Here is a 57671-nt window from a genome sequence, read left to right on the forward strand (position 1 = left end):
CTGCGCCGCAACTGGATACTGCTGCCGCTCTACCAGATCATGCTGGTGCCGCCGATGATGATCGGGTTCGTCGCCCTGCTCGCGCTGCCGAGCGACGCGTCCGCCAACGGGGCGCTGTTGACGCTGTCGGCGCAGGCCATGCCCGCGTGGCTGCTCGGCCTGATCGCGGTGGCGGGGGCGTCGGCGGCGATGGTGCCCGCGTCGGCGATCGTGCTGTCGATGTCATCCAATATGGCGCGCAACGTGATTCGCGGCGGCGGTCCCCGCGCCCAGATCCTCGCCAACCACGGTGTGGTCCTGCTCGTGCTGGCGTTGGCCTTGGTGCTGGATCTGACCCGGCCGAACGCCCTGGCGAATCTGCTGCTGATCACCTTCAGCGGGCTGGTCCAGTTCGCGCCCGGTCTGGTGGCCGCGCTACCCGAGCGGCCGTGGCTCGGCACGGCGGCGGTGGTGTGCGGCATCGTCGTGGGCGAGGCGTTCACCATCTGGGCGACGTTCTGTAAGATCGACCTGGCGCACGTGAACGCCGGGTTGCCCGCGCTCGGCCTCAATATCGTGGTGGCGGTGCTGGTCGAGGCGGTGGTACGCGGATCGACATCGAATCGCGGACGACGTGATCGAGAATCAGCGCGAAGTGGGGCGATGAAAGCAGATCTTTGACATCGACGCCGAACTCGACCAGGGTGGCGCGGCTATCGTCGCCGCACGGCGTAGGTCAGGTGCGTCACCCGCGACGACGGCTCCGAACGGAGCGGTTCCAGGTCGATCCGGGACGCGTCCACCTTGTCGAACAAGCGGGTGCCCGCGCCGAGAAGCACGGGCGAGAGCGTGATCGTGAACTCGTCGACCAGGCCCGCGTTGAGGTGCTCGAGGATCGTCTCGCCGCCGCCGGCAATGCGGACGTCGCGGTCGCCTGCGGCGGCACGGGCCTGGTCGAGAGCGTGCTCGACGCCATCGTTGACGAAGTGAAAGATGGTGCCGCCCGGGCGTTCCCACGGGTCACGCTCGGTGTGCGTCACGACGAAGACCGGGGTGTGGAAGGGCGCCCGCTCGGGCCAGGCCTGCGCACCGAGGTCGAACATGCGCTTGCCCATGACGCTCGCGCCGGTGCGTTCGAAGGTCTCGCGCGCGATGTCGTTGTCGCGGCCCTCCTCGCCGCCCTCGCCCAATCGCAGGTTCTCCCGGAAGAACCGCAGCGGAAAGGCCCACTGCTGCAACTGCGTCCACTGCGCCGTCCAGCGCCGCACGTCCGGGTCGTTCTGCTTGTCGGGCGCGAAAAGCACGCTGTCGTCGGGCACGGGCTCGGGTGCGATGAACCCGTCCAGCGACATCGACACGCTGAAGAACACCTTCCCCGCCATCAGTCCGCCGCTCCCTTCCGCACGATCTCGGTGACGTAGGCCGCCAGGTTGCTCAGGGTCTGCCGGCCGCCCTCGATCGCGTGGTATTTCTCGACCGCTTCGTCGCGCAGTTCCTTGGTGAGGAATACCGTGCGCATCACGATGCGGGTCGCCGCGCCGACCGGCGTGAAGGTCAGGACCGACTCGAACGCGTTCGGGTCGTCACGGAACTCGCCGTGGCGCAGCAGGATTCGCGCCGGTGGTTCGATGCGCAGCCAGCGGATCCACTCGGAGTAGTCGGTCCCGTCCGGTGCGTGCAGCACGAATTCCCACTCCCCGCCCTCGCGGAACTCGAACGACCGAGTGGTGGTGGTGAACCCCTCCGGACCCCACCACCGCGACAGGTACCGCACCTCGGTGAACGCCTCGAACACCAGCTCCGGTGGGGCGTCGATGAGCCGGGAGATCTCGATCTCCCGGTCGGTCGTCGCCGGTTGCGCCCGCGTTTCCTGCCGTGCCTGTGCCATCGGTCATCGCTCCTGTCGTTCCTGCTTCAAGTCCTGCACGTATGCGTCGAGCCGATCGAAACTCTCGTTCCAGAACCGCTCGAACCCGCCGGTCCACTCGTGCACCGGCCGCAGCCCGCGGGCGTCGAGGCCGTAGAGGCGCTGCTTGCCCGCCCCCCGGACCCGTACCAACCCCACCTCACGCAGCACCCGCAGGTGCTTGGACGCTCCCGGCTGGCTCATCCCCAGTTCCTCGGCCAGATCACTCACCGGCCGCTCACCCGCCCGCAGCAGCGCCAGGATGTCGCGGCGCTGCGGCTCGGCGATCGCGTTGAAGACGTCCGACGTGGTCGCTGCTCGTGCCATGCCCGCAATCATATTCCTATATCGGAATACGTCAAGCCGGTGGTATTGATGAGGGGACCATGCCGAGGACGTGATCGGAGATCAGCGGAAGTGGGAGTCATGAACGCCGAAACTCGTTGTGTTGAGATATATTTCGATCCGATCTGCCCCTACGCGTGGATCACCTCGCGCTGGCTGCTCGAGGTCGAGCAGATTCGCCCGATCGAGGTGACGTTTCGGGTGATGAGCCTGTCGGTGCTCAACGCCGATCGAGCCGACTTCCCGGAGAAGTACAAGGCCCGGCTCCCCGACGGCTGGCCGCCGGTACGGGCCGCGGCGGCGCTGGCCGGGCTCGGCGACCAGAGCCTCGTGGCGCGCTACTACACCGAGTTCGGCCGGCGCTTCCATCAGCAAGGGCTGCGTGATCGCCGGGCGGTGATCGAGGAATCCCTGGCCGCGATCCAGGCGCCACCGCATATTCTCGAAGCCGCCTACTCCACGCGGTTCGACGATGAGGTGCGTCGTAGCCACGAGCAGGCGATGGTCGCGGCCGGGCCGGACAGCGGGACACCCGTCATCACCATCGATGGTGTAGGCGTTTTCGGACCCGTGCTGTCGGCGATTCCGCGTGGTTCCCAGGCCGCAGTGCTGTTCGATGCCGTCGCGACGCTCGCCGCGGAGCCCGCGTTCGCCGAACTGAAGCGCTCGCGGGTGGGTGAGCCCGACGTCGGCTGACGGTCGACAGGTCGGTTCGCGAATCGCGGCGTGCCTTGCCCGCCTTCACTTTTGGCTTCGCTCGCGGGTTGGTTCTGCTCAATGCTCCCGGGTGTCGTCGCCGAGCGCCCGAGGGCGGACCGTGAAGCTGAGCCCGAAGTTGTTGAGCGTCATCGGAAGTGGGGCATCGGGTGCGAGACGACGGCCTGCGCGTTGCCGAAACTCCATGGCGGTCAACAGGTGAGCGAGCAGCGTGCTCGTGGTGAACAGCACCAGGCTGCGGCCGGGGCACGCGGCCGGTCCGGCGCTGAAGGGCACCAGTTGCGGGTACTGCTCGGCGCGGCCGTCGAGCCAGATATCGGGCGCGAACGAGTGCGCGAAGGGCAGCAACTCGGGGTCTCGGTGAAAGGCCGGCGCGGCGATCAACACCGCGGCGCCTCGTTCGGTGCGTAACCCGTTGTCGCGCCAGGTCACCGTCTCGGTGGTGTCGCGAAGCAGCGCCGGTGTGGTCGGCCACAGTCGCAGCGATTCCAGCATGCTCGCCCGCAGGTACGGCCGCAGGCGAACCTGCTCCGGCTCGGCGGAATCGGAGCAGGCGAGCAGGTACTGCCTCGGATGCGCCGCCAGCAACGCCAATGTCCTCGTCAGGGCGATCCCCGCGGCATCGAAGGCGAACAACCAGTGCGGCACCTGTCCGATCGGATCGGTCGCCGCGTCCCCGGGCGCGGCGGCCAGCGCCCCCAGCAGAGTGTCCGGGGCGGCGGTTTCCTGGTATCGATACAGCTGCTCGAGGAAGCGATCCCGGCGTCGGCGATGCGGCCAGGAAAAGTAGGACCAGTTCCCCGCCGACCGCAACCGCCACAGGTCGTCGGTGACGCGGTCATCGTCGCGGGCGGCGTCGCCGAGCACGATCCGGCGCACGATCCGCCACCACGCCACCGTCAGTCCGGCCGCGTCGACGTACCCGTCGCGCAGCGCGGACTCGGTGAGCACGCCGCACTCCTGCGCGATAACTCGTGCGAACGGCTCGGCCGACCGATGCGTCGGCGACGCGGTGTCGAGCGCGGCTTCGTTCACCCCGCGACGCCGTTCGCGCACCGGCCCCTCCGAGATCAGCACCGCGTGCGGCTCGAATTGACCGAGGGTTGCGCGTTTCTCCCGATTCGCCGGGGTGAACGGCCCCGGAGATTGCGCCAAAACCCGCTCCACATCGGCCGGGTCCAGGACGATGACGAACCGTCTCCCCAGTACCTTCAATTCCACCGGCCCCGCCCCGAACTCCGCGCGTAAACGCCGCACGCGCGTGACCGTGCGAGCATCCGCCTGCCCGCGCTCGAGCAGCCCCATCGCCCAGCGTCGCCGAGCCGTCACTCCCGCCATTACGGGCGACAACCCCAAATCCAACGCCACACCAACCATCCGCAACCCGCCGATCACCTGAGCTTGCGTCATATCAACCCTTCGCCGCCGGACCGAACGCTCTTATGGGCCTTTCCGTGCAGGGGCTCGCACCGCATCGCCACAATCGGCTCGCGAACACAACGTACACAATCGCGACACGACAATGAGTCACCGAAACACACGGCGCACGACATTGTCACCGGAGCACTACACCGGCCGAAGAAATCCGACAGTATTTCTCTTCGGTGACTACAGGCTGAAGGCCAGGAAGCTGACGTTGTGCTGGCTACCTAGATTCCGTTGGGCGGCAATGGGTTTCACGCCCATTTGCGGGGTGGCCCCGATTTGCGGGCCCTGTTTGTCGCGTCGCCGGTCTGATAATCGACGAAGACCAGGCCATCGCATCCTTGATGTCGTCAGCCGCTTCGACATTACATCGGCCGCGGTCACGAAATCGCCGGTGACAGCGGTTATCACGGCGGCCGTGGTGCACTGTCGCCGCGCCGACTACGTCGACTGGCGGCGGAGGTCACCGGCGGGTCGCTGCGACGTCGGCACCGGCTGCGCGAAGCGGCTTACGGCTGCCGTTCCACGCGGTCGCCGAGGCGGCGGGCTCGCACCGAAGCGGCGCACGGTCAGCAACTCCATCGGTTCGAGCCCAGGTGATGGTAGAACGGTGTCCCGTTCAGGTTCGCCCACTGCTGGGGGCGCAGGGCGAAGGACTCGCCGGTGTGGTTGCGTTGGGAGAACACGGTGATCGTGCAGGACTGCCGGTTGTTCTCGATGGACTCGGCCGAGGCGAGTGCGGATTCTCGCAGTAGGTCGTCGTTGGTGTCGTGAATGTAGTTGATGATCCAGCCGGAGAGGTTCGGGCCGGGGTGCACGCACGCCTGGCCCCGGCCCGCACGGTCGGGAACGCAGACACTGGTCGAATCTCGTTCCACCACAGGGTCGGAGCGGATCTCGGGGGATCGGGTGGAGGGTTCGCGCGTCGGTAGGGCGATCAGCGCTACCGCGATCGCGACTGCACAACCGGCCGCCGCGGCCACTAAGCGGTGCCAGTTGCGACCGCTCGTGCCGGCACCCTCGCGGGTGAGTAACTCGAAGGTGAATGCCGCGGCGTGGCGGGCGGCGACGGGCTGCCATTTCTCGTCGGTGGATGCGGACTTGCCGCTGAGCAGATCGGAGATTCCGCGCACGACGAGCGCGGCGGCGTCGGGGTTGACGTAGGCGCCGTTCAGAAATCCGTGCCCCTCCATGTCGACGGCGACGGCGTCGCCGCAATACCGGTCCAGCAACCGCGCCGCCGCGGAATCCCGGTCCGCGATCACCTTGTTGCCTGCCGCAATGGGTTTGACGAACGCGCGGGGCCGCCGCTTTACGTCGGTCGGCTCGCCGTCGACAGCCGGAGCAATGTGCGTCTGCCACTCGTCTTGGCGTGCAACAGAACTGGAGCGTTGGAGGAGCCGGAACGCCGGGGCCTGGGTCTTGATCCGCGGAAAGTAATCGCCGCCGGTGTCTTTGCCGGTCTCATAGTCGTACACCGCGTCGGCCACGACCACGTCGCCGAGCGCCACATCCTTACGGCCCCCCGCGACCCCGACGAAAACCACCAGCGCCGGCCGGAAGGCCGCGACCGCCCGCTCGAGCTGAACTCCCGCTTGGACGTTGCCCGCGCCGGTCTGTGCGAGTGCCACCGTCCACGTACCGCGGGGTGTGGGATATTCGGCCAGTTCGTACAGGGTGCCGCGCTCGACGCGCTCGCGGAACGGCGGGCTCAAATGGTCACGGACCGCCCGGTATTCGAACTCCAGGGCGGTGCAGATCACCACCGTGCCCAGCCGTGCCCTTCCCGCGTTCCTCATGCGTCCCACTCCCCTTGCGGTCGTCCCCGTGACGGGTGAGGATACGACGATCGTAGAACGCGCGAGCTGAAGGTGTTGCGGCTCCGGCGCTTTCGATGTGGCGGTGGAGCTCAGCGTTGCCCGGTCAGGGTTTCGCGGGACAAAGCGGGACGCAGATACGCGGCGGGGCCGGTGCGATAGAGATGCGCCGGCCTGCCCCCGGTGGCCGTGGTGCGGTCGTCCGCGCGAACCAGGAACCCCGGCACGCCGGTTACCTTGCGCCGGAAGTTGGACGGGTCCAGCCTTGTGCCCCAGACGATCTCATAGACCCGGCGCAGCTCGGCGACGGTGAAGCGCGGCGGGCAGAACGACGCGGCCAGCGTGGTGTAGGACAGCTTCTCCCCGGCCCGTTCGACCGCGTCGGACAGCAGCGTGTGGTGGTCGAACGCCAGCCGATTCGGTTGCCTCGTCAAGGTTTCCACGGGCAGCCAGTGTGCGGCGCGCGCATCACCGCCGGCGGACGGTGTCGGCAGATCGGGCATGAGCGCCATGTAGCAGACCGAGACCACCCGACCGCGGGGATCGCGGTCGGGGGCGCCGTAGGCGCCGACCTGCTCGATATGCAGATCCCGGGCGTCCAGACCGGTCTCCTCCCACAGTTCGCGCTCCGCAGCCTGATTCAGGTCCTCCGCCGGCTCCAGGAAGCCACCGGGCAGTGCCAAGGCGCCCGCGAAAGGCGGGTTCGCACGCTCGACGACCAGGACATGCAGCAGGTCGTCGCGAATGGTCAGGATCACCAGATCCACAGCGACCGCGCTGTTCGCGGGGAATCGTCCGGTCATGGGGACCACTGTACCTTTAGGTCATATTGACTCTAAAGACTAACGGCGGCTATGCTCGACGTCGCGGCGAGTAAGAGTCAAAGCGACCTTAAGGGCCGCTACGCCTTGGGGAGGCGAACGAATGACCCACGATCTGGCGACCCGATTGCAGGAACTCCGACAACGATCGAGGCTCGGACTGCGCTTCTTGGCCGGCGCGACCGACTGCGAAATGTCTTGCTGGAAAGGCTATCTCCGCGGGACCGCCGTCCCGCCGCTGCGGGTGGTCGAGCAGGCGGCCCGCCACGTCCGACTCTCCGCCGTCGACACCCGCAGGCTGTTGGCGGCATGGGAGGAGGCGACGCTCGAACAGGCGCCCGCCCAATGCCATTGCGCTCCCCTCGGCGAACCGCCGCCGGCTCCCTCGGCACGCCAGGCGTGGCGCGGCGGCGCGGCGGTGTCGCTCGCCGCGCTGACAGTAGTCGCGGCGGGAGCTGCGGTGCGGCAGGCCATGATCGACCACCCGACCGCGCCGGCCCCGGCCGCCGCCACGAGCATCGACTTCCAATGCCGCTATGCCACCCACACCGGTCTGCTCTACGCCGGACACAGCGAATCCACCTCCCGGGTCATCGCTTCCGGTGCCTCGGGCCAAGACGTGATCGAGGTGCAATGCCTGCTCAGCAGCCATCACATCGACCCGAAAGGGATCGACGGAGTGTACGGCTCGGACACCCGGCACGCCGTCGAACAACTCCAGAAGGCCGCCGGGTTGGCGCCCGACGGGATGGTCGGCCCGAAAACCTGGGCGGCACTTCGGGATCCGAGTACCGCGGTGGCGTCACCGTCGCCGAGTTCAGGGCGGTAGATCGATTATCGCCGCGGCACTCGCGACCACAGCCGTCGTCGCAACCGGCATAGCACTCGCCGTGTTCGGAATCGTCACCAACGTGGGAACAGAGCTATGGAAAACGCACGGAATGCACGAGAGAACCGCACTGTCGCGCCCACCGGAAGGCGGCTGTCACGCCGCTTCGACCGAGCGTGCGCGCCGACGACCGTGCCGAAAACCTTGTCCCGCAACCGATCATCGGCCGCCGCGCTCGCGACCGGTGCCGGTCAGCAGTTGGCCGTCGAGCTCGGGCGGGCGAAACGAGCACGCGGGCTGAGTTTCACCACGATGGCCGCCGAGATCCCCTACAGCAGAGCCTCGCTGGAGCGCTACGTCAACGGCAAGATCTTCCCCCCACGCCGCGCCGTGCACGACATCGCGCTGGTGTGCCGCACGGACGCGGCACGGTTGCTCACGCTGTGGGACGCTGCCGACACGGCGAGTCAGTCCAAACATTCTGCGCGGGAGAGGCATTCACAGCACCTATCACAGATCGTTCCCTCTCGTCGGGACCTGCTGGCAGCCACCGGCCTCCTACTCGCCCTCACCCTGCTTCTGCTGATCGAACATCTGCGACCCCGTAACCGCCACATCCGACTGGGCCGTCCGCCGCGCCCCGGAACTTCGCGCGATCCGGACGCGATCTGGTCAGCCGGATTGCAACCATTCATGATCACCGGAACCGAATGACGCGGTGTCTTCCGGGTGAACCCGCCGTGCTCTTGATCTTCGGTGAACCGATGCGTACCCGGGTGCGGCACTGTGCTCTCGCCGCACCCGGATACGCTGCTCACCTTGTGGCGCTGATCGCCGTCATCATCGCTGTTTCAGGACGGCTGCTTCGCGGCCTTCAGTAGGCATAGGCGTGTGGCGCGTCGTTCATGCCGCCGCGGTCACCGCGGTCACCGCGATCGGCGCGGTCACCCCGGTCCCTGCGATCATCTCGGTCGCGCCGGTCGGCTCGGCCACGACGGCCGCGGTCGCCCCGGTCCCGATCCGCCCGATCCGCCCGGTCACCTCGGTCCCGATCCGCCCGGTATTCTCGGTCCAGATCCGCCCGGTCACCTCGGTCCCGGCCACCCCGATCCCGAACGTCACCGGCGGCGACGAACCCGGCATCCTCGGCCAGCCCGTAGCCCGCCACCGTGACACCCGACTCCTGCGGACTCGCCCCCGCCGCGCCGGTAGCCACCGACAAGGTCGCCGCCATCACCGCCACCGTCGCCGCCATTGCTTTGTAGAACATGCACAGCTCCTTGTCATGTCGCACACGCGAACACATTCAGCACCGCAGTCGGCGCCAGCGGTTATTCGGAACAACACCGCATCCGGATGGAAATAACCGGGGCGACGGCGCCACTGCCAGTGCGTGTGGATCACCCAGCCCAGCCGAGTCCCGCCTCGGCCATGCGACACACGGCGACGGACAGGTCGGGTTCCGGGGGCGCCGAGGTAGAAGCGGATGTACGGCGGGTCGGTGGGTGTCTGCGCACCCATGTCACCGCTGCCGGGCAGCACGGCCGCGCGGGTCAAACAGTCTCGGCGGTAACGGTATTCCGCGTCGGGGCCGGTGTAGGACGGAGGGACGCGGGTGCGCAGGTACGGGGTGGCGGTGCCGCGAAAGACCGCGTCACGAGGAAAGCCGAGCACGGTGTGCAACGCCTCGGCGACGCGGGCGCGTTTGTCGCGGTATTCGCGCGCGATCGCGGCGGAGTACACGCGTTGGGCCGGGGTCATGAGCCAGGCCGCCATGGCGGCCTGCAGCGGCACCGAGGAGACAAACGCGTGGTGACCGAGTTGGCGATTGACCATGGCGCTCACGGTGTCCGGCGCGCCGGTGAGCACGCCGATGCCCCAGCCGTTGCAGTGGAACTGCTTTCCCAGCGACCGCACCGCCAGCCACGCCATGGCGTCGCGGTAGTGGGTGAGCACGGTGCGCAGGACGTCGACGATGGGTCCGGGGGGATCGCAGAGACCGTGGTAGGCGTCGTCGACGAGGACCGCGGCGCCGGTGTCGGCGGCGGCGTCGAGCAGCGCGGTGACCGTGCGCGAATCCCATTGAGCGCCGGTCGGATTGTGCTGGGCGTTGATCACCAGCACCGTCGCCGCGCCGCGCGCCTCGCGGGCCGCGACGTGCAGCATCGCACGGATGTGCGCGGGGTCGGGCTGATACCCGGCGGCCGGGTCCAGCGGGAAGCGGCGGACACGGTAGCCCAGCGGCGCGAACACGCCCGGGTAGTCCCAGCCCGGCGCCGAGCAGACCACCTGCGGGCGGCCCGCGCCAGGGGCGTCGAGCAGCAGTCGCGCGTAGTCGAACATGGCGTCGCGGGTGCCGTTCTGGGTAACGGCGACCTCGAAATCGTCTTCGGGAACGAGGTTTTCGAGCCGATGCGTGTCGACGACGAAGCGGCGCAGGACGGTGTGCAGGGCGGGCAGGCCGTGCGGGGCGACGATGTAGCCGTGACTGTAGGCGGGGACCTCGGCGAGGTGGCGGATCAGGGCCGCGGGGGCCCGGCTCCAGGTCTCGCCGAGGCTGAGGTAGACGACCTCGCGCGGGTCGGTGGCGTCGTGCGCGTGCAGCAGGGCGATGTCGTCGAGGGTGGCGGGCAGGTCGGGGTCGCCCAGGACCGCATGCGCGGGCAGCGGCGCGGGGCGAGTCGACAAGTGCGTCATAGGGTTTCCGGATTCCAGAGTCGGGCGGCGCGGGCGGCGAGACGCAGCAGCGACAGGTCGCGGCCCGGCAGGGTTTGCAGGTCCATGCCGAAGGGCAGGCCGTCCGCGTCGCGCGGGGCGGGCACGGTGATCGCGGGCCAACCCAGGCAGCTGCTCATATCGGTGGTGCGCAGGAAGGTGTCGAACGCGGAGACCTCCTCGCCGCCGACCTCGATGCGGTCGCAGCCGGTGAGGATCGGCGCGGTGATCGGAGAGGTCGGCAGCAGCAGCGCGTCGAGGGCGTGCTGGTGAAAGAACCGGTGCAGCAACGCCTGTAGCGCGGGGCGGTCGCGGGTGCGGGTCCGGCGGTAGACGGGCTCGGGGACCGGGTCGCGCACCAGCCGGTTCAGCGTGGCCGCGATGCCCGGATTGTCCACCGCGGCAGCGAGATCCGCGAAGGTCAACGGCAGCGCGGCGCGGGTGAGGTAGCCGGTCATCGCGGCCGGGGTCTCGTGGAACGGGATCGTGCGTGCGCAGCGGGCGTGCAATTCGAGCGCGCGGGTGGGCAGGTCGGCGACGACCAGTTCCCAACCCGCGACGGACAGTTGAGCCAGCAACCGGTCCACCGCTGAGCGCAGGTCGGGTGCGAGCCCTGAATAGAAGGGCAACAACGGGATTCCCACCCGTGGTGCGCTGTCAGGAGCATTATCGAGGCCCTTCTCACGCTCGTCCACGATCACCGCGTCGAGCGTGCGGATCGTGGTGAGATCACGAGCCATCAGGCCGAGCGTGTCTCGGGTGGGTGAGACCGGGATGACGCCGTCCAGAGGGTAGCGGCCGGTGGTGGGGCGGAAACCGTAGAGTCCGCACAGCGCGGCCGGGGTGCGCACGGAACAGCCTGTCTCCGTGCCCAATCCGGCGTCGGCGACGCCGGTGGCCACCGCGACCGCGGTGCCCGCGCTGCTGCCGCCGACGATCCGGGCCGGGTCGAGGGGGTGGGCGACGCGGCCGGCCCAGTGGTTGTCGCCGGTCGCGCCGTAGGCCAGTTCGTCGAGGTTGGTCTTGCCGACGATGTGGGCTCCGGCGCGGCGCAGGCGATGCACGGCGGTCGCGTCGCGGACGGGGCGATGGGCGGCGAGAGCGGCTACGCCGCCGGTCGTCGGCAACCCGGCGACATCGATATTGTCCTTGACCGCCAACAACCAGCTGCCTCCGCTGCGGGGCCGGAAATCGGTGGTGATGAAGGCATGCAGAGCTGCGGTGGCGGCATGGCGGTCCCGCGCGCCGACCAGGCGCGCGGGACCATCGGTGACACGAGTCATCGCGCGTCGGCCATCGCGGCGGGCACGTAGGGTTCGGCCAGGACGCGGCGCAGGTAGCGGTCGAGGATCTCGGGGGTGAGGGTGGGTTCCTCGACGCCGGTGCCGACCAAGTGCTCGGTGACGTTGGTCTTGTCCCACAGATAGGTGTTCTGGTACAGCTCGATGGTCGAGCGGCGGTCGAGCATGTGGTCGTGGAACATGTTGAGCAGCGGGTACAGCGGGGCCTGCGGGTCGTCCTTCCACAGGTCCACCCACTGCTCGTACGGCAGCACCCGGAACTCGTAGCCGAAGTGCTCCTCCAGCAGTTCGAAGAAGCGGCGCAGGGTGACGATGCGATCCTGGGCGGGCACGACGTTGAAGTTCTTCCCGGCCGCGCCGGGGTCGCGACCGATGGCGGCGATGGCGTCGACGATGTAGTCGACGGTGATCAGACCCTCGCGCAGGTTCTGCAGGTCCGGGATCGCGCCGAGCGCGACGCAGGTCTTCACCAGGCGCGGCCACCACTGGTAGGTGGCGGCGTGGCCGGTGCGAGCGTCGCACAGGGCGTAGCCGAGGCGGAACTTCATGACCGGAAGGCCTTGTGCCTCAGCCAGTTCGGCCACCTTCTCCATCACCCATTTGCTGCGCATGTAGCCCAGATCGGTGACGACCGCGCGCAGGTTCTGATCGATGTCGTCGTCCTCGTACATGGTGGACTTGCCGGTGAACAGATGCCCCCAGCTGTACACCGAGATCGACGACACCAGCATCAGCGGTTTGACGTGGTCGTCCCCCGCGAAACGTAAGACCGTGCGCAGCCCCTCGACGTTGTCGCGGCGGATGTAGGCGTAGGACTGGATGAAGTTGGCGGCGCTCGCGCTGTGGTAGATGACGTCGACGTCGCTGGCCAGGGCCGCGTACTCATCCGCGTCGAGCCCGAATCGAGGCTCGGCCAGATCGCCGGCGTGGACGCGGACACGATCCCAGTCGACCGCGGTGACCTCGTAGCGGGCGACGACGGCGCGCAGCCGTTCGCGGGCCAGCGCGGGTGACCCGGCGCGGATCAGGCAGTGCACGACGGCGTCGGTGCTCTCGTGCAGACGCCCGAGCAGATGCACACCGATGATGCCGGTGGCGCCGGTGAGCAGTGTGTGGCTCGGGTCGGTGAGCTGGCGTTCGTCCCAGCCGGTGCGGTAGTCGACGCCGTCGGGCAGATGGATGTCGTCGGCGAGTTCGCGGACCGGTTCGCCCTCCCAGTCGGGGGCCTCGTCGCCGCGCGAGTTGATGGCGGCGGCGAGACCGCGCACGGTCGGGTCACCGTAGAAGTCCCAGATGTAGACGCGGGCCCCGACGCGGCGGGAGATCTCGCCGATCAGCGCGGTGGCGAGCAGGGAGTGGCCGCCGACGTCGAAGAAGTTGTCGGTGGCGGAGAACCTGTTGTGCCCCAATACCTCTCGCCATATCTCGGCGACGGCGTGTTCGATGTCGCCCTCGAACCCGGCGTCGGGCATGGGGACGTCGCGGTCCTGCGCGAGGTCCGCGCGCAGGCCAGCGCGGTCGATCTTGCCGTTGGCGGTGACGGGCAGGTCGGTGCGGCACTGGTAGATGCCCGGCTGCATGTAGTCGGGCAGTTCGTCGCGCATGTGCACGCGCAACGTCCGCACGAGCGCGTCGGGGTCGGTGTCGTGCTCGCGCGGAACGACAAACGCGGCAAGGCGTTTGGCGGAGGACGCGCGATCCTGGTCGTCCACCACGACGACGGCGTGCTTGACCAACCGGTTGTCCAGGATCGCGGCCTCGATGTCGCCGAGTTCGATGCGGTAGCCGCGGATCTTGACCTGATCGTCACTGCGGCCGAGGAATTCGATGCTGCCGTCGGGCAGCCAGCGTGCGAGGTCGCCGGTGCGATACAGCCGCCGCTCGAGCCGCGGCGACCAGACGAACCGGTCCTCGGTGCGGTCGCGATCGCCGAGATAGCCTCGGGCCAAGCAGGTTCCGGCCAAGCACAGCTCCCCCACTGCGCCGGGATCGACCTCGCCGAGCTCGTCGTCGAGGATGAACGCCTCGGTGTCGGAGATGGGGGTGCCGATCGAGGGCGCCTGTTCGGCGGCGGGGTCCACGACGCGGCAGGTCGCGAAGATGGTGGCCTCGGTGGGCCCGTAGTAGTCGACGAGGGTGTAGGGCAGCGGCCCGGTCCGGATCGGCGGCAGCTTTTCCCCCGCGCAAAACAGGTAGCGCAGCGCGAGATCGGCGGGCCGCGGCGCGGCGACCACGTCGGGGGTCAGCACGGTCGGCACGAAGGCGTGGGTGATGGCGTGCTCGGCGTAGAAGTCCAGCAGCGCGGCGGGGTCGGCGCGCACGGCCGGGTCCACGACGTGGGCGGTGGCGCCTGCGGCGAGGGTGGAGTGGATCTCCCATTGGGACACATCGAATCCCACGCCGCTCATCAGCGTGGTGCGCGCGTCGGCGCCGGTGTCGAATCGATCGTTGTGCCAGCGCACCAACCGGATCACCGCCTTCTGGTCCACGACGACGCCCTTCGGGGTGCCGGTGGTGCCGGAGGTGAACACGACGTAGGCGGCGCCCTTCTCCAGCGGTTTGAACACCGGGCCGTCGGCGAATTCGATGGTGACCGTGCCGGATTCACGCGAAGGCGAGCCGGTGGACAGCACGACCGGCGCACCGCATTGTTCGATGATCTTGGCGCGGCGGCGGGACGGGTTGTCGCGATCGATCGGGGTGTAGGCGGAGCCGGTCTTGAGTACCGCCAGCATCGCGACGACGAGCGCGGCGCTGCGATGAGCGACGATCGGGACGAGGCTGCCGGGGCCGACGCCCGCGTCGCGAAGTCGTTGTGCGAGTTGCTCGCTCAGCGCGTCGAGCTGCTCGTAGGTGGTGCGGTGGTGGTCCTCGACGATCGCGACGGCGGCGCCACGGGCGGCGACGACAGGGGCGAACAACTCGGTGATGATCGGGCAGTACATGAGACTCCTCTGGGTTTGCGAACAGGTGCTGGATGAGGTCGGTGTGGCTGAACCGGGGGCAGGCGGGCGTGGCGCCGCAGGCCGTAGGCGATGCGCGAAATGCCGACGGACCGGTTCGATTCGACCGTTCTCCCTCACCGCCCGGCTAGCCGTCGGCGGCGGCGATAATCGCCGATTGCGTGCATCGGCCGAAAGACTGCGCGAATCGTCTTCGACCGGCCGGCATCGGTCGGGCAGCGAAAAAACTTGTGGGACAGAGGGTTATCCGAGCGACCGTGGGGAATGCCCGCTGCACCACGGCTCTCTCGGGACACCGATGCGAAGAGGGATGATGTCGGATTCGACGACCGTGCTGGAACAGCACGAATTGTTCCGCACGACCGACCCGTCCACGGCATGTGCGCGCAACAGCGCGATATTGCGCCGCCATTCCCTGCGGGTGATCGGGGACGGTCCGCCGTTCGAGGCGGTCCATTGCGCGGCCGGCTTGGGCACGATGTCGGTGCATCGCTGGAGTTTCGGTGCGGCGGTGGAGATCTCGGCGACCCGGGACGCGGGCGCGGACGCGTATCTGGTGACGGTGCCGTGCCGGGGCCGCATCGTGGACGCGGAGGGCCGCGGGCGCGCGGACGCGGGGGTGATCGCCAATCCGTTCCGGCCGTTCTCGGCCTGCTGGTCACCGGGGTGCGTGGCGTTGACGGTGCGGATCGAATCCGCCGTCCTGGCAAGGCATCTGGCGTCGGTGCTGCAGCGGCCGGTGGCTACCGGGCCGGTGTTCGGGCCGGTGTTCGATCTGCGCGGGCCAGGACGGGCGTGGGTGCGGCTGGTGCGAGCGTGGATCGAACTGGCCGAGGTGTCCCCCACGCGGCTGGGACGCGCGCCCATGGCGGCGGCCATCGAACAATCGCTCATGACGGGCCTGCTGGTGGCCGGGCGCCACGACTTCTCCGAGGCGCTGCTGGGCGCGGACACGACCCCGGCGCCGCTGCGGCGGGTACTCGAACGCGTCGAGCGGGATCCGGGCGCGGTGGGCACCGTGGTGGAACTGGCGGCGGCGGCCGGGCTGAGTGTGCGTGCGCTGCAAGACAATTTCGCGCGATATCTCTCGACGACGCCGACCGCCTATGTACGCGAGACGCGGCTGCGGCGCGCGCACGCGGATCTGCTGGCCGCCGATCCGGCCGACCGCGGCGCCGTCGGCGTGGTGGCGCGGCGGTGGGGTTTCGGCAATCTGGGCCGGTTCGCGCGCGAGTACCGGACGCGGTTCGGGCGGCGGCCCGCCCAAACGCTGCGGGAGCCGCCCGGCGGGGCGAGCGATCCTCGGTAGGGGTCACGCGGCCGCCGCGACTACACCGACCGATGCGGCGAAACTCAGTCCACGAGATACCTCGAGGCCCACATCGGCGGATTCGCGGGCCGCGATCGAGTACCTGCTGCGCCGAGCCACGGCGGCGATCGTTTTGCTTTGTCCTCAGCGTCGCAATACGAAAAAGAACGGTTCGGCCATATCACGTATCTCCTCCACCCCTAGCAGCGCCTTTTCATCGACACGGCGGAAGTAATCTATGGCCGCGCGGTGATCGTAGATCAGCGCGGCGCTGACCACCCCGCGGTACAGGATGTCACGCAGACAAGCCTTGGCGGAGCGGGTTCTCACTGCGGGGCGGATGAACCGCAGCGCCTTCCGTATTCCAGCCGCGGCGGATGTCGAGGCAGATTCGAGAATATGGACCGAAACGAACCGTGGGTCGATGGCGAACACATGGCCCGCCTCATCGGAAAAGACCAGCGGGTACACTTGCTCACTGGTATCGAACTGCTTTCCGAGCCAGCCCGACGCGGTCAGCGTACCTGCGAAGGGATGCCCGGTATCGAGCTCCTCACCGCGCCACCGCCCCACCGTGATCGTTTCCACTGAGGCCGCGGGTAGGCGGTCGAACAGGTCCCAAGCTTGCGCTTGCGTGCATCCGCCCGCCTGTAAGGCCTGTAGTTCGTCAGCGGGCGAACTCGCAGACTCGGTAACCATAGCGACCTCCGTCGCGCGTCGCCCCGAACGTAACATCGACTCGCTCGCAGGCAACCAGTTCTATTGTCACTCTTCGACAAATCGATTTGTCTTTTCCGGCTCCAAATATATTTTGATCGACGTTACCGTAGTAGCGTAGAAATAACTCTGCCGGATTCGGACATCGAGCGCCTCAGCGCCCGACGTGGAGTACAGTGGTGGAAATATTCGACCGCTCGACAAAGCGCTTTCGTAATGCCACTAATACACGATTGCGCTTTTCGCCGGCGCGATCGAGTGCGGAGGTGGCAAAGAAGTTGACCACATCAGGCGTTACGCACGCCCACAATTATGCCGATCAATCCCGTCACGACGCTGCCGTGCGGTTCGAGCCCGGTGAGATCACCGCCTTGGTCAGAGAGATCCGGAGCCCCCTGCGGGTGCTGCAGGCTCCGTCGACCGGCCGCAAGGGTGTCCAGCGGATTCCAGGTCCGGAGTCGGACGGCGGCGGTCACGGGGATGCGCGGCTGGTCGGAGTTCTTCCCGCGTTGTACCCCGAATGGCTCGGCAGCAGGCAATTCTGCCGGACCCACCACGTCCGTTTCCCCTACCTCGTCGGCGAAATGTCCACCGGGATCGCCACAACGAAGATGGTCCAGACGTTGGCCTCGGCGGGCCTGATGGGCTTATTCGGCGCGGGCGGCCTGCGCGAGCAGGTGCTGCGAGGGTCCGTCGAGCAGCTGGCCCTGACTCTGCGTGGGCGGGGCAACTGGGGTGTCAACCTTATCCACTCCCCCAACGAGCCGGCGAGCGAGGTGCGGACCGCGCGGCTGCTCGTGGAACTGAACGTCCCGGTGGTATCGATGTCTGCCTACCTCGACCTGACCCCTGCTGTCGTCCTCTGTATGGCGCGGGGGCTGTGCACCGATGGGACGGGTCGCGTGCGGCGGGCGCGCCGGGTATTGGCCAAAGTGTCGCGGCCGGAGACCGCGGAGAGGTTCATGTCCCCGCCGCCGGCACCGCTGCTTCGCCAGTTGGTGGCGGACGGTGAGCTCTGCGCCGAGGAAGCGGCGCTGGCGGCACGCATTCCGATCGCCCAGGACATCACGGTCGAGGCCGACAGCGGAGGACACACCGATAACCGGTCCTTGGCGGTCATGCTGCCCGCGATTCGCACCCTGCGCGACCGTGTCGCGGGGTCGGTGCGGGTCGGGGCCGCGGGCGGACTCGGCACACCCGCCGCGGTGGCCGCCGCGTTCGCGCTCGGCGCCGATTACGTTCTCACCGGCTCGGTGAATCAGGCCGCCATCGAGTCGGGCATGTCCGAGGTGGGCCGTCACATGCTCGTCCAAGCCGACATCACCGACACCGCGATGGCTCCGTCCGCCGACATGTTCGAGATGGGCGTCCGCGTTCAGGTGCTACGGCGAGGCACCATGTTCGCGGGCCGGTCGGCGTTGCTGCACGAGCTTTACCAGACATACGAGTCGCTGGAGGACATTCCCGCCCACCGGCGTACCCAGATCGAGAAGCAGATCTTCGCCGCCCCACTGGAAACGGTGTGGGCACAGACCTCGCGGTTCTGGGCCGACCGGGATCCTGATCAGCTCGCCCTCGCCGACCGCAACGCCAAACATCGTATGGCGCTGGTGTTTCGATGGTATCTGGGCATGTCGAGCAGATGGGCTATCGCGGGCGATCCCGACCGCAGAGCCGACTACCAGATCTGGTGCGGCCCAGCCATGGGCGCCTTCAACCGATGGGCGGAGGGGTCGTTTCTGGCCGCGCCCGAGAACCGCGGCGTTGTGCAGATCGCGCTCAACCTGCTGGAGGGAGCGGCCGTGATCACCCGCGCTCACCAGGGGCGGGTATGCGGATTGCCCGTCGCCGCAAGAGGTTTCCACTTTGCTCCCCGCCGACTCAGTGAAACCGGAGCAGCACGATGACCAGGCCGCCACCGTCGCGAGAATTCGTACACGAGCCGATCGCAGTGATCGGCGTCAGCACCTTGATGCCGGGCTCCGCGGACGCCGACGGCTTCTGGCGCACAGTGGTGCAGGGCCGGGATCTCATCACCGATGTCCCCCGAACGCATTGGCTGCCGTCGGACTACTTCGATCCGGATCCCACTGCCCCGGACAAGGCTTATAGCTACCGCGGGGCCTTCCTCGACCCCGTGGATTTCGATCCGCTCACCTATGGGATCGCTCCCGGCGCGCTGCCCGCGACCGATACCTCGCAGCTGCTCACCTTGGTGGCGACCCAGAAACTCCTCGACGACCTCGCCCGGCACGGCACCGCGGGCTACGACCCGGACCGGGTGAGTGTCATCCTCGGCGCGGGTCCGATGGAACTGTTGAGCACAATGGCCAGCCGGATGCAGCGCCCTGTGTGGGCGAAGTCCATGCGCGAGGCCGGTCTTCCCGAGCACCAGGTGGAAGCCATCTGTGCGCGCATCGCCGAACATTATGTTCCCTGGCAACGGGCGACCCTCCCGGGAGTGCTCGGCAATGTGGTCGCGGGGCGGGTGGCCGGCCGTTTCGACTTCCACGGAAGCAACTACATCACCGACGCGGCCTGTGCCGGGTCGCTGGCGGCGGTGTCGGCCGCGGTCAACGAGTTACGGCTGAGACAGGCCGACATGGTGATTACCGGCGGCGTGGACACGCTCAACGACGCAGTCTGGTACACGAGCTTCAGCAAGACGCCCGCACTGTCGCCCACCGGGGACTGCCGCCCGTTCTCGGCGGACTCCGACGGCATGGTTCTCGGCGAGGGCATCGGGCTGTTCGCACTCAAGAGATTGGCGGACGCCGAACGCGCGGGCGACGCGATCTACGCGGTGTTGCGCGGGGTGGGGTCCTCTTCCGATGGGCGAGGCACGGCGGTCTACACCCCGCTGCCGGAGGGTCAGGCCCGTGCGTTGCGCCGGGCCTATCAAGCGGCCGGTTATACCCCGGACACCGTCGAGTTGGTCGAGGCGCACGGCACCGGGACCGCCGCCGGTGATGTCGCCGAGGTGACGGCATTGCGCCAGGTGTTCGGCGAGGCGCGTCATTCGTCCTTTCCCTGGTGTGCTCTCGGGTCGCTCAAGTCGCAGTTCGGACATACCAAGTCCGCGGCGGGGGCCGCCGGATTGCTCAAGGCCGTACTCGCCTTGCACCACAAAGTAATTCCCCCGACTATCAAGGTCACCCGGCCGAACCCACGCCTGGAGCTGACCGGCAGTCCGTTCGAGCTCAACACCGCCGCCAGGCCGTGGATCCGCGGCTCCGCGCACCCACGGCGCGCGTCGGTGTCCAGTTCCGGCTTCGGCGGCACCAACTTCCATGTCACCGTCGAGGAATATGTCCCCCGCGGCGGCGGCCGTCGGCCCTTTAGCACCCGAACCGCGCCGTCCGAGTTGGTCGTCCTGACCGGTGCCACCGTGGAGCAACTGACGGACCGCTGCCACGAAGTCGCGCATTACCAACGGCCGCTGGCCCTGATCGCTCGCGAAACCCAGGCGATGCTGCCTGGCGAGGTTCCCGACCATCGGCTCGTAGTGGTAGCCGCCGACACCGACGAGCTGAGAGATAGGACGAATAAGGCCCTCGCTCGCATCCGCGAGGCGCCCCGCGTCGGTTTCAGCATCCCGGACGGGACGTATTACGGAGTCGGCCCGGCAGACTGCGGACACATCGCATTCCTGTTCCCCGGCCAAGGAAGCCAGTACGTGGGCATGGGCATGGACGTCGCGATGCATGTCTCGCAGGCCCGGCTGCTGTGGGATCGGCTGGCCGATGTCCCGATAGCCGAGCAACCGCTGCACCGGATCGTTTTCCCGGCACCGGTTTTCACCGACGAGGACAGAGATGCGCAGACCACGAAACTGACGGCTACCGAATGGGCGCAGCCCGCCGTCGCCGCGCACAGTATGGCCCTGGCAGCCGTGCTGGCCGCCCTGAACATCCGCCCGGATTGCGTTGCCGGCCATAGCGTCGGGGAGTTGACCGCACTGCACGCCGCCGGAGTCTTCGACGAGGTGGCGCTACTCGGGCTGACCCGGCGGCGCGGCGAGTTGATCCGCGATGCCGCCCACGAACCAGGTGGCATGCTCGCCGTCCGAGCGACGGTCGAGGACGTCGAGCATGTGCTGCGTGACTTGGGTTTTGCTGACCTGTGGATCGCGAACCATAACGCTCCCGAACAGATAGTTGTCTCCGGCGCGGTCAATTCTCTCGCCGCGCTGGGCGATCGGTTGGCAGAGCGCGGCGTCCCTGTGCGTCGACTCACTGTGTCGGCGGGGTTTCATAGTCCGCTCGTGCGCGACGCGATCGTTCCGCTGCACAGCTATCTGCGGCAGATGGACCTCGCCGCTCCACGAATACCTGTATATGCGAACACTGACGCGTCGACGTATCCCTCTCGCTCCGAAGGAATCGCCGATCGGCTCGCCCGGCATCTGGCGTCCCCGGTACGGTTCGCCGATCAAATAGCCGCGATGTACAACGCCGGCGTCCGCACCTTCGTCGAGGTCGGCCCCGGATCGGTCCTGACCGGGCTCGTAGGGGCGAACCTGGGATCGCGCGTGCACAGTGCCATCGCGCTGGACCGGCAGGGTGAGAACGGCCTCACAGCGCTGCACCGCGGTCTGGCCGCGTTCATCGCGCACGGCGTGCCGATGAATCTCGCGCCGCTGTGGCAGGACTACGCGCCGCATTCTCGGCCTGCCCCGCCGAAATCCGCTGTCACCGTGCAGATTTCAGGTACCAACTACGGCAAGGTGTATCCGCCCGCGGAGGTCACAGATTCACCGGAGGTAATTCCCGTCATGCCACAACCAGCCCATAGCACGACGCAAAATCGGACAGAACCGTCCCAGTATCCGACCCCCAACGGGCGTGCCGAGTGGTGGGAAACGGTGCGCGAACTCCACCGGTTGGTCGCGGCGACACACGCTGCCTATCAGCGGACGACGGCCGACGCTCACCTCGCCTACCTTTCGGCGGTCGGCAGGTCGCTGAACCCCACGGCGGAACCGACTGCGTGGCACCGGCCTACTCCGCACCCGAGCGAGGGCGGTCCAGCCTCGAACGGCGCACCTGTGCGTGCTCACCTCGGTGATACGCCCGCCGCGGACGAGCCGGTTGCCCCGAGTGAGGAGGTGACGCCGATGCAGCCGGCCCCCGACCTCCTCGACACCGACCTCTTCGACACCGCCCCGCCTGCCGCGCCGACCCTGGACTTCTTCTTCGAGTCTCCAGAGAGACGGCCGAACTCCAGCGCCGAGCCCAGGGACAATCGGGCACCGGAGCGCCAGACTCGGACATCGCCCGAGCCGAGCCCGCCCGAGCGAGCGAATGTCTTCGCCGAGTCTTCGCAGAGGCGGCCGGACTTCACCACCGAACCGAGGCCTGATCGGGAACCCGAGCGCCAGACTTGGACACCGCCCGCACCGAGTCCGCCCGAGCGAGCCGATTCGGGGTCGGCGCCTGGCGATGGTGATGGCCCAGCGAGTCACCACCTGATCGCGCTGACTCTGCAGGTAGTGGCGGACAAGACCGGCTATCCCGTGGATATTTTGACCCCGGATATGCACTTGCAAACCGATCTGGGCGTCGACTCCATCAAACGGGTCGAGGTGTTGTCCGCTCTGCGTGACCGCATCGAGGACCTGCCGCCGCTCGACGCGGCCGAACTCGGCCGACTTCAGACGATCAGAGAAATCGCGGACCGCTTGGCGGCAGAGGTGCGCACGTGACCGCGACAGCGGGTGCGACCTCGACGGTGGGAGCGTCACCGACCGGCCGACTGGTGCGCTACGTCGTGCGCGAAGTACCTGCCCCCGCCTCCGGCCTGTCACCGTCCGGCCTCGACTGCCGGGTACTGTTCGTCACCGACGACGGAGCCGGAGTGGCCGCTGCGCTCGTCGAGCGGCTCACCGCCCGGGGCATCGACGCGATGACAGCCTCGCGGATACCGGCGGAGGTCGGCGGACTGATCTTCCTCGGGGGGCTGCGGGACGTGCGGGGCAGCGAGGACGCGGTAGCCCTCAACCGAGAGGCGTTCTCGATTGCCCGCTCCCCCGCCGTGCGGCACAGCGAACTGTTCGTGACCGTCCAGGACACCGGCGCGGACTTCGGTCTCGGCGGACGCCAGGGTGAGCGCGCCTGGCTGGGCGGCTTGGCCGGCCTTGCTCGCACGCTGTCGAAGGAATGGCCCGATGTCGCGGTCAAGGCCATCGACTGCGAACGCGCGCGGCGCACCCCGGACCGGATCGCCAATGCACTCGCAGACGAATTATGTTATGGGGGAACACTATTGGACGTCGGCCTACATGCCGATGGCCGACGCACCACCCTGGCTGTCGAGGCCGAGCCGGTGCCGCTGCCGGTATCGCAGTGGCGGGCAAGTCCCTACCACGATCAGATCGTCGGCCCCGATTCGGTGATCGTCGCGACGGGGGGTGCCCGCGGCATCACCGCCACCGCCGTGCTGGCTGTCGCGCGAGCGCACCGGCCGCGCCTGGTGCTCCTGGGCCGGACGCCGCTGGCCGAAGAGCCCCTGTGGTTACGCTCCGCCGGTGACGAGAAGGCCGTCAAACACGCACTGGTGGCTTATCATTCGCGTCGCGGCGGCCCCATGCCGACACCGTCCCAGGTCGGTGCCGTGGCGCAGCGGGTCAGCGCGGCCCGCGAGGTGCGTGGCACCATCGCCGCATTGATCGACGCGGGCAGCAGCGTCTGGTACATGCCGGTGGATATCCGCGACTCAGCCGCTGTCGAGCAGGCACTGTCGCGAGTTCGTAGGAAATGGGGGCCGATCACCGGCCTGATCCACGGCGCCGGTGTGCTCGCCGACATGCCCGTCGAGGCGAAGACAACAGAGATGTTCGACCAGGTCTTCGGCGCCAAGGTGCACGGCTTGCGCTCGCTGTTGAGCGCCACCTCCGCAGATCCGCTGACCTTCGTGTACTTGTTCTCCTCGGTGGCGGCGCAGTTCGGCAACGCCGGGCAGAGCGACTACGCCATGGCCAACGAAGTGCTCTTCCAGGTAGCAGCGGCCGACCACACACGCTGCCCGATCACCGCGGTCGGCTGGGGACCGTGGCAGGGCGGGATGGTCACCTCCGAGCTGGCCGAGCACTTCCGAGACGGCGGCGTCGACCTCGTGCCGCCGGACGAGGGTGGTCGCGCAGTACTCGCGACACTGGGAACGGCCCTGCCCGGCCGGCGAATCCTCGTCGCGGCCGACGGCGAGCGACCGCTGCACGACTCGGGCAGACAACGCAAGGCCGTCTGGCGAGTCGGCTTGGCCGAGCAGACCTTCTTACGCGATCACAGCATCGATGGAACAGCTGTAGTTCCCCTGGCACTGACCATCGACCGGTTGATCGCTGCCGCCGGGGAACTCGATCCGGGGTGGCGCGAGATCGCTCTCGCCGACCTTCGGGTGTTCCAGCCGTTGACCGTACCTCCCGATCGGATACGTCGGCTTACGCTCAGCTTGGCACACCAGCCGGGGGGCGTGGAGCTGAGAATCTCCGACGAGGACAGCAGACCGTGCCAAGCAGCGTGGGTGGCGAGCGCGCGCAGCGGGATTCGGCATGTCGACTGGTCGCCACTGACCTGTCCCGAGGTGCTCCCGCACACCGACCTCTACGACAGCCCGGCCCTGTTCCACGGTCCGATGTTCCGTTCCCTCAAAACAGTCGACGGCATCTCGGCCGAGGGAGCGGACGCGACCGCCACCGGTGTGCGGGAGCGCGAATGGCCCGGCCGGTACCCGCATACCGATCCTGCCGCCATGGACGCCGGACTTCAGCTGGCTGTGCTGTGGGCCGAGCACATCCTGGGCGCGGTGACCCTGCCCATGCGAGTGCGATTCGTCCATGTGCATTCCAGTGGAGCACTACCCCACCCGCTTCGCTGCCTGGTCCGCGGCCGCACCACCGGCCCTGACCACGTCGTCTGCGACATCGCGCTGCTGAGCCCCAGCGGTCAGGCATACGTGGAGCTGCTCGGCGTCAGCCTGATCCGCAGGCCTTGACATGGCCTCCGGATTCGAACCCATCGCGATCGTCGGACGCGGATGCGTGCTGCCGGCCGCGTTGAGCCCGGAAGCCTTGTGGGACAACATCGTTGCCAAACGGGTCAGCCTGGGCGCCGCCCCCGCCGGATACTGGCGAGTCGATCAGTTCCCGCCGGAAGAACCCGCAGGCGGGATCACCCCCTTCGGTGGCTACGTCCATGGCTTCGACTCGGTGTGGGACCCCAGCGGCTTCTCGGCCGATCGTGCGGACATCGAACCTCTCGACACGCTGTTCCATTGGACGATGCACTGCGGGCGGGAGGCGCTGCGCGAGGCCGCGGTGGCGGAGCCGCCGCGCCGCGCCGGGCTCATCCTGGGCGTGCTGGGCTATCCCTGCGCCGGGATGAACCGGTACGCCGAGCAAACGTGGGCCCGCGCGCTGCCCGAGGACCTGCGGCGCGCGGTAGCGGGCGATCGCGCGTCCGACCCGCGCAACCGGTTCTCCTGCGGCCTGGCCGCACACTTGACGGCGCACGCGCTCGGCCTCGACGGGGGCTCGGTGGGGCTGGACGCCGCGTGCGCCTCGTCGCTGTACGCGATCAAGCTCGCCGTCGACCGGCTGCACGACCGTAGCGCCGACCTGATGCTGGCCGCCGCGGTCAACTGCGCCGACGACCTGATTCGCCACGCCTTCTTCGGCGCCCTCGGCGCGCTCAGCAGCACAGGGCGAAGCCGACCGTTCGCCCGCACCGCCGATGGGCTGGTGCCGGCGGAGGGCGCGGCTTGCGTAGCACTCATGCGATTGGATGATGCTGTGCGGGCCGACATCCCGGTCTTGGCGGTGATCCGTGGAATAGGGCTGTCGAACGGGGGACGCGGCTCGGGACTGCTCGCTCCATCCCGAGAAGGCCAGGAACTGGCGATCATGGCCGCCTATCAGAGCGCTGGACTGGATCCCGGCTCGGTGAGCCTGCTGGAGTGCCATGCCACCGGAACCCCGCTCGGTGACGCGGTCGAGTTACGCAGCGCAGGAGGGGTTTTCGCCGCCGCCAGCGACCTGCCGGTGGGCTCGGTCAAGTCGAATCTGGGCCATTCTGTGACGGTCGCCGGGCTGGCGGGTCTGCTCAAGCTCATAGGCGCCATACATGCCGGGGTGCGCCCGGCCAGCCTGGGTGCCGAGGACCCCACCGACGCCTTCTCCGGCACGACATTGCGTCCCCTCATCGAACACGAACCGTGGGAGGGACAGCGGCGAGCCGGTCTGAGCGCCTTCGGTTTCGGCGGCAACAACGCACACCTCGTACTCGAAGCCGCAGGCACGGCAGAGCGGACATCTTCACCGATCCGGTACCGGGCTCAACCCGAACCGCGAACCGACGACGAGGTCGCCGTCGTGGCGATCGGCGCGCGGGTGGGCGCGGGCACGTGCGTGGCGGATTTCACCGAGGCGCTGTTCAACGCGCCGACACCGCCGGCACCACGCGAGACCGTCGAAACGCCCCTGCGGGGACTTCGGTTCCCGCCCATCGACCTGAAACAGGCGCACGCACAGCAGCTGCTGATCCTGGACGCGGCACGGGAAGCGCTGGCGGGACAGTCCCCACCGCGCCGGCGAACGATGGTGCTGGTCGGGATGGGCTGCGACGCCGAGGTGGTGCGCTACACGGCACGGTGGCGCGTTCCGCCGTGGCTCGAGGAAGCCGAATCTCCCGCGAGTACCCTGCGCGACGGGTTCTCCTCGGCATTCTCGGCCGCCAATGCAGTCGGAAGCATGCCCAATATCGTCACCAATCGCCTCAATGCACAGTTCGACCTGGCCGGTCCGAGTTTCTCGGTCTATGCCGAGCAAGCTTCGGGGTCGGCCGCATTGGAGATCGCGTGCCGGGCGCTGCGCGCAGGCGAGGTGGACGCGGCGCTCGTGGGAGCGGTTGATCTGTCCTGTGAACCGGTCCACGAGGCATCCCTGGCCGCCTTGGGCCACCGCCGCCGGACCGCGGATGCCGCGGTGGCGCTGCTGCTGCGCCGCCGCACAGACGCCGAGTGGGAGGGGGCCGAGGTGATCGCGTTGGTGGGCCGAGGCGATCCGCTCGACGCGGCCGCGAGTCTTCACATCGGGCCGGACGGCACCGGCACCGATGCGATGCCCCACTTCGATCCGGTGGACCGGTTCGGCAGCGCGCACGCCGCCGAGGGACTGATCGCGGTCGCCACCGCAGCACTGGCGGTGCGACATCGCGCGGTGCCTCGCCCCAACGAGCCGGCGGACCCGATGCTCGGCCCCCCGGTCGTCGACGTGGCCACTGCCTCCTTGGGCGCCACCGTCACCCGCTTCCGGGTCCGGGGGCTGGACCCGGTGCCGTGGTCCGCGGGCGGCCATGCGGTACATGTATTCGGCGGCGGCAACCAGCGGGAGATCGCCGCGGCGTTGCGTGATGGCCGGCCCGGCGGTGAGGGGCCGTGCCGCCTGACGATCATCGAACGGCCCACTGACGTGTTGGCCGACCGGCGAGAAGAAACCCGCAAGTGGCTTACCGGCCAAGGCAAACAGCCGCCGGCCACGTCTTTACGAAGCCGCCCGATCGGTGGGCGAGTCGCCTTCGTCTACACCAACGGATCGGCCGGCTACCGGCAGATGGGCCGCCCGCTCATGCTCGCCTTTCCGGAACTGATGGATGCGACTCGTCGGTGGTGCGGTCAGCTTCCCGTGCTCAGCGAACCCGTGTTCGCCGGCCGGCCTACCGACCCGGTGCGAAAGAACTTGGCCGCGACCCTGCTCGCGGACGTGCATACCCGCCTCACCTATGACCTGCTCGGGATCCGGCCGGATGCGGTGCTGGGCTACTCTTCCGGAGAAACCACCGCGATGGTGGCCCTGCGAGTGTGGCACGATGTGCCCGCGTTCCTGACCGAAGTCGGTGCGACGCAATGTTTCACCAGTGGGCTCATCGGCGACCAGCACATCGCCCAGCGCGCCTGGCAGCAATTGGACATGCCCGCCGACCGCTGGGTCAACCTGCTGGTGGCCGCGCCGGCGGACCGCGTCGAGGCCGCACTCGAGGGCGAACCGGCCGCCTATTTGCTGATTGTCAACAGCCCGGGCCAATGCGTCATCGGCGGGGCCGCGAAAGCCTGCGACCGCGTCGCCGACCGCCTCGGCGGCGCGACGGCCGTGCTGCCCCTCGACTACGACATCGCAGCCCACCACCCCATCCTGGGTCAGGCGCGCGGTGAGCTGGAGCGCCTCTTCCACCGCCCCGTCCACGTCGACGCCGCCACGCGTTTCTACACCAGCACGACCGGGGAGAGGTACGTTCCCACCCCGGAGTCGGTGGCACGGGCATTGACGACCATGATCCTCGAACGAAACGACTTCTCCGCCACGATATCTCGAGCCTGGGACGACGGCGTTCGGGTGTTCATCGAGCACGGACCGCGTAACCTGTGTTCCGGCTGGATCTCCGCGACACTCCACGATCGCGATCATCTCGTCGTCGCCCTCGACGGCACCGGCGAGAGCCAGGACTCGTTGGCCACCCTTGCCCTGGCGGTCTCCGAACTCGCCGCGGCCGGGGTCGTCGACGACCCCGCTCCGGTGCTGGACCGGCTGACGGCGCCGCTTCGACCTGTTCAGGAGCGGCTCCCGGCTCTGACCGTGCCCGCCCACCCACCTCCGATCGAATCCCTTCTCGCCCGGGTGACGAGTCGCGATGCCGATAGTCCGCATACTCGCCCCCGCCGCTCCGAACCGCTTGCCCTCGATCGGGCACAGCTGGAAACCCTTGCCGCCGGGCAACTTTCGGCCGTTCTGGGCAGCCGATTCGCCGCCGTGGAGGAACGAGCACGGCACACGCGCATGCCCGAGCCCCCGTTGCTTCTGGTCGACCGTGTCCTGGACATCGAGGGTGAGCCCTTCTCGATGGGAAAGGGCACCATTTGGACGGAGACCGACGTTCACCGCGACGCCTGGTACATAGACGGGTGCGGACGCATGCCCGCCGGCCTGCTGGTCGAGTCCGGGCAGGCCGACCTGCTACTGCTGACCTGGCTGGGCGCGGACCTGCATATCGCCGACGATCGGGTGTACCGCCTGCTCGGCCTCGACCTGACCTTCCACGACAGCCCGCCCGCGGTAGGTGAGACCGCCCGGCACGAGATCACTGTCGACGACCACAGTGCGCACGGCGATGTGCATCTGTTCTTCTTCCACAGCCGGTGTGAAGTCGACGGGCACGTGCGATCAACCGTGGCCAACGGCGTGGCCGGGTACTTCACCGAGCAGGAGTTGGCCGCCTCCCAGGGCGTGATCTGGGACGCCGAAGAGATGCCACAGCCCGAGGGAACGCACACGCGGCCGCTGGCACAGACGCGAAAGTCCTTCGACCCCAAGGAGGTTCGCGCCTTCGGCGAAGGCAGGCCGGACCTCTGCTTCGGTGCGAACTGGAGGGTCACCCGGGCACACGTCCGCACGCCACGGATCGGTAGCGGTCGCATGCGGCTTCTGCACCGGGTTCCCGTGTTCGACCCGTCGGGTGGTCCGTGGCAGCGCGGATATCTCCGTGCCGAGTTCCCCCTCAGCCCGAACGAATGGTTCTTCCGAGGCCACTTCACCGGGGATCCCTGCATGCCGGGCACGCTGATGTTCGAGGCATGCCTGCAGGCGATGGCGTTCTATCTGACGGCCTATGGCTGCACCCTCGACCACGACGGCTGGCGCTTCGAGCCGGTGCCCGGCGCCACGACCGAGCTGCGCTGCCGCGGGCAGGCCACCCCGGCCGGCAGCCGGCTACTGACGTATGAATTGTTCGTCTCCGAGATCGTGCACGACCCGACCCCGACGCTATTCGCCGACGCGCTGTGCACAGTCGACGGCGTGAAGGCTTTCCACGCCAAGAACCTGAGTTTGCGACTGACACCGGACTGGCCCCTCACACATTGGCGTGTTCTCGCCCCTGCCGCCACCCAGCCCGCCGACGAAGCCGTTGTCCCGGAACGCCTCGGGGGGTTGGTGGACTATGCAGACCAGCACCCATGCGCCATCGATGCGGACGGCACCCGACTCGACTACCGAGCCGTGCTGGCCGCGGCGTGGGGAACGTCGAACAGGTTGTCCGGGCTCCGATTGCCGGCCCCGCCTTACCTTTTCGTTACCCGTGTGCGGAAGCTCGCCGATACACCCGGGGTAGTCGGCAGCGAAATTCACACCGACTACGATCTGCCCTGCCGAGCATGGTTCTGGGAAGACAATGGTTCCCGGTCGACTCCACTGGCAATCCTGGTCGAGATCGCGTCCCAGCCGTGTTCGTGGCTACTCGGCCGGCTCTGCCCTCCACCGAAAGACGCCCGGCTGCGCAACCTCAGCGGTGCCCTCACCGTGCACCGCGAGCTGCGACCCTCGACCCGGACCATCCAGACGACCGCGCGCCTGACCGATCTCGGTGTGAGCGAGGGCCGCAGCAGCTATACCTTCGAGGTCACCTGCCGCGTCGAGGACGAACCACTGCTCAGCCTCGAGACCACGTTCGTGCTCGTGCCCGCGGGAGACACCTTCGAGATTCCGGCTCCTCGCGCGGAGGGGCCGCCACTGTTCTCCGGCGAGAATTTGATAGACCTGCGGACCCGGCCCGAACACCTCTTCAGCGGCGAACCCCGACTGCCCGGACCCATGCTGCTCATGATCGACCGGGCGAGCGAATCGTGGCGAGAAGGCGAGCCAGGCCGGCGGATCCACGCCGAGAAGGACATCGACCCCGGGGCCTGGTATTTCAAAGCTCACCTCCTGGGAGATCCGGTCCTGCCCGGCAGCCTCGCGCTGGAAACCATGTCCCAGCTGGTGCAACTCCACCTGCTCGCGGCGGAATCGTCCCCTGTCCGCGGCGGTGCCCGCCTTGCCACTCCGTCTCCGGGCCGTCCCCTTACGTGGACCCACTACGGCGATGTCTTGCCCACCAGAGACCGGATTGTTCTCCACCTGGAAATCGCGCAGGACGGCCGCGACGCCACCGGTCGCTATGCCGTCGGCGATGGGTCGATGTGGGTCGGCGGCGTGTGCGTCTGCCGAATGAAAGGCGTGTCCGTGCATGCACGGGTAGACAGGTACGACAAAGCGCAGCGAGATTCATAGGAAGAACCTGCCAGGAAGACGAAGGCGCGCAATGGGATTCGACACCATCAGCGAGAAGCGGGTCATGGTTCAGGGTTTGTCGACGTCGTATCTCGAAGCGGGAACCGGGCCGGTGCTGGTTCTGATACATGGCAATCTCACCGCCGCCCAAGGGTGGGACCGGACCATCGAGGAGTTCCGGACAACGCACAAGGTCTTGGCCCCCTCGTTGCCCGGCTACGGCGGCACCAGCCCGCTGCGGGATGTGACCCTCGACGGCTTGGTGTCCTTCATTGCCGCCTTCCTCGACGCGACCTCGGTCGATACAGCGATCGTCCTCGGGCACTCCGCGGGTGGCCTCATCGCGGCGCAATTCGCGCTCGAAAACCCGGACCGCGTAAGCCGATTGGTGCTTGTGGACTCGGTCGGGCTGGGGCGCGCGATCAACCCCGTGGTCATCGCCGGGGCGTTACTTCCCGGCTGGGCGACGGAGATCGCGATCGCCGCCCTGCTGCTGCCCGGCGGGGGAATCCTGCGCGCGCTCATGCGCGGTGTGCAGGTACGACGCCCGTGGCGGCTGACCGTGCAAGAGTGGCGCACCCAAACCCGCATCATGCAGGCGCAGACGCTGTTGTCCACATCCTTCCAGGCAGTGCGCCTGGTCGTTGGTCCGGCCGGTCAACGCGGTCGCTACAACCTCGTCGAGCGCCTCGGTGAACTACCGATGCCGACCTTGCTGATCTGGGGTCTGACCGACGAGGTCGTCCCGTTCTGGCAGGGGATCCGCGCGGCCAGGAAGATCCCCCGCGCGAGGTTCGTCCCGCTGGTGAGCGCCGGTCACGCCGGATATCTGGAATGCCACGTCGATTTCGTCACCGCCCTCAGCCCCTTCATCCGCGACGAGCCCGACACCTCTGGTCCCCAGCGGACGCCGACCCAGAGATAAGGACAACAACGATGGAGCCGGTCGCCGATTCCACAGGCACTCTGCTGAGCGACTCAGCGCGCGATCCGCGGTTCGTCGACCCCGCGTGGACGTCGAACCGCTACTTCCGTACCCTTCGCCTCTCCTACGACCTGGCCGCGAAGGCGGCCGGCCGCGCGGCGGACGCCCTCCCGCTGCCCGCCGAAGACCGGCGAACCGTGCGATCTTTGACCCGGCTGATCGCCGATGCCCTTGCCCCGCCCAACGCGCTGCTGGGCAACCCGACCGCTCTGCGCAAAGCGGCCCGGACACGAGGAAGAAGCCTCCTCCGAGGGGCAGCACACGCAATCGACGATCTCCAGCACAACGGCGGCCTGCCGTCGCTCGTGGACCGCACAGCGTTCACGGTCGGCCGCGATCTGGCGATCACCCCGGGCCGAGTGGTTTTCCGCAACTCGCTGATGGAGCTGATTCAATACGAGCCGCGTACCGCGACCGTGTATTCCATCCCACTCCTGTGCTGCCCGCCCTGGGTCAACAAGTTCTACATCGCCGACCTCACGCCCGGCCGCAGCTTCGTGAGGTGGGCCCTCGATCACGGACATACCGTGTTCATGATCAGCTACCGGAATCCGCAAGCCTCCCAACGCGACGTCGGCTACGACTGCTACCTGCGGAACTCATTACTCCCCGCGCTCGCCGCGGTCCGCGACATCACCGGCGCCGAGGAAGTGAACCTTTTCGGTGCCTGTCTCGGGGGCTTGAGCGCACTCATGCTCGCGGCGTGGTCGGCCGATACCGACCGACCACGGGTGCGCAGCGTCACTGCGTTGAGCACGCTGACCGACTTCACCGACATCCGCAGTGAGTTCGGAACCGGCGGCACCGGCTGGCTGCTGCGCGTTCTCGGTCTGCCCCTGATGGAGACCTTGACCTATACGCGGGGAGTACTCAGCGGCCGGTCTCTCGAAGTATTCTTCCGGCTGCTTCGCTCCGACGAGTTGATCTGGTCACGGATGCGGGCGAGCTGGCTGTCGGGAGAGGCCGCGCCCGCCTACGACATCCTGTATTGGAATTGCGACACGCTGAGCGTTCCGCACCGCGCCCAGCAGTTCCTACTGCGAAATCTGTGTCTGGACAACGCTTTCGCACGAGGCACAGCCGAACTCGCCGGGCGGCGCCTCGACCCGGATCAGGTGACCCAGGACCTGTTCGTGGTCGCCGCTCACGACGACCATCTCGTGCCCTGGACCTCCGCCTATAGGACCGTGGGGCTGTTCCCCGGCGATGTCCGGTTTCATCTCGCGTCCGGTGGCCACATCGCGGCAGTGCTGGCGTCTCCGGATTCCGGGGCGAGCTACTGGTCCGGCGGACCAACCGGTGCCACCGACCCAGAGGCGTGGCTGGCCGGCGCTACGAAGTACCACGACACCTGGTGGCGCGCCTGGGCCCGATGGCTCGCCGACCGCGCCGGAAGCCAACGCACGCCACCACCGCTGGGGAGTCACCGTCACCCGGCCGCGGAACCGGCACCCGGCCCCTACGTCCTGACCTGAAACGGTTCCAGCGTCCGGCCAAGGAGGAACACATGTCCATACGCCGCCCAGTCCGCATCGCCAGTTTCTCCGGTGGGATGGGAGACCGGTTCGCCGCTTTCCAGGAGTCCGTCCACGGGGAATCGGTCGACGTCCTTATCGGCGACTCCATGACCGAGTTCGTCGAGTCGATGATGATCGCCCACTTCATCGACGAACCGCAGAAACACCACCACTTCGCGTCCCCGCTGTTCATGACCCAGCTGCTGCCGGAGCTGGATGCGATAGCGGAGAAGAAGTTGAAGGTAGTCACCAACGCGGGCGTCCACGCTCCCGAGCTGATGGCCGACACGATTCGCGCGGCGATACTGGCGCGCGGCTTGGAGCTCACCGTTGCCTACATCACCGGCGACGATTTGCGCGAAGAAGCCGACCGACTCAGCACCGAAGGGCAGCTGACCCACATCGACACCGGCGAATCGCTGGGAGAGCGACGCGTGCTGGCGGCCGACGCCTATCTCGGCGCCTGGGGCGTCAAAGCAGCCCTGGACGAGGGCGCCGACATCGTCATCACCGGCCGCGTCGCCGACGCCTCACTGATCAGCGGCGCGGCCGCTTGGTGGCACCAGTGGGAGCGCACCGAGTGGGACAAGATCGCCGGGGCCGTCGCCGCGGGGCACATCATCGAGTGCGGCCCACAAGCCACCGGCGGAAATTTCTCCGGGTTCACCACCGTGCCCGACAACATCACCATAGGTTTCCCGATCGCCGAGATCGCCGAGAGCGGCGAGGTTGTCATCACCAAACGAGCCGGCGAAGGCGGCGCCGTCACCCTCGACACAGTCACGGCTCAACTGCTCTACGAAATCCAGGGACCTCGGTACCTCAACCCAGATGTCGTCTGGCACACCGATTCGGTGACGGTGAGCCAGGTGGGGCCGGACCGGGTGCAGGTCAGCGGTGCGAAAGGCAGTCCCCCACCCGCGACCACTCGGGTGGGTGTCCATCTGCAGTCGGGCTACCGCGGGTCGCTGTGGTATTTCCCGACCGGCCTACAGATCGAGGAAAAGGTAAAGATGCTGCGTCGGCAGGCCGAGATCGCCGCGCAGAACACCCACGTGCAGGAGCTGCGACTGTTCGTCTGCGGACGGGCGGTCGACGATCCGACCGACCAGTGGCAAACCACCGTCCCGGTCGCGGTCACCGTCGCCGCGGACACCGCGAAACCCATCCAGGCCTTCTTCGCCTGGCTCAACTCTTACTTCCTGGGCAGCTTCCCCGGCTTCTACCTCGACGTCAACTACATGTTCCCCCACCCACCCCACGCCCGCGTCGACTATTGGCCCGCCGAGGTCGGCCAGGACACCCTCCGGCACCAGGTCCACATGGTCGACGGCACCGGGCTGGTCCGGCGGTGGTGGCGACGAATCGGCCGTGGGGGCCGCGCCGGGCATGGCCGGGTGCTCGACATCGCCCCTCCGCCGGACATGCGGCCCTTCGGCGGGCAACCGACGGGCGGTGCCATACCGACGGCCGACTCGAGCAGCTTCGGTCCCACCACTCGGCGTCCCCTCGGCGATATCGTGCACGCGCGCACCGGTGACAAGGCCGGCATCGCCGACCTCGGGGTCTGGGTGAGCGAGGAGGCCGCCTACCCGTGGCTGCTGTCCTTCCTCACCGCGGACCGGCTCGTCCGGTTGCTCGCCGCCCCCGCGTCGGTCACCGTCGAACGCTACGAATTCCCCCGATTGCGCGGTCTCGTCTTCGTCCTGCGGGACTACCTGGCACCAAGCAGCTCATCAGGATTATCGCTGGACCAACTCGGCAAGTCCTTGGGCGAGTTCCTGCGAGCACGTCACGTCGAGGTTCCCATCGCACTCTTGCCGGGACGAACGTGATCGCCGATCCGATGGGCCAGCGGAATCACGCCGCTGCCAACGCTTTTGGGGAGACACCCGCGTCAGGCACCGGGCGCGGGTGCCGGGTCGGGGCGGGAGAGCCGGCTCGGCCACCAGTTCCACCGTCCGGCCAGCAGCGCCATGGCCGGGATGGTGACGGTGCGGACGACGAGGGTGTCCAGGAGCAACCCGGTGGCGATGGTGAAACCGATCTGGGCGATATTGCTGATGTCGGAGAACATGAGCGCCAGCATGGTGAGCGCGAAAACGATTCCGGCCGTGGTGATCACGCCGCCGGTGCGGGTGAGCGCGGTGGCCACGGCGGCGCGCAGGCCGTTTTGCGGGGCGGCGCGCAGTTCGTCGCGGACCCGTGACATCAACAGCAGGTTGTAGTCGGCGCCGACGGCGGTCAGGGCGATGAACGACATCGACGGCACCGTCCAGTGCAGCGGATTGTCCAGCAGGTGCTGCCATATCAGGACGCTGAATCCGAGTGCGGCCAGATACGACAGCAGCACCGAGCCGAAGACGTACAGCGGGGCGATCAGGCTGCGCAGCATGATCGCGAGCACCAGGAGGATCAGCATCGAGGCCGCCACGACGATGGTCACCAGGTCGCGAAACGCGAGTGTCCGGACGTCGACATAGGTGGCGGCCAAGCCGGTGGTGTCGATGGCGGCGCCGGCCAGCGGGGTGCCGACGGCCGCGTGCCGCCCGGCGTCGGTGACCCGCTGTGCCAGCGCCATGCCCTCCGCGCTGAACGCGTCGGCGGTGCCGACGACGATCATCCGCGCGGCGTGCCCGTCCGGGGACAGGAAGAGCCGGGCCGCAGTAGTCAGGTCCGGGTTCGTCATGGCGGCGTCGGGAAGGTTGAATCCGCCTGCGCCCGGTGCGATGGTCTGATTGCCCTGTAGCTCGTGTAGATAGTCGACGGCTTGCTCGAGCCCGGCGGGCAGCTCGTCGTATACCCGGGTCATCCGCGTGACGCCGTCGTGCACCCGATCGGTGCCGGCGCTCAGCGCGTCGGCCCCGGTGCGCGCCTGTCCGATGCCGTCGCCGAGCGCGCCGATGCCCTGGTGCAACCGAGCCTGACCGTCGCGCAGCGCGGCCGAACCGCCTTGCGCCGCAGCGAGTCCGGTGGCCAGCTGGTCGACGCCCGCGGCGAGTTGCGCGTGACCGTCCGACAACGCGCGCACGCCGTCGCGGAGGCGAGTCAGCTCGCCGACGGCGGTGCCCGCCGCACTGCTGTCGAAGGCCGACAACGCGGCCTGGGCGGCCACACACAGCGGCGTCGCCGGACAATTCGGATCAGCCGCGACGAGGGCGCGCAGACCATCGATGGCGGACAGGGAGCCGTTCACCGGGGCCATCGCCGCGTCGACCCCGTTGACGAGTTCGGCGCTGCCCGACCGGAGGCGCGCGACCCCGGTGCTGAGCCCGTCGACGCCGGCGACCAGCCGATCGATGCCATCGGCCAAGGCGCCCGAACCATCGACGAGTTGCGCCGACGCCTGCCCGGCCTGCGCGAAACCGCCTGCCAGACCGCTCATTCCGGCGGCGAGGGCCTTGGCTCCGTCGTTCAGCTGCGTCACGCCGCCGGACAGCTGTCGCACCTCGGGTCGCGCCGCGGCGAGCTGGTCGGCGGCCGAGCCGAGCCGGTCGCCGACCAGGCCGACCTGCCGGTCGACCGCGGCGTCCGGGATGGGCGTGCCGAGCGGACGAGAGATCGTGCGGACCGATGCCACCCCGGGCACCCGGGCGATCTCGGTGGCGAGGGTCTCGATCGCGGCGTAGTCGCGGGCGGTGCGCATATCGTGGTCGGACCGGATCAGCACATAGCTCGGCAGCAGTTCGTTGGCGGCGAAATGCGCTGCGGCAGCGGCATACCCGCGGTTGCTCGGCGTGTCCGACGGTTGGGTGGCGCGTTCGTCGTAGGTGATGATCAGGGTCGGCGTCACCAGGGCGAGCGCCGCGATCACGGCCAGCGACGCGGCGAGCATGCGGGCGGGATGGGCGGTGATGATCGCCGACAGGCGCGGCCAGTAGCGGGCCGCGCCGCCGGTCGGTTCGACCAGACCGCGGTCGGCGGCGATCACCAGCAGCGCGGGGGCCAGCGTCATCGCCGCCGCCACCGTGACGAGCACGCCGACCGAGCAGGGAATGCCGATGGTGCGGAAGACGCCGATCCGGGTAACCGTCATCACCGCACACGTCATGGCCACGATGAGGCCGGAGGCGACGATGATCGGCATGATCCGGCGGTACGCGGACCGGTACGCCTCGTGCGGCGACAGCGCCGCGCGCCTGCCCTCGTGATACCGGCTGATCAGGAAGATCCCGTAATCGGTGCCCGCACCGAGGATCATCGCCGACAGCAGCGCCACCGAGAAGATCGAGGTCGGCAGGCCGTGCGCGCCGAGCAGCGAGACCAGCGGGCGCGCGGTCGCCAGCGCGAGTCCGATGGTGAACAGGGGGACGACAGCGGTGGACAGCGACCGGTACGTCGCCAGCAGCAGCACGGTGATCAGCGCGACGGTCAGCAGGGTGATGGTGGTCAGCGCGTGGTGGATGCCGTTCAGCTCGTCGGCGAAGGTGGGGCTCGGGCCGGTGAGATCGACCGAAAGTCCCTGCGGCGGTGGAATTGTAGCCAACGCGTCGTGCACGGCGGCGAGCGAGCGACTCACCTCGGTGGTGCCGGTATCGCCGACCAGCTGCAGCTGCGTATACACGGCTTTGCGGTCGGCGCTCACGACCGATCCGGCGGTCACCGGGGACGCCCACAGATCCAGCACGGACGCGACGTGTCCGCGTTCGGCCCGCAGCGCGGCCACGACCTTGTCGTAATAGGCGCGGTCGGCGTCGGTGAGCGGCTCGGCGCGGGTCAGCACCAGGAAGGCGCTGCCGGAGTCGGCCGACTCACCGAACCGCGTATTCATCTCGCGCAGCACCGCGGCGGCCGGAGCGTCCTGCGGCACCATCGGCGTCGAGTGCTCGAAGACCGTCGATTCCAGTTGGGGCACGGCAAGATTCAGCAGGCCTGCCGCGAGCAGCCACGTCGCCACCACGACATAGCGGAATCGGTGCACCGATGAGCCGAGGCGGTCGAACAGGCGGCGTCGCATCCGTTCTCCCCTTCCCGCGTTGTTCCGACAGATGCTGCACCGCAGGGCCTTCGAGGCCGCCCACTTCTGAATGCCCGCGTAACTTTTCGATAAGTGCGTCGAGCGACCGAGAGGAGTTGCCGGTAGCGCCTTTTCGAATTCGATCCGCCTATGCGCACGGCGGAGCGTGAGTTATCCGCAAAGGTGCGGGAGTGAGTTATCCGCGCACAGCAGAGCGCGAGTTAGTGGAATGCCCGATTTCGATGCGGCTCAGCCCCTCTCGCCGTACGTACCGATCATCATGTTACCGCACAGTAGCCGCAAAACGCTCGTTAACACAACAGCAGCCGAGACCCGTTGTGCGTCAGCACTGTTCGGACGTGGGAGAACGGGACGCACCACCCCCGTCCGGCATGCCTGCCTGCGATGCAGCGCCGCAGCACCCGACCGCGCGGGCCGTCCCGGAGCGAGGCCCGACGCCCCATATGGCTGGGGTCTTGCCACCGTTGTTTCGACTGTGTAAAGATCACCCCCGCGTCACCCCGGGCCACACAATGGCCACGAATAACGGTTTACGACAAGCCGTTTCGGAGGTAGTCTTCTCCGTTAGACAGCTGATCGATCCCTACCGGGACAACGATGGCGTCGGTATCAATGGTGATGCGTAGATCTTCCGGCCTGACGCCCTTATGGGGGCTGACTTAGTTGGTGGCGAAAGGGATTCCGGCGCATCGGCTCCTGGGTTCGAGCTGATCAGCAGACGGAAACGGAATGCGCGGACTCCGCGCACATTCCTCGTAGTCGAGCACGATCCGGTAGGCCGCAATGCCGCCGTCTATCGATCGTACGCCGACGATCGCATTGTTGGATACACCGCACTCACCCGTGCACGCACCAATCATGGTGCTGTCACGCGCTTTTCACCCGCCGACCGAGCCTCGGCCCCGACCGAGGCCGCGGCCTTCGGCATGGACGGCGCCCCGGGACGACACTGCCGTCGATCCCCCGTGGGCGCCTCGACTGACACCCGACATCCGCCTGTCGCCTGGTTGCCCGCCGCGCACCCGGCCGGGCGGCCGCGCTGACGCCAAAGGAGTTCACCGCCATGGAAAATCCCACGTCACCGCCGGGACACCGGCAGCTCTCGCGCCTGGCCGTACGGGTGGAACCCCTGGGTGACCACGCGCCGAACGGGTCCCGACGGCCGAGCACCGTGGAGACAGTCGCGGGCGGGCATCCCGCGATCGGACAGGTGGACACCGCGGCGCCGCGCATCGACAGACCGGCAGCCATCACCGAACGGCTCCTCGAAATCCTCGTCACCGGAGGGGAATTCGACGATATCTACCGGCACGTCCTCGCCGCGCCCGGCAAACGGGTCCGGGCAGGCCTGCTGCTCGCCTGCGCCCATCTGCTGCCCGACGCCGAGAAGGTGCCGCTGTCCGACGCCGTCGACCTGGCCTGCGTGATGGAGATGTTCCACGAGTCATCACTCGTGCACGACGACATCTGTGACGGTTCACTATTGCGCCGCGACGCCCCGTCGGTACCGGCCGCGTTCGGCATCCGCACCGCGGCCCGAGCCGGATTCCACTTGGCTGGCAAGGCTTTACAGGTCATGGCACGGGTACTCGCCGACAACCCGGCGGTTTTCGCGCGGCTCGGCGAGGTCCCCGGCGTCACCTACCTCGACCAGCTCTCCGACCTGTCCTTCGGTCAGCTCGTCGAGACCTTGCCCCCCGCCGTGGACGACGCCGCCCTGCGCAGGCACTACGAACTCGTCGCGGGCGCGAAGACCGGCACGCTGTTCCGGCTGTCCTGCTCCTACGGTGGCACGGCGGGCGGACTCGACGACGAGGGGTTGCGCGCCGTGATGCGCTACGCCGAACAGCTCGCCCTCGCCTTCCAGATCATGGACGACGTCCGTGACGTCGAGGGCGACGCCGCGCTCGGCAAGGACGCCTGTGGTGACCTCGAGCGGCGGGTGCTGACCTGGCCGGTGATCGAGTGGCTGGCCCGGCGGCCCGAATCGCGCGAATTGTGGTTCTCCGAACAGACTTCCAGCGCGGTTCTGCAGGCGGAGCTGATGCACAGCGGGGCGACCCGGGCCGCGCACGACGCCGCCGTCCGCGCCGCCGAGACGGCCCGCGGGGCGCTGGAAGTGTTCCCGCCGTCGGCCGGGCGCGACCACCTGTGCGACCTGGCAACCCGGGTGGTCTCCCGATGACCGCGGGACGGCTGGGCAGCGTGGTCTACGGCCTGCGGCACCTGCGCCGCGCGCCGGACCTGGACACGCTGCGGGCGGCGGGCTCACCGGAGGAGCTGGCCCGGCTCGCGCTCATCCCGGCGGCCCGAAACCTCGGTGTCGCAGTGAGTTTCCTGAGCGCCGGCCATCGCGCCGAGGCCACCGCCGCGCTGCTCGCCTGCCGAGTGCTCGACGCCTACGAAGACCTGATCGATCGCCCGCTGGCGAGCAGCGCGGTGCGGACCGCGGTCGGGTACCTCAACGGCGACGTCGACACACCGCCACCGCTGCTGCACGCGGTCGCCGTCCGCGACAGCGAGGCGGTCGACCTCGTGCTGGCCGAACGCATTCGGGATGTCCGCGCACTGCTCGCGGCGCTGCCCGCCGAAGGCCGCGAGCGGGTCGGCCGGATGCTCGTCGACGTCGGCGAGGTGATGGCCCGCAACCTCGAGTCGCCGCTGTCGCGGACGGCCTACAGCGAGGGCGTGCTCGGCCGGGTGGTGCTGCACGCGTGCACGCTGGTCGCCGAGGACGCGGGCGCCGAGGTCGAGGCCGAACTGGGCGAGCTCGCCGGCTGTGTCGGCGTCACCGCGCAATTGGCCAACGACCTGCGCGACAACGAATTGGAGATCTACGGCGTCGCCGACCGCGCGGAACTGACTCGCGCCGTGATGCTTCGGCTGCTGGCCCCGGCCCTCGGCTGCTTCGCGCTGCTGGCCAGGATGCGCCCGCGCACCCCGAGCGCGGGCGCCCGGGCGGCGATGGCCTACATGGCCATCACGACAACCGCATTCCTGTGCGGCACAGTCGATGCGCCCGCGCCGTACCCGCGGCGGCTGCGCCTCGGCGCGTCCATGCTGGCCGCCTGCTCGCCCCGATACTGGGCCACGATGCAGCGGCGCGTGCTGGGCTCGGTCGACGCGGCGATCCATCAGCTGCTGGAGTCCTCGCCGGACCTCGCGGCGGGCACGATCGAAGCCCCGGATGTGTTGACGCTGACCGACTCTCGCCCACTCGCGACGACCATGGCGCCGCTGGTCGTCGACACCACCTTCGCCCTGGTGCGTGCCCTGCCGGAAGCGCCGCTCACCGGCGAGCTGGCCGGCACCGAGGTCCGCCGCATGATGGTCGCCGATCACCTGGCTTTCGCCGCGCTGGAACGGATTCCACCGCGCGACGCCGACGCGATGCAGGCCCTCGCGATGAGATTTCAGCTCGCCGCCCTCGATGTCCCCACTAAAGGAGGCCGCCTTTGAACACCGTCTCACCCGTCCCGCACGCGAACCATCACGCCCTCCAGGAGGTGCTCCCGTGAGTACTGTCACACCCCGTCCGGGCTCTCGCGCCGGCGCGAAAGCCTTATCGCCCGAGGAGATTCCGTTCAGCCGACGGGTGCTCAAGCTCGAGCATCCCGCGAATATCGGCCCGCTGCTGCACATCGTGGCCTGGGTCGGCTTGCTGGCCTTCGGCCTGCTCGCGCCGGTCGCCACCGAGTGGTACGTGGCGATCCCGCTCATCATCGTCCTGACCCTGCTCAACTTCTCGCTCACCATCGGTGTGCTGCACATGCACACCCACCGGCCGCTGTCGGTGTCCAAGAGGTTCAACCGCTTCGTGGACCTGATGTGCTGCCTGCCCGCCACATTGACCGCCGCGGAGATGCGCGAGGTGCACATCCTGAACCATCATCGGTTCAACGACGGCCCCGGTGACGTCACCTCCACCGAGGGACGCGAACGCGGGTTCGGCGCGATCTGGTACTGGATCAGGTACGGCACCATCGTCAAGAAGCACACCATCAGGAAGGTCTTCGCCGCCGACGCCACCGACGGACAACGCAAGCGGCGCAACCAGTTCCTGTTCGACATGACCGTGACGCTGCTGCTGATCGCGGCCACCTGGATCGCCACCGACACCTTCCGGTTCGTCCTGTTCTACTGGGTGCCGTTCGTCATCACCCAGGTGAACTCCGGCTACTTCGCCTGGCTGACGCACGCACCGGCGCGCGACTTCGAGGACGACCCGAGCAAGTCGCTCAACACGGCGGGCAACATCCTCAACTTCTTCATCTTCAACCAGGGCTACCACAGCGTGCACCACCGCTACCCCGGCGTGCACTGGAGCCAGATCCCCGACAAGCTCGACTTCATGCGGCAGGTCGATCCCGGCGTCATCGTGCCGTACTGGATGACGATCAACTCCGCCTGGCGACTGGTCAGGCCCGGCAACGGCTGGCTGAACGCGCCCTACGGTGAGCGCTGGAAAGTCAAGCTGGACAAGCGCATGGAGGAGGGTAAGGTCCGCGCGCGGTACCTGCCCTGGTTCGCATGGGTGTGACCACGACGCCACCCCCGGTGCGGGACGTCCTGACGGACCGTCGCAGGCTCGTCCCGTTCCTGCTCGCCTTCGCCGTCTACGGCTTCGCGGGGCTCACCGTGCCCCTGATGTTGCTGTTCGCCGGGGGCTGGTGGCTACCCAAGACGGTCGACCGCGGACCGCATCTGCCGACCCTGCCCTCGATCGTCATCGACGTGCTGCTGCTCGCGCTGTTCGGCCTGCAGCACTCGGGGATGGCCCGGCCGTCGTTCAAGGCGTTCATCACCCGCTGGGTGCCGGAGGCCCTGGAGCGGACCGTGTACATCGTGATGGTGTGTTCGGTCGTCTGGGTGATCATGCTGGCGTGGCAGCCACTGCCGCAACAGGTTTGGGCCACCACGGGGACGGCCCGGACCGTGCTCGACGCCGGATTCTGGCTCGGCTTCGTGCTCGTGTACGCGGCCACCATCCTGCTGAATCACTTCTATCTGCTCGGCATCAGTCAGGCCTACCGGCAGTACGTGACCAGGGTGCCCGACGCGACGGTCGATCAGTTGCAGGTGCACGGGCCGTATCGGCTGGTGCGTCATCCGCTGATGACCGGTCTGCTGCTCAGTTTCTGGTTCGCCGGCACGATGACCGCCGGGCACCTGCTGTGGGCGGTCGGGCTGACCGGCTACATCCTGCTCGGCACCTTCCTGGAGGAGCGTGACCTCATCGCCCGGTTCGGCGCGGCCTACCGCGCCTACGCCGCCGAGGTTCCCGCGTTCTTCCCGTCACCGCGCAGCCTTTTCCGGCGCTCGACCCACCAACCCTGAGGACCGACCACTCGGCGCTTCCCCTGCCCCGGGGAAGCGCTGTCGGACCCTGCCCGAGATGGGAGATGAATCGACGTGACCAGTCAGCGTGTTCACGAACGCGGCGGAGCGGCCGCGGACCCGGGCAACATCCGGGGCGCCGGGCGCGCCCACGCCAAGACGATCCTGGTGGGCGAGCACACCGTTGTCCACGGCACGCCCGCCCTCGCGTTTCCGTTGCCCGCGTTGTCGGTTCGGGCGATCGCGGGCCCCGTCGGGGCGGTGAAGGTCAATTCTTCTGTGGGACAGCAGCTTCGATTCGTCACAGAGAGTACGAGCGACCAGACGGAGCCTATGTCCGGGCCGCGGGTCGCGGTCGAGGAGGCACTGCGCCGATGGGGAAAGGCCGGTGCTGTCGTCGAAGTGGTCGTCGACTGCGCCATTCCGCACGCCCGCGGTCTCGGCTCGAGTGCCGCCTGCGCGGGCGCCGCGGTACGGGCGGTCGCCGATCTCTATGGCGAAAGCCTGGACGCCACCGAGCTTTACGAGCTGGTGCAGCGCGGCGAGCAGGTCGCGCACGGCCGGGCCAGCGGCGTCGACGCCAGTGCCGTTTCGGCGGACGGGCCGATCTGGTTCCAGGCCGGAGTGTCCCGACCGCTGACCATCAACCTGGACGCCGCCCTGGTGATCGCCGACACCGGGACCTACGGCGCCACCCAGCGTGCGGTGGCCGCCGTACGCCGCAAGCTGGAGCGAGAACCTCTGCGCGCCAACCGGTTACTGCGCCGGGCTGAGGAACTGATCGGATCCGCCGCCGCGGACCTGTCCGCGGGGCGCGCCGAACCGCTGGGCAGCACCCTGCTCGCCTTCCATGACCTGCTCGACGAACTCGGCGTCAGCACACCGCAACTCGACAACCTCGTCACCGCGGCGATGAAAGCGGGCGCGCTCGGCGCGAAACTGACCGGCGCGGGTCACGGCGGCTGCGTTCTCGCGCTCACCGAGACGGGCGACGCCGAGCGGGTGAGCGCGGCGTTGCGCCGAGCGGGCGCCGCGCAGACCTGGATCCTCGGGACCCGGGAGCCGCACACGACTCCCCTGTCCCCCACGATGCCGGAACGGGATACCCGCCGATGACATTCACCTCAGCATCAGATCTCGACGCCGCGCGGCGTCCCGAGTCCGGAGCCACCGACGCGGACGCGGCCGTTGCGGTCGCGCATCCGAACATCGCCCTGGTGAAGTACTGGGGCAAGCGTGACGAGGCGTTGTTCCTTCCCGTCACCGGCAGCCTGTCGATGACGCTGGACATCTATCCGACGACGACCGCGGTGCGGTTGATCGACGAACCCGCTGATGTCGTCGTGCTCAACGGCCGGCCGGCGGTCGGCGAGGCGTACACCAGGGTGGCCCGGTTCCTCGACCTGGTTCGTTCTCGTGCGCACCGCACCGAACACGCCATGGTCGTCTCCACCAACGCCGGACCGACGGGCGCGGGCCTGGCCTCCTCCGCCAGCGGGTTCGCCGCACTGGCCACCGCGGCGGCCGCCGCCTATCGGCTCGACGCGGACGACCGCGCGCTGTCGAGGCTGGCGCGGCGGGGCTCCGGATCGGCCAGCCGATCCATCTTCGGCGGGTTCGTGGTGTGGCACGCGGGCGACGGCGACGGCACCGCGGGTGATCTCAGTTCCTACGCCGAGCCGATCGGCGGCGAGGCGCTCGACCCGGCGCTGGTCGTCGCGGTGGTCGACCACGCGTCGAAGGCGGTGTCGAGCCGGGATGCCATGCGGCGCACCGTCGCCACCTCGCCGTTCTACCGGCCGTGGGCCGATTCGTCCGAGATCGATCTGGTCGAGATGCAGAAAGCGATTGCGCGCCAGGACCTTCCAGCGGTCGGCGAGATCGCCGAGCGCAACGCGTTGGGGATGCATGCCAGCATGCTCGCGGCGCGGCCGGGGATTCGGTATCTGTCGCCGCAGTCGATCGCGGTCCTGGACGCGGTGCTCGCGCTGCGCGCCGACGGTGTCGCCGCGTACGCCACCATCGATGCCGGGCCGAATGTCACCGTGCTGTGCGCGCGTGCCGACGCGGCGCGAGTAACCGCCGCGCTGCGGGCCGTCGGCGACTTCGTCGACCCCCGAACGGCACACCTCGGCCCCGGCGCGACCCTCGTCCCGGGCGAGGACCGATGATCACCTGTCGCGCTCCCGGAAAGCTGTTCATCGCAGGCGAATACGCGGTGGTGCAGCCGGGGCATCGTGCGGTGCTCGCCGCGATCGACCGCTATGCGACCGCGACGGTGCGTGCGGCCGAGGGCGATACGACACTGCGTTCGGAACTCGATGGCGGCGGGACGCTTTCGTGCCGGCGCGACGGCGACCGACTGGTGCCGTCGACCGTCGACTCCCGTGTGCCCGAAGCGTTCGCGTATGTCTTCGCGGCAGCCGAGGTCATCGATCGGCTGATTGTCGAACGTGGGGCTCCGGCACGGCCTTTCCACCTGACGATCAGCACCGACCTGGGCGATACGGACGGCAGGAAGTTCGGCCTCGGCGCGAGCGCCGCCGTGACCGTCGCGACCGTCGACGCACTCGGGCAGTTCCACCGGCTCGACCTGAGCGCGATGGACCGATATCAGCTGGCGATGCTGGCAACCATCTCGATCAACCCGCGCGCCTCCGGGGGCGATATCGCGGCCAGCACCTGGGGCGGCTGGCTCGCCTACCGCTCGCCCGACCGCGAGCACGTGGCCGAACACCGCGGGGTGGACGCCGCACTCCATGCGCCATGGCCCGGACTTTCGGTGCGTCCCCTGCCGACACCGACCGGACTCGCGATGCAAGTCGGTTGGACCGGGGTACCCGCGTCGACACCGAAACTCGTTGCCGGGCTGGGTGACAGGCGTCGTGACCGTTCTGCCTTCCTGTCCGACAGCGACCAGTGCGTCGAGCGACTCGTCGACGCGCTCGAGGCCGACGACTCGCTCGCCATCCAGCTCGAAATCCGCCGTGCCCGAGCGCTTCTCACGGAGCTCGACGCGACGGATCGCCTGGGCATCATGACGCCCCGCCTGCAGGCACTGTGCGATGCGGGCGAGGCGGTGGGCGCCGCGGCCAAACCCTCGGGCGCCGGCGGCGGCGACTGCGGCATCGCGCTCATCGAGCGCACCCGCGCCGCGGCGATCACCGAACTCACCGACCGCTGGGTCAGCGCCGGAATCCGGCCGCTGCCGCTGCGGATCCACCCGTGCGAAGGGGCCCGCGCATGATCGCCGACCGCAAGGACGACCACGTCCGGCACGCCGTGAACCAACACCGCCACGGCGCCAACGATTTCGACTCGGTCACCTTCATCCACCACGCCCTCGCCGGCCTCGACCGCCAAGACGTGTCGCTCGGCGTGGACTTCGCCGGGAAGCACTGGGAGACACCGCTGTTCATCAACGGGATGACCGGCGGCAGCAGGCAGACCGGAGAGATCAACCGCCAGTTGGCGATCGCGGCCCGGGAGACCGGGATTCCCCTCGCGTCCGGATCGATGAGCGCCTTCTTCCGCGACATCTCGGTCGCCGACACGTATCGGGTGCTGCGACAGGAGAATCCGCACGGCTTCGTCATGGCCAATGTCAACGCCACCGCGACCCTGGACCAGGCCCGGCGGGCCATCGATCTGCTGGAGGCCGACGCCTTGCAGATCCACCTCAACGCGGTCCAGGAGATCGTCATGCCCGAAGGCGACCGCTCTTTCGGGTCCTGGCCGCGGCAGATCGAGCACATCACGGCCAACGTGCCCGTTCCGGTGATCGTCAAGGAAGTCGGGTTCGGTCTCAGCAGGCAAACCGTCACCTGGCTGCGCGAGGCCGGTGTCGCGGTGGCCGATGTCGGCGGCCGCGGCGGCACCAACTTCGCGCGGATCGAGAACGATCGGCGCAGCGCGGCGGATTTCGCCTTCATCGAAGGCTGGGGCCAGTCCACGCCGAACTGCCTGCTGGACTGCGCCGGCGTCGTCGGCCTCGACCTCGCCGCGTCCGGCGGCCTGCGCTCGCCGCTCGACGTCGCCCGCGCATTGGCGTTGGGCGCCAACGCGACCGGTGTAGCGGGCGTCTTCCTCGAGACCCTCGTCCGGCAGGACACCGCGGCGCTGGTCGGGATGATCCGGACGTGGCTCGACCAGCTGCGCGACATCTTGACCGTGCTCGGCGCCCGCACCCCCGCCGATCTGGCCGGCTGCGATCTGCTGCTCACCGGCGAGGTCGCCACCTTCTGTCAGCTGCGCGGCATCGACGCGGCCGCCTATGCCCACCGCAGTCTCTGGTGGAGCGAGTCCGAACGACCACAAAGGAGCCACCCATGAATGACATGTCGCACGCGGCCGTCCCGCTGCAGTGGGTGGGACCGCTGCGTATCACCGGCAACACCGTCGACGGCCTCGTCGACGTTCCGTTGGCCACCTACGAATCACCGCTGTGGCCCTCGGTCGGCCGCGGCGCGCGCGTCGCGACCCTGACCGAAAAAGGTGTCGTGGCAACGCTTGTCGACGACCGAATGACCCGCTCCATCCTGGTCGAGGCCGACGACGCCTACACCGCGCACACCGCTGTGCGCCGGCTGCGGGACGACTTCGCGCGACTGCAGGAGGTGGCCGCCGGTAGCAGCCGGTACGCGAAGCTCATCGACCTGCACCACCAGATCACCGGGAATCTGCTGTTCCTGCGTTTCGAGTTCAGCACCGGCGACGCCTCCGGCCACAACATGGCCACGCTCGCGGGCGACCACCTGATGGACCACATCCTGGCAACGCTGCCCGGCCTGCGTTATGTCTCGATCTCCGGCAACTACTGCACCGACAAGAAGGCGACGGCCGTCAACGGGATTCTCGGGCGCGGCAAGAACGTCATCACCGAACTGCTCATACCCCGTGAACTGGTAGCGACGAAGCTGCACACCACCGCCCGGCAGGTGGTCGAGCTGAACATTCGCAAGAACCTCATCGGCACCCTGCTTGCGGGCGGAATCCGTTCCGCCAACGCGCATTACGCCAACATGCTGCTGGCCTTCTACCTGGCCACCGGGCAGGACGCCGCGAATATCGTGGAGGGCTCCCAAGGCATCACCCACGCCGAGGACCGCGACGGCGACCTCTACTTCTCCTGCACGTTGCCCAATCTGATCGTCGGGACGGTCGGCAACGGCAAACACGCGAGCTTCGTCGACGAGAACCTGGCCCGGCTCGGTTGCCGGGAGACCAGGGAGCCCGGCGACAACGCCCGCAGGCTCGCCGCCATCGCGGCGGCCACCGTGCTGTGCGGCGAATTGTCCCTGATGGCGGCACAGACCAACCGGGGCGAATTGATGCGCGCCCACACCCAATTCGAACGGCCCACCGCAAGCAACGGAGTACCACGATGACCACTACACCGGTCGGCATCCACGACCTTTCCTTCGCCACCACCCACTACGCCCTCGACCACGCGGTGCTCGCCGAGCGTTTCGGCGTCGACCCCGACAAGTTCCATCTCGGCATCGGCCAGGACAAGATGAGCGTCGCCGCCGCCGACGAGGACATCGTCACCATCGCCGCGGCCGCCGCCAAGCCCATCCTCGACCGGCACGGGGTCGACAACATCCGCACGGTGCTCCTCGCCACCGAAAGCGGTGTGGATCAATCGAAGTCGGCCGGCCTCTACCTGCACCCGCTCATCGGCCTGCCGAACACCGCGCGCGTCGTCGAGCTCAAGCAGGCCTGCTACAGCGGCACGGCCGGGCTGCAGTTCGCCGCGGCACTGATCGCGCGCGACCCGTCGGAGCGCGTGCTCGTCATCGCCACCGACATCGCCAAGTACGAACTCGACAGCCCCGGCGAGCCGACGCAGGGCGCCGCGGCGGTCGCGATGCTCGTCAGCGCGAATCCGGCCATCCTGCAACTGGATCCGTACTCGGGGCTCTACAGCGCGGACGTGATGGACTTCTGGCGCCCCAACTACCGCACCGAAGCGGTGGTCGACGGCAAGACCTCCGTCAACGCCTACCAGAAGGCCACGCAGGAAGCGTGGACCGACTATCGGCGTCGCGGCGGCCGCGACCTCACCGAGTTCGCCGCCTTCTGCTACCACCAGCCCTTCACGAAGATGGCCTACAAGGCGCACCGGCACCTGATGGAGAGCCAGAGCCACACCGCCGACGCGGCCGCGATCGACGCCGCGATCCGCGACACCACCTTCTACAACCGCACCGTCGGCAACAGCTACACCGCCTCGGTCTACCTCGGCCTGGCGTCGCTGCTCGACCACGCCGACGATCTGGCGGGCAGGCCGCTCGCCTTCATCAGCTACGGCTCGGGCAGCGTCGCCGAATTCTTCAGCGGCACTGTGCGACCCGGCTACCGCGAGCATCTCAGGACCGAGGCCAACCGGGCCGCGATCAGCTCGCGGGAGCCGCTCGGCTACGACCGCTACCGCGAACTGCACGAAGCGCAGGCGCCCACCGACGGCATGTACCACGCCACCCGCGCGGAGACGAGCCGCCCGTTCCGGCTGGCGGAGATCTCCGGGCACAAGAGAATCTACGAGGCCCGATGAGCGACAACATAACCCGTGCGCGCAGCGAGCCGCCACCGCGTCACACGCGGATATTGATCATCGGAAGTGGTTTCGCCGGGCTGGGTTTGGCGGTCCGGCTCAGCCAGCAGGGGTACACCGATTTTCTCGTACTCGAGCGCGCAGACGACGTCGGCGGTACCTGGCGCGACAATACCTATCCGGGGGCCGCCTGCGACGTGCCGTCCCAGCTGTATTCGTATTCCTTCGCGTTGAATCCCCACTGGTCGCGCTCCTTCTCGTCGCAGCCGGAGATCCAGCGGTACATCCGGAGTGTGGCGGACCGATACGCGGTGCGCGACAAGCACATCTTCGGCTGCGAAGTGACGGCCGCGCGCTGGAACGACACCGCGGCCCGGTGGGAGGTCCAGACCACCAGGGGCGCGTTCACGGCCGATATCGCCGTGTCCGCCGCCGGGCCCCTCTGCGAGCCGAAACTGCCCGATATCAAAGGGATTCACACATTCCGGGGCAAGATCTTCCACTCGGCGCGCTGGGATCACGACGCGGACCTGACGGGCAAGCGGATCGCCGTCATCGGCACCGGCGCCTCCGCCATCCAGATCGTGCCGTCCATCGCGCCCGCCGCCGCACGGCTCGACGTGTACCAGCGCAGCGCGCCCTGGGTGCTGCCACGCGTGATCCACTCGTACAGTCGGCCGGAACGCTTTGCCTACCAGCATATTCCCGGTCTCCAACGACTGGTGCGCGCGGCCGACTACGCGTGGCGGGAGACGTTCGTCCTCTGGCAGAACAAATTCCCACCCGCCGCGGCGTTGATCGCACTGATCGCGTATATCAAGATGCGCTGGGAGATAAGAGATCCGGCATTGCGCCGGAAGGTGCGCCCGAACTACCGGATCGGGTGCAAACGGATGCTGATCTCCAACGACTACTATCCGGCGCTCGGTCGCGACAACGTCGACCTCGTCACCGACGGCATCAAGGAGATCCGGGAGCACTCGATCGTGTCGAGCGACGGCACCGAACGCGCCGTCGACGCCATCGTGCTCGCCACCGGCTTCCGCGTCGCCGACTCACCGACGTTCGACCTGTTCACCGGCCGGGACGGGCGCACGATGTCCGAGGTGTTCGACGCCGAAGGGGTGCAAGCCTACAAAGGCACGACCGTCGCCAACTTCCCGAACGCCTTCGTCCTGCTCGGCGCCAACGCCGGGTTCAACTACACCTCGATCATCTATGCCATCGAATCCCAGATCACCTACGTGCTCGACGCCATCGCGACGCTGGAACGCCGCGGCGTACGCACCTTCGAGGTCCGAAAGTCCGCCCAGGACAACCACAATCGGCTACTACGCGAAAAGACCGCCGGCGGAGTCTGGCTGACCGGCGGCTGCACCAACTGGTTCACCGACAAACACGGCCACAACACCGCCCTGTGGCCCGACTTCAGCTTCCGATTCCGCCGACTACTCCGCAAATTCGACCTCGACGCCTACGAAACGACGCCGAGCGTGGTAGCGGTCGCCGACTGAAGGACTCAGCGACCGGGATCCAACCGAGTCGCTCTGTCCCGTAAATAGCGTTGTTCGGGGAGGCTTGTGGTGCGCCGGGCCGCTGTTTCGTAGTTCGCTCGCGCTGCGGCGTACTCGCCTGCTTGCTCTTGGAGGTGGGCGCGGACGGCGTAGAGACGGTGGTGGCCGGCGATCCGGGGATCGTCGTCGAGTGTTTCCAGCAGTTCGAGTCCGGTCCGGGGCCCTCGCGTCATCGCTACCGCGACAGCGTAATTGAGTGTGACCATCGGGTTCGGCGCGATCCGGCAGAGGATGCCGTACAGGATGCGAATCTGTTCCCAGTCGGTGTCCTCGGCTCGCGGCGCCTGGACGTGCAGTGCGGCGGTCGCCGCTTGCAGCTGGTACGGGCCCAGCGGCGAGGCGGACATGGCGTCGGTGATCAGGGCGGCGCCTTCCTCGATCAGGTTGGCGTCCCACAGTTTTCGGTCTTGTTCGGCCAAGGGTATGAACGCGCCGTCCGGGCCGGTGCGGGCCGCTCGGCGGGCGTCGGTCAGCAGCATCAGCGCCAGCAGCCCGGTGACTTCGCCGTCGGCGGGCAAGGATCGGTGCAGCATTCGGGTGAGCCGGATCGCCTCCGCGGTGAGCTCACCGCGGTGCAGGTCGGGTCCGGAACTGGCGGTGTAGCCCTCGTTGAAGATCAGGTAGAGCACATGCAGGACCGCGTCCAGCCGCTCGGCCCACTGCTGCGCGCTCGGCATCGCGAACGACGCTCCGGACGCTTTTATCCGCTGCTTGGCACGGCTGATCCGCGGCCCCATGGTGGCCTCCGGCACGAGGAAAGCCCGCGCCACCTCGGCGGTGGTGAGGCCGCCGACCGCGCGCAACGTGAGCGCGACCTGCGAGGCGGGGGTCAACGCGGGGTGGCAGCACAGGAACAGCAGCGCGAGCGTGTCGTCCTGATCGCCGGCGGCTGCGTCGCCGGGCGGCGAGAGGTCGATGTCCGGCGCTTCCTGCACCGCCGCGGTGATCTCACGGCGGCGGCGGGCCTGTTCGCTGCGTACGTGATCGACCAGCCTGCGGGCGGCGACGGTGATCAACCAGGATCGCGGGTTCTCCGGGAGTCCTTCGCCGGGCCACTGCATCGCCGCGGCCAGCAACGCTTCCTGCACCGCGTCCTCACACTTCTCGAACCCGCCGTGCCGGCGCAGGAGTACGCCGAGGACCTGCGGCGCCAGTTCGCGCAGCAGGTCCCCGACCCGTTCGGACGTGCTCACATCTCCATCCCGGCCGAGTCCATCAACGGTCGCACCTCCACGCCGCCGACCCGCTCGCTCATGATCGACGCGGCCAATTCCAGTGCGCGTTCACGGTTTTCGCAGTCGACGAGGTACTGGCCGGCGACATGATCGGGACCCTGCGGATACGGACCGTCGGTCACCGTCACCACACCGTCCCGCACCCGTACGACGGCACTGATGGACGGGTCGGCGAACACGTGACCGCTGATCAACTCCCCTGTCCGCGCGGCCGCGGACAGGAACCCCTCGTGGTCGAAACCGTCTCCCGGCAGGGCCGCGGCGTCCAGATAGAGATTCAGCAGGAACTTCACCGTGGGCTCAATCGTCGGCTGTACCCGCGAAGACGACCGGCCGCACCTCGATGCCGAGGCCCTCGACACCGGCGTCGGGGATGAGCGCGGCCAGCTCCAAAGCGCGCTCCCGGCTGGCGCATTCCACCAGGTAGTAGCCGCCGAGGTATTCCTTCGCCTCGAGGTAGGGCCCGTCGGTCACGGCCTGCACACCGCCCCGCACCCGGACCACGGCGCTCTCCGACGGGTCCGCCAGCGCGGTGGTGCCGAGCATCTCCCCGGACTTCTTGACGGTCTCCATGAACGCGCCGTGGCCGCTCATCACCTCGTTGCGCTCCTGCTCGGTCAGCGCATCCCAGACCTGCGGGTTGCTGTGCATGATCAACAAGAACTTCACGTCGTCTCCTTCAAGGTTCGCGGCACCGTCTTCGAGGCGCCGTTCACCATCAAGTCGGAGCCCGTATCGCATTCTTGCGGTGCCGGGGGACGCAAAAAATATCCGCCCGCTCCGACTATCCGCTGAGGACGCCCCCACCTGGGCGTTCCCTGTCCAACGGCTACTGGAGTATAGGAATGAATCTTCCCCGCATCGGCGTCAGCCTGCCCTACATCGACCCGTACGCCGGACCCGAGGCGGTCGTCATGGTGGCGCAGGCCGCCGACCGGCTCGGATTCCACGCCGTGTCCGCCAGTGACCGGCTGCTCATCCCCACCGGACCGCACTGGAACAACGATGCGGGCCTGCCCGAGTCCCATGCCTGGGACTCCCTGGAGGTGCTGACCTGGGCCGCCGCCCACACCAGCCGGATCCGCGTGACCACCGACATCGTGAACTCGATCTTCCAGCCGCCCATCGTCCTGGCTCGCAGGCTGGCCACGCTCGACCGGCTGTCCGGCGGACGGGTGGACGTCGGTATCGGCCAGGGCGGCGGCACCCGGGTACCGCCGTTCTACATCCCCGAGGAGTTCACCGCCGCCGGGGTGCCGGCCAGCCGCCGAGGAGCCGGATTCGTCGAGCACATCGCCGCGATGCGGGCGTGCTGGGCGCCCGACCCCGTCGAGTTCCGCGGTAAGCACTACCAGATCCCGCCGTCCATGGTCGGCCCGAAACCAAGCCGCGCCATCCCCCTGTTCATCGGCGCGATCACCCGCCACACCATCGAACGGGCGGCCCGCATCGGCGACGGCTACATCACCACCGCCATCGACTGGGACGACACCAGTACCCACGTCAGCTGGTACCGGGCGGCCGGCGGCACCGGCACCGTCGTGGTGAACGTGATCGTGGGACGTGATCCCCTCTCCCCCAACGCCTTCACCGACGCCGTGCTCAACGAACTCGACCACGCCACCGCCGTCGGCGCCGACGAGGTGCACATCGCGCTCCACCTCATACCCGCCGACCCGCGACAACAAGTCGAACTGCTGGAAGCGCTGGCGACCAGGCTCGAACTACCAACGGGGTAAACGCGATTCGGCGCCCGCACGCTCGGTATCCGCGTGCGGGCCGCCTCGGCCGCCGAGACCGAGCGAAGCCAGAATGCCGCAACGCAGCTCGACCATGGTTGGGCCGCAACGCGATTCGCCAACTCGTGAATCCCACGACGGACTCATCGAGATCGCGCATGCCACCGAATCGCCGCCAGCGTGAACCCACTGAAAGGATCGGCGGTTCCAACCCTCGGTAGAGCCGCGGCCGTATGGTCGATTCAGCGGATATCGAGGTCGCCCGCCGCACTGATCGCCAATGCCAGCGCGCCGTCGATCGCCTCCTGGAAGGTCCCGCCTGCGCGCATCGCCGCTCGGCCGCCGGCGAACAGCGCACCGCACAGCCCACCGACCAGGACCGCGGCCCGCACGTCGTCGATAACATCGGGAAACGCCGCACTCAACGCCTGAGCGAGCCGATCCTCCACCTCGAAGAGGCGCTGCAGGGTGGCGGCGCGCAGCGACGGAACCGACATCAACAGCCGAAGCCGGGCGGCCTCCAGTTCACCCGACGGGTCACGGGGGCCGCCCGCCATCTCCCGCAGTATCGCGTGCATGGACTCGGCGAGCACGTCGCCGATGTGCGCGCCGTCGGGCCGGGCCGCGATCGAGGCGAGGCCGACGTCGAGCAGTTCGCCGCCCTCGGCGAAGAGCACCGCCTCCTTCGTCGGGAAGTGGTTGAAGAAGGTCGCGGGCGAAACCTCCGCCGCCGCAGCGATTTCGGTGACGGTGGTCTCGTCGTAACCCTGTGCATCGAAGAGGCGGTACGCCGCTTGCGCGATGGCCGCCTTGGTTCGCTGCTTCTTGAGTTCGCGCAGCCCCGGTTCACCCATAGCCGCAGCTTACTATATCGACAATAAAGTTATAGTTGCTAGAACTTTAGAGTCTCTCTAGTATTGTGGCATGTGCGGAATCACCGGATGGGTCGCCTTCCAGCGCGACCTCTCGACAGCGAACAAAGACATCGATGCGATGACGGCGACCATGGCATGCCGGGGCCCGGACGACGCGGGCGTCTGGCGCGCGCCCCACGTCGCCCTCGGCCATCGGCGACTGGCCATCATCGACCTGGACGGCGGCGCCCAGCCGATGACCATCGACACACCGGAAGGTGTTGTCGCCATGGTCTATTCGGGCGAGGCCTACAACTTCCGCGAGCTCCGCGTCGAACTGCGGGCGCGTGGGCAGCGGTGCACCACCGAGTCCGATACCGAGGTCGTGCTGCGTGCCTACCTGGAGTGGGGCGCGGCGTTCGCGGAGCGGCTCAACGGCATGTACGCCTTCGCCATCTAGGATTCGCGCATCGATCGGCTGGTGATGGTGCGGGATCGCCTGGGTATCAAACCTTTCTACTATTACCCGACCGCCGACGGTGTGCTGTTCGGTTCCGAGCCGAAGGCGATACTTGCTAATCCGTTGGCCGACAAGGCAATCGATGTGGATGGTCTGCGCGAGCTGTTCGTCGTGTGCGCCCGGCCCGAGCAGGCGGTCTGGGCGGGCATGCGCCAGGTGCAGCCCGGCACGGTGGTGACGGTCGGCCGCGAAGGAATTCGCACAACCGAGTATTGGTCGTTGTGCACCGCCGAACACCGCGACGACCGCGCGACGACGGTACGGACCGTGCGCGAGCTGCTCAACGATGCCGTTGCCCGGCAACTGATCTCGGACGTACCACGCGGCGTCCTGCTGTCCGGCGGTCTCGACTCATCCGCGTTGACGGCGCTCGCCGCCGCGCGGTTGCGCGAGACGGGCGAGCAGGTGCGCAGCTTCAGCATCGAGTTCCGCCATCAGGAAGAGGATTTCGTGCCGGACGAGTGGCGGTCGACGCTCGACGCGCCCTACGCTCGCGCCGTCGCAAGCCATGTGGAATCCGCCCATCGAAACATCACGTTGGACAGTTCGGCACTCGCCGACCCCGCGGTGCGGGGCGCGGTGGTCCTCGCCCGTGATCTACCTTCGGGTCTCGGCGACTCCGATGCCTCACTGTATTTGCTGTTCAAGGCGATTCGTGAGCACTCGACCGTGGCACTGTCCGGTGAGTCGGCGGACGAGGTCTTTGCGGGCTACCGCTGGTTCGACGCGGCCGCCGAGCACGGCCTGCACACTTTCCCCTGGCTGACCGTGCTTCCGCCGGAGTTCGTGCAGCGCACCAGACTACTCGACCCCGACCTGACCGCAGCCCTGGATCTCGCCACCTACCTTGCCGACAGCTTCGCCGACGCGACCGCCGAAGTCGTTCGCCTGCAAGGCGAAACGGATCTGGAGTTCCGCATGCGCCGGGTCTCCCACCTGCACATCACCCGGTTGCTACGCACCCTGCTCGACCGGAAGGATCGCATGAGCATGGCCGTCGGCCTCGAAGTCCGTGTCCCCTACTGCGACCACCGCCTCGTCGAATACGTCTACAACACCCCATGGTCACTGAAAACCTTCGACGGACGAGAGAAAAGCCTGCTTCGCGCCGCCACCGCCGACACCCTCCCGCGCGCCGTCGTCGACCGGGTGAAGAGCCACTACCCCACCACCAAAAACCTCGAATACACCGAGGCGATCCGCATGCAAGCAGCCGATCTGCTAGAGACACCGCACCATCCGGTATTCCAGCTATACGATCGCGACGCCGTGACCAAGGCCGTCGACCTCCCCGCGGACCAGGTGCTCGATCCCGACCGCTTCGACCTCGAACAACTCCTCGACTTCGCGATCTGGCTCGACCACTACCACCCCCGCCTCCCCTGAACAGCACAGCCGACTCCGATATTCGGGTGATGGTGGCCGAAATCCAGCCAC

At 68.2% G+C, this 57671-nt stretch carries 39 protein-coding genes and 2 pseudogenes; 25 read left to right on the plus strand and 16 right to left on the minus strand.

All coding sequences use genetic code 11. From position 1 onward, the window contains the following. A pseudogene (locus tag ON39_RS13650) lies at window positions 1–660 on the plus strand (sodium:solute symporter family protein); the annotation flags it as partial. A gap of 32 nt (window positions 661–692) precedes the next feature. On the opposite strand, the gene ON39_RS13655 reads toward ON39_RS13650, so the two are convergent. Genes ON39_RS13655 through ON39_RS13665 form a run of 3 tightly spaced genes read right to left on the minus strand, consistent with a single transcriptional unit; the run spans window position 693 to window position 2212 of the window. Further along, a complete protein-coding gene (locus tag ON39_RS13655) occupies window positions 693–1361 on the minus strand; it encodes a dihydrofolate reductase family protein (RefSeq protein WP_040734290.1) in 669 nt (222 codons plus the stop codon). After that, on the minus strand, window positions 1361–1867 hold the full coding sequence (locus ON39_RS13660; protein ID WP_040734292.1) for an SRPBCC family protein: 507 nt from the start codon (window positions 1865–1867) through the stop codon (window positions 1361–1363). Before ON39_RS13660 ends, ON39_RS13655 begins: the two co-directional genes overlap by 1 nt. A 3-nt stretch (window positions 1868–1870) precedes the next feature. Next, a complete protein-coding gene (locus ON39_RS13665; RefSeq protein ID WP_040734294.1) occupies window positions 1871–2212 on the minus strand; it encodes an ArsR/SmtB family transcription factor in 342 nt (113 codons plus the stop codon). A 99-nt stretch (window positions 2213–2311) separates the two neighbouring features. Between ON39_RS13665 and ON39_RS13670 the strand changes: the two genes are divergently transcribed. Further along, complete coding sequence (locus ON39_RS13670) at window positions 2312–2926, plus strand: mycothiol-dependent nitroreductase Rv2466c family protein (RefSeq protein ID WP_040734296.1); 615 nt, start codon at window positions 2312–2314, stop codon at window positions 2924–2926. A gap of 78 nt (window positions 2927–3004) precedes the next feature. Here the strand turns inward: ON39_RS13670 and ON39_RS13675 are convergent, their stop codons facing one another. The 3 genes from ON39_RS13675 to ON39_RS13685 form a co-directional block, all read right to left on the minus strand. Beyond that, window positions 3005–4357 carry a cytochrome P450 gene (locus ON39_RS13675; RefSeq protein WP_040734297.1) on the minus strand — a complete coding sequence of 451 codons (1353 nt, stop codon included), beginning with the start codon at window positions 4355–4357 and terminating at the stop codon, window positions 3005–3007. Between the two features lie 584 nt (window positions 4358–4941). Continuing rightward, entirely contained in the window at window positions 4942–6171 is a 1230-nt protein-coding gene (locus ON39_RS50060; protein ID WP_051186581.1) for a 5'-methylthioadenosine/S-adenosylhomocysteine nucleosidase family protein, read from the minus strand. Window positions 6172–6281: 110 nt separating this feature from the next. Further along, window positions 6282–6992: an NUDIX hydrolase gene (locus ON39_RS13685; protein WP_040734298.1), complete on the minus strand. Its 711-nt coding sequence runs from the start codon at window positions 6990–6992 to the stop codon at window positions 6282–6284. A 121-nt stretch (window positions 6993–7113) separates the two neighbouring features. Here ON39_RS13685 and ON39_RS13690 point away from each other — a divergent pair, with 121 nt between their 5' ends. Both ON39_RS13690 and ON39_RS13695 read left to right on the plus strand, forming a co-directional pair. Further along, window positions 7114–7839, plus strand: a complete 726-nt coding sequence (locus tag ON39_RS13690) for a peptidoglycan-binding domain-containing protein (protein WP_040734299.1) — start codon at window positions 7114–7116, stop codon at window positions 7837–7839. Between the two features lie 96 nt (window positions 7840–7935). Next, window positions 7936–8553: a helix-turn-helix domain-containing protein gene (locus tag ON39_RS13695; protein WP_110293367.1), complete on the plus strand. Its 618-nt coding sequence runs from the start codon at window positions 7936–7938 to the stop codon at window positions 8551–8553. A 160-nt stretch (window positions 8554–8713) separates the two neighbouring features. On the opposite strand, the gene ON39_RS49915 is transcribed toward ON39_RS13695, so the two are convergent. Genes ON39_RS49915 through ON39_RS13715 form a run of 4 tightly spaced genes read right to left on the minus strand, consistent with a single transcriptional unit; the run spans window position 8714 to window position 14800 of the window. After that, window positions 8714–9109, minus strand: a complete 396-nt coding sequence (locus ON39_RS49915; protein WP_176572797.1) for a hypothetical protein — start codon at window positions 9107–9109, stop codon at window positions 8714–8716. Then, window positions 9073–10536 (minus strand): pyridoxal phosphate-dependent aminotransferase, encoded by a 1464-nt coding sequence (locus ON39_RS13705; RefSeq protein WP_040734303.1) that lies wholly within the window; start codon window positions 10534–10536, stop codon window positions 9073–9075. The genes ON39_RS49915 and ON39_RS13705 overlap by 37 nt, the downstream gene beginning before the upstream one ends. Then, window positions 10533–11837 carry an amidase family protein gene (locus ON39_RS13710; protein WP_040734304.1) on the minus strand — a complete coding sequence of 435 codons (1305 nt, stop codon included), beginning with the start codon at window positions 11835–11837 and terminating at the stop codon, window positions 10533–10535. The genes ON39_RS13705 and ON39_RS13710 overlap by 4 nt, the downstream gene beginning before the upstream one ends. Beyond that, window positions 11834–14800 carry an amino acid adenylation domain-containing protein gene (locus tag ON39_RS13715; protein WP_051186582.1) on the minus strand — a complete coding sequence of 989 codons (2967 nt, stop codon included), beginning with the start codon at window positions 14798–14800 and terminating at the stop codon, window positions 11834–11836. The genes ON39_RS13710 and ON39_RS13715 overlap by 4 nt, the downstream gene beginning before the upstream one ends. A gap of 331 nt (window positions 14801–15131) precedes the next feature. On the opposite strand from ON39_RS13715, the gene ON39_RS45855 reads away from it, so the two are divergent. Further along, complete coding sequence (locus tag ON39_RS45855) at window positions 15132–16127, plus strand: AraC family transcriptional regulator (RefSeq protein WP_169335882.1); 996 nt, start codon at window positions 15132–15134, stop codon at window positions 16125–16127. Window positions 16128–16271: 144 nt separating this feature from the next. On the opposite strand, the gene ON39_RS13725 is transcribed toward ON39_RS45855, so the two are convergent. Beyond that, on the minus strand, window positions 16272–16826 hold the full coding sequence (locus ON39_RS13725) for a GXWXG domain-containing protein (protein ID WP_040734305.1): 555 nt from the start codon (window positions 16824–16826) through the stop codon (window positions 16272–16274). Window positions 16827–17185: 359 nt separating this feature from the next. Here ON39_RS13725 and ON39_RS13730 point away from each other — a divergent pair, with 359 nt between their 5' ends. Genes ON39_RS13730 through ON39_RS13755 form a run of 7 tightly spaced genes read left to right on the plus strand, consistent with a single transcriptional unit; the run spans window position 17186 to window position 35276 of the window. After that, the gene (locus ON39_RS13730; RefSeq protein WP_051186584.1) at window positions 17186–18751 is read left to right on the plus strand and encodes a PfaD family polyunsaturated fatty acid/polyketide biosynthesis protein; all 1566 of its coding nucleotides are present in this window, start codon (window positions 17186–17188) and stop codon (window positions 18749–18751) included. Next, window positions 18748–22548 carry a type I polyketide synthase gene (locus tag ON39_RS48160; RefSeq protein ID WP_085998176.1) on the plus strand — a complete coding sequence of 1267 codons (3801 nt, stop codon included), beginning with the start codon at window positions 18748–18750 and terminating at the stop codon, window positions 22546–22548. The genes ON39_RS13730 and ON39_RS48160 overlap by 4 nt, the downstream gene beginning before the upstream one ends. Further along, the gene (locus tag ON39_RS48165) at window positions 22545–24836 is read left to right on the plus strand and encodes an SDR family NAD(P)-dependent oxidoreductase (protein WP_051186586.1); all 2292 of its coding nucleotides are present in this window, start codon (window positions 22545–22547) and stop codon (window positions 24834–24836) included. Before ON39_RS48160 ends, ON39_RS48165 begins: the two co-directional genes overlap by 4 nt. Window position 24837: 1 nt before the next feature. Beyond that, the gene (locus ON39_RS13740) at window positions 24838–30939 is read left to right on the plus strand and encodes a type I polyketide synthase (protein WP_040734306.1); all 6102 of its coding nucleotides are present in this window, start codon (window positions 24838–24840) and stop codon (window positions 30937–30939) included. Between the two features lie 31 nt (window positions 30940–30970). Further along, window positions 30971–31864: an alpha/beta fold hydrolase gene (locus ON39_RS13745; RefSeq protein WP_040734307.1), complete on the plus strand. Its 894-nt coding sequence runs from the start codon at window positions 30971–30973 to the stop codon at window positions 31862–31864. Between the two features lie 11 nt (window positions 31865–31875). Then, window positions 31876–33399, plus strand: a complete 1524-nt coding sequence (locus tag ON39_RS13750; RefSeq protein ID WP_051186587.1) for a PHA/PHB synthase family protein — start codon at window positions 31876–31878, stop codon at window positions 33397–33399. Between the two features lie 32 nt (window positions 33400–33431). Next, entirely contained in the window at window positions 33432–35276 is a 1845-nt protein-coding gene (locus ON39_RS13755; RefSeq protein WP_040734308.1) for an acyclic terpene utilization AtuA family protein, read from the plus strand. A gap of 62 nt (window positions 35277–35338) precedes the next feature. On the opposite strand, the gene ON39_RS13760 is transcribed toward ON39_RS13755, so the two are convergent. Continuing rightward, on the minus strand, window positions 35339–38398 hold the full coding sequence (locus ON39_RS13760; protein WP_040734310.1) for an MMPL/RND family transporter: 3060 nt from the start codon (window positions 38396–38398) through the stop codon (window positions 35339–35341). Window positions 38399–39482: 1084 nt separating this feature from the next. On the opposite strand from ON39_RS13760, the gene ON39_RS13765 reads away from it, so the two are divergent. The 11 genes from ON39_RS13765 (at window position 39483) to ON39_RS13815 (ending at window position 51826) form a co-directional block, all read left to right on the plus strand. Continuing rightward, window positions 39483–40604, plus strand: coding sequence for a polyprenyl synthetase family protein (locus ON39_RS13765; protein WP_083894429.1), 1122 nt, complete (start codon window positions 39483–39485; stop codon window positions 40602–40604). Beyond that, a complete protein-coding gene (locus tag ON39_RS13770; protein WP_040734312.1) occupies window positions 40601–41878 on the plus strand; it encodes a hypothetical protein in 1278 nt (425 codons plus the stop codon). Before ON39_RS13765 ends, ON39_RS13770 begins: the two co-directional genes overlap by 4 nt. Before the next feature lie 55 nt (window positions 41879–41933). Continuing rightward, complete coding sequence (locus ON39_RS13775; RefSeq protein WP_040734313.1) at window positions 41934–42959, plus strand: fatty acid desaturase; 1026 nt, start codon at window positions 41934–41936, stop codon at window positions 42957–42959. Beyond that, window positions 42950–43756, plus strand: a complete 807-nt coding sequence (locus tag ON39_RS13780) for a methyltransferase family protein (RefSeq protein WP_040734314.1) — start codon at window positions 42950–42952, stop codon at window positions 43754–43756. Before ON39_RS13775 ends, ON39_RS13780 begins: the two co-directional genes overlap by 10 nt. Before the next feature lie 75 nt (window positions 43757–43831). Further along, window positions 43832–44872 carry a mevalonate kinase gene (mvk, locus tag ON39_RS13785; protein WP_051186588.1) on the plus strand — a complete coding sequence of 347 codons (1041 nt, stop codon included), beginning with the start codon at window positions 43832–43834 and terminating at the stop codon, window positions 44870–44872. Beyond that, complete coding sequence (mvaD, locus tag ON39_RS13790) at window positions 44869–45927, plus strand: diphosphomevalonate decarboxylase (RefSeq protein WP_040734315.1); 1059 nt, start codon at window positions 44869–44871, stop codon at window positions 45925–45927. The genes mvk and mvaD overlap by 4 nt, the downstream gene beginning before the upstream one ends. Further along, window positions 45924–47003, plus strand: coding sequence for a phosphomevalonate kinase (locus ON39_RS13795; RefSeq protein ID WP_040734316.1), 1080 nt, complete (start codon window positions 45924–45926; stop codon window positions 47001–47003). Before mvaD ends, ON39_RS13795 begins: the two co-directional genes overlap by 4 nt. Beyond that, the gene (gene fni, locus ON39_RS13800; protein WP_040734317.1) at window positions 47000–48088 is read left to right on the plus strand and encodes a type 2 isopentenyl-diphosphate Delta-isomerase; all 1089 of its coding nucleotides are present in this window, start codon (window positions 47000–47002) and stop codon (window positions 48086–48088) included. Before ON39_RS13795 ends, fni begins: the two co-directional genes overlap by 4 nt. After that, window positions 48085–49143 carry a hydroxymethylglutaryl-coenzyme A reductase family protein gene (locus ON39_RS13805; RefSeq protein ID WP_211336249.1) on the plus strand — a complete coding sequence of 353 codons (1059 nt, stop codon included), beginning with the start codon at window positions 48085–48087 and terminating at the stop codon, window positions 49141–49143. Before fni ends, ON39_RS13805 begins: the two co-directional genes overlap by 4 nt. Further along, a complete protein-coding gene (locus ON39_RS13810; RefSeq protein WP_040734318.1) occupies window positions 49140–50312 on the plus strand; it encodes a hydroxymethylglutaryl-CoA synthase in 1173 nt (390 codons plus the stop codon). The genes ON39_RS13805 and ON39_RS13810 overlap by 4 nt, the downstream gene beginning before the upstream one ends. Continuing rightward, the gene (locus ON39_RS13815) at window positions 50309–51826 is read left to right on the plus strand and encodes a flavin-containing monooxygenase (protein ID WP_040734320.1); all 1518 of its coding nucleotides are present in this window, start codon (window positions 50309–50311) and stop codon (window positions 51824–51826) included. Before ON39_RS13810 ends, ON39_RS13815 begins: the two co-directional genes overlap by 4 nt. A gap of 5 nt (window positions 51827–51831) precedes the next feature. Here ON39_RS13815 and ON39_RS13820 read toward each other — a convergent pair whose 3' ends face one another. Genes ON39_RS13820 through ON39_RS13830 form a run of 3 tightly spaced genes read right to left on the minus strand, consistent with a single transcriptional unit; the run spans window position 51832 to window position 53790 of the window. Next, window positions 51832–53079: an RNA polymerase sigma factor gene (locus tag ON39_RS13820; protein ID WP_040734321.1), complete on the minus strand. Its 1248-nt coding sequence runs from the start codon at window positions 53077–53079 to the stop codon at window positions 51832–51834. Then, window positions 53076–53414, minus strand: coding sequence for a YciI family protein (locus tag ON39_RS13825; protein ID WP_040734323.1), 339 nt, complete (start codon window positions 53412–53414; stop codon window positions 53076–53078). The genes ON39_RS13820 and ON39_RS13825 overlap by 4 nt, the downstream gene beginning before the upstream one ends. Before the next feature lie 7 nt (window positions 53415–53421). Continuing rightward, window positions 53422–53790: a YciI family protein gene (locus tag ON39_RS13830; RefSeq protein WP_040734324.1), complete on the minus strand. Its 369-nt coding sequence runs from the start codon at window positions 53788–53790 to the stop codon at window positions 53422–53424. A 176-nt stretch (window positions 53791–53966) separates the two neighbouring features. Between ON39_RS13830 and ON39_RS13835 the strand changes: the two genes are divergently transcribed. Beyond that, on the plus strand, window positions 53967–54860 hold the full coding sequence (locus ON39_RS13835) for a TIGR03619 family F420-dependent LLM class oxidoreductase (protein WP_040734326.1): 894 nt from the start codon (window positions 53967–53969) through the stop codon (window positions 54858–54860). Window positions 54861–55102: 242 nt separating this feature from the next. On the opposite strand, the gene ON39_RS13840 is transcribed toward ON39_RS13835, so the two are convergent. After that, entirely contained in the window at window positions 55103–55714 is a 612-nt protein-coding gene (locus ON39_RS13840) for a TetR/AcrR family transcriptional regulator (RefSeq protein ID WP_040734327.1), read from the minus strand. 70 nt (window positions 55715–55784) lie between these two features. Here ON39_RS13840 and asnB point away from each other — a divergent pair. Next, window positions 55785–57620: pseudogene (asnB, locus tag ON39_RS13845) on the plus strand (asparagine synthase (glutamine-hydrolyzing)). Window positions 57621–57671 lie beyond the last annotated feature (51 nt).

The sequence above is a fragment of the Nocardia tenerifensis NBRC 101015 genome (genome assembly GCF_000308715.1).
In the GTDB taxonomy this organism is placed as follows: domain Bacteria; phylum Actinomycetota; class Actinomycetes; order Mycobacteriales; family Mycobacteriaceae; genus Nocardia; species Nocardia tenerifensis.

Bases quoted from the DNA above. Each gene is read 5' to 3' on its own strand.
- ON39_RS13655 (WP_040734290.1), bottom strand. From the start codon at position 1,361: ATGGCGGGGAAGGTGTTCTTCAGCGTGTCGATGTCGCTGGACGGGTTC.
- ON39_RS13660 (WP_040734292.1), bottom strand. From the start codon at position 1,867: ATGGCACAGGCACGGCAGGAAACGCGGGCGCAACCGGCGACGACCGAC.
- ON39_RS13665 (WP_040734294.1), bottom strand. From the start codon at position 2,212: ATGGCACGAGCAGCGACCACGTCGGACGTCTTCAACGCGATCGCCGAG.
- ON39_RS13670 (WP_040734296.1), top strand. From the start codon at position 2,312: ATGAACGCCGAAACTCGTTGTGTTGAGATATATTTCGATCCGATCTGC.
- ON39_RS13675 (WP_040734297.1), bottom strand. From the start codon at position 4,357: ATGACGCAAGCTCAGGTGATCGGCGGGTTGCGGATGGTTGGTGTGGCG.
- ON39_RS50060 (WP_051186581.1), bottom strand. From the start codon at position 6,171: ATGAGGAACGCGGGAAGGGCACGGCTGGGCACGGTGGTGATCTGCACC.
- ON39_RS13685 (WP_040734298.1), bottom strand. From the start codon at position 6,992: ATGACCGGACGATTCCCCGCGAACAGCGCGGTCGCTGTGGATCTGGTG.
- ON39_RS13690 (WP_040734299.1), top strand. From the start codon at position 7,114: ATGACCCACGATCTGGCGACCCGATTGCAGGAACTCCGACAACGATCG.
- ON39_RS13695 (WP_110293367.1), top strand. From the start codon at position 7,936: ATGGAAAACGCACGGAATGCACGAGAGAACCGCACTGTCGCGCCCACC.
- ON39_RS49915 (WP_176572797.1), bottom strand. From the start codon at position 9,109: ATGTTCTACAAAGCAATGGCGGCGACGGTGGCGGTGATGGCGGCGACC.
- ON39_RS13705 (WP_040734303.1), bottom strand. From the start codon at position 10,536: ATGACGCACTTGTCGACTCGCCCCGCGCCGCTGCCCGCGCATGCGGTC.
- ON39_RS13710 (WP_040734304.1), bottom strand. From the start codon at position 11,837: ATGACTCGTGTCACCGATGGTCCCGCGCGCCTGGTCGGCGCGCGGGAC.
- ON39_RS13715 (WP_051186582.1), bottom strand. From the start codon at position 14,800: ATGTACTGCCCGATCATCACCGAGTTGTTCGCCCCTGTCGTCGCCGCC.
- ON39_RS45855 (WP_169335882.1), top strand. From the start codon at position 15,132: ATGTCGGATTCGACGACCGTGCTGGAACAGCACGAATTGTTCCGCACG.
- ON39_RS13725 (WP_040734305.1), bottom strand. From the start codon at position 16,826: ATGGTTACCGAGTCTGCGAGTTCGCCCGCTGACGAACTACAGGCCTTA.
- ON39_RS48160 (WP_085998176.1), top strand. From the start codon at position 18,748: ATGACCAGGCCGCCACCGTCGCGAGAATTCGTACACGAGCCGATCGCA.
- ON39_RS13740 (WP_040734306.1), top strand. From the start codon at position 24,838: ATGGCCTCCGGATTCGAACCCATCGCGATCGTCGGACGCGGATGCGTG.
- ON39_RS13745 (WP_040734307.1), top strand. From the start codon at position 30,971: ATGGGATTCGACACCATCAGCGAGAAGCGGGTCATGGTTCAGGGTTTG.
- ON39_RS13750 (WP_051186587.1), top strand. From the start codon at position 31,876: ATGGAGCCGGTCGCCGATTCCACAGGCACTCTGCTGAGCGACTCAGCG.
- ON39_RS13755 (WP_040734308.1), top strand. From the start codon at position 33,432: ATGTCCATACGCCGCCCAGTCCGCATCGCCAGTTTCTCCGGTGGGATG.
- ON39_RS13760 (WP_040734310.1), bottom strand. From the start codon at position 38,398: ATGCGACGCCGCCTGTTCGACCGCCTCGGCTCATCGGTGCACCGATTC.
- ON39_RS13765 (WP_083894429.1), top strand. From the start codon at position 39,483: ATGGAAAATCCCACGTCACCGCCGGGACACCGGCAGCTCTCGCGCCTG.
- ON39_RS13770 (WP_040734312.1), top strand. From the start codon at position 40,601: ATGACCGCGGGACGGCTGGGCAGCGTGGTCTACGGCCTGCGGCACCTG.
- ON39_RS13780 (WP_040734314.1), top strand. From the start codon at position 42,950: ATGGGTGTGACCACGACGCCACCCCCGGTGCGGGACGTCCTGACGGAC.
- mvaD (WP_040734315.1), top strand. From the start codon at position 44,869: ATGACATTCACCTCAGCATCAGATCTCGACGCCGCGCGGCGTCCCGAG.
- ON39_RS13795 (WP_040734316.1), top strand. From the start codon at position 45,924: ATGATCACCTGTCGCGCTCCCGGAAAGCTGTTCATCGCAGGCGAATAC.
- fni (WP_040734317.1), top strand. From the start codon at position 47,000: ATGATCGCCGACCGCAAGGACGACCACGTCCGGCACGCCGTGAACCAA.
- ON39_RS13805 (WP_211336249.1), top strand. From the start codon at position 48,085: ATGAATGACATGTCGCACGCGGCCGTCCCGCTGCAGTGGGTGGGACCG.
- ON39_RS13810 (WP_040734318.1), top strand. From the start codon at position 49,140: ATGACCACTACACCGGTCGGCATCCACGACCTTTCCTTCGCCACCACC.
- ON39_RS13815 (WP_040734320.1), top strand. From the start codon at position 50,309: ATGAGCGACAACATAACCCGTGCGCGCAGCGAGCCGCCACCGCGTCAC.
- ON39_RS13835 (WP_040734326.1), top strand. From the start codon at position 53,967: ATGAATCTTCCCCGCATCGGCGTCAGCCTGCCCTACATCGACCCGTAC.
- ON39_RS13840 (WP_040734327.1), bottom strand. From the start codon at position 55,714: ATGGGTGAACCGGGGCTGCGCGAACTCAAGAAGCAGCGAACCAAGGCG.